The sequence below is a fragment of the Microcoleus sp. BROC3 genome (assembly GCF_036702515.1).
GTDB lineage: Bacteria > Cyanobacteriota > Cyanobacteriia > Cyanobacteriales > Microcoleaceae > Microcoleus.
The window spans coordinates 3,705-45,289 of the sequence record NZ_JAUBTQ010000017.1; the positions used below are offsets into that span (position 1 = coordinate 3,705).

The 41,585-nt window shown below is 45.2% G+C and carries 36 protein-coding genes and 1 pseudogene; 16 read left to right on the forward strand and 21 right to left on the reverse strand.

Going from position 1 to position 41,585, the window contains the following annotated elements; all coding sequences use genetic code 11:
* The coding region (locus tag QUB30_RS12920) for a tetratricopeptide repeat protein (RefSeq protein ID WP_333333938.1) at positions 1-1,083 on the reverse strand (1,083 nt) is incomplete at its 3' end.
* A gap of 150 nt (positions 1,084-1,233) precedes the next feature.
* Between QUB30_RS12920 and QUB30_RS12925 the strand changes: the two genes are divergently transcribed.
* Entirely contained in the window at positions 1,234-1,497 is a 264-nt protein-coding gene (locus tag QUB30_RS12925; protein ID WP_190738725.1) for a hypothetical protein, read from the forward strand.
* A gap of 414 nt (positions 1,498-1,911) precedes the next feature.
* Here the strand turns inward: QUB30_RS12925 and tsaB are convergent, their stop codons facing one another.
* The 3 genes from tsaB to QUB30_RS12940 form a co-directional block, all read right to left on the reverse strand.
* Positions 1,912-2,706 carry a tRNA (adenosine(37)-N6)-threonylcarbamoyltransferase complex dimerization subunit type 1 TsaB gene (gene tsaB, locus QUB30_RS12930; RefSeq protein WP_333333762.1) on the reverse strand — a complete coding sequence of 265 codons (795 nt, stop codon included), beginning with the start codon at positions 2,704-2,706 and terminating at the stop codon, positions 1,912-1,914.
* Positions 2,707-2,708: 2 nt separating this feature from the next.
* On the reverse strand, positions 2,709-4,421 hold the full coding sequence (locus QUB30_RS12935; RefSeq protein ID WP_333333764.1) for a serine/threonine-protein kinase: 1,713 nt from the start codon (positions 4,419-4,421) through the stop codon (positions 2,709-2,711).
* 120 nt (positions 4,422-4,541) lie between these two features.
* Positions 4,542-4,790: a Ycf34 family protein gene (locus QUB30_RS12940; protein ID WP_006632635.1), complete on the reverse strand. Its 249-nt coding sequence runs from the start codon at positions 4,788-4,790 to the stop codon at positions 4,542-4,544.
* Between the two features lie 108 nt (positions 4,791-4,898).
* Here QUB30_RS12940 and QUB30_RS12945 point away from each other — a divergent pair, with 108 nt between their 5' ends.
* Positions 4,899-6,155 carry a CCA tRNA nucleotidyltransferase gene (locus tag QUB30_RS12945; protein ID WP_333333766.1) on the forward strand — a complete coding sequence of 419 codons (1,257 nt, stop codon included), beginning with the start codon at positions 4,899-4,901 and terminating at the stop codon, positions 6,153-6,155.
* Positions 6,156-6,411: 256 nt separating this feature from the next.
* Here QUB30_RS12945 and QUB30_RS12950 read toward each other — a convergent pair whose 3' ends face one another.
* The 3 genes from QUB30_RS12950 to QUB30_RS12960 all read right to left on the reverse strand — a co-directional run bounded on the left by QUB30_RS12950 (position 6,412) and on the right by QUB30_RS12960 (position 8,317).
* Positions 6,412-6,759 (reverse strand): DUF952 domain-containing protein, encoded by a 348-nt coding sequence (locus QUB30_RS12950; RefSeq protein ID WP_333333768.1) that lies wholly within the window; start codon positions 6,757-6,759, stop codon positions 6,412-6,414.
* A 121-nt stretch (positions 6,760-6,880) separates the two neighbouring features.
* Positions 6,881-7,333, reverse strand: a complete 453-nt coding sequence (locus tag QUB30_RS12955) for a cupin domain-containing protein (RefSeq protein WP_333333770.1) — start codon at positions 7,331-7,333, stop codon at positions 6,881-6,883.
* Positions 7,334-7,546: 213 nt separating this feature from the next.
* The gene (locus tag QUB30_RS12960) at positions 7,547-8,317 is read right to left on the reverse strand and encodes a cysteine hydrolase family protein (protein ID WP_333333773.1); all 771 of its coding nucleotides are present in this window, start codon (positions 8,315-8,317) and stop codon (positions 7,547-7,549) included.
* 320 nt (positions 8,318-8,637) lie between these two features.
* Here QUB30_RS12960 and QUB30_RS12965 point away from each other — a divergent pair, with 320 nt between their 5' ends.
* From QUB30_RS12965 to QUB30_RS12990, 6 genes are all read left to right on the forward strand, one after another.
* Positions 8,638-9,285 (forward strand): amidohydrolase family protein, encoded by a 648-nt coding sequence (locus QUB30_RS12965; RefSeq protein ID WP_333333775.1) that lies wholly within the window; start codon positions 8,638-8,640, stop codon positions 9,283-9,285.
* A gap of 230 nt (positions 9,286-9,515) precedes the next feature.
* Entirely contained in the window at positions 9,516-10,781 is a 1,266-nt protein-coding gene (locus QUB30_RS12970) for a serpin family protein (protein ID WP_333333777.1), read from the forward strand.
* A gap of 131 nt (positions 10,782-10,912) precedes the next feature.
* A complete protein-coding gene (locus QUB30_RS12975) occupies positions 10,913-12,115 on the forward strand; it encodes a glycoside hydrolase family 10 protein (RefSeq protein ID WP_333333779.1) in 1,203 nt (400 codons plus the stop codon).
* A gap of 14 nt (positions 12,116-12,129) precedes the next feature.
* Complete coding sequence (locus QUB30_RS12980; protein WP_333333781.1) at positions 12,130-12,807, forward strand: TIGR02117 family protein; 678 nt, start codon at positions 12,130-12,132, stop codon at positions 12,805-12,807.
* 131 nt (positions 12,808-12,938) lie between these two features.
* Complete coding sequence (gene hisA / locus QUB30_RS12985; RefSeq protein ID WP_333333783.1) at positions 12,939-13,712, forward strand: 1-(5-phosphoribosyl)-5-[(5-phosphoribosylamino)methylideneamino]imidazole-4-carboxamide isomerase; 774 nt, start codon at positions 12,939-12,941, stop codon at positions 13,710-13,712.
* A gap of 112 nt (positions 13,713-13,824) precedes the next feature.
* The gene (locus tag QUB30_RS12990) at positions 13,825-15,243 is read left to right on the forward strand and encodes a cation:proton antiporter (protein ID WP_445300497.1); all 1,419 of its coding nucleotides are present in this window, start codon (positions 13,825-13,827) and stop codon (positions 15,241-15,243) included.
* Positions 15,244-15,316: 73 nt separating this feature from the next.
* On the opposite strand, the gene QUB30_RS12995 is transcribed toward QUB30_RS12990, so the two are convergent.
* The 7 genes from QUB30_RS12995 to QUB30_RS13025 all read right to left on the reverse strand — a co-directional run bounded on the left by QUB30_RS12995 (position 15,317) and on the right by QUB30_RS13025 (position 26,421).
* Positions 15,317-15,586 (reverse strand): hypothetical protein, encoded by a 270-nt coding sequence (locus QUB30_RS12995; RefSeq protein ID WP_333333785.1) that lies wholly within the window; start codon positions 15,584-15,586, stop codon positions 15,317-15,319.
* Between the two features lie 114 nt (positions 15,587-15,700).
* A complete protein-coding gene (locus tag QUB30_RS13000) occupies positions 15,701-18,532 on the reverse strand; it encodes a PAS domain S-box protein (protein ID WP_333333787.1) in 2,832 nt (943 codons plus the stop codon).
* Between the two features lie 41 nt (positions 18,533-18,573).
* The gene (locus QUB30_RS13005; RefSeq protein WP_333333789.1) at positions 18,574-19,575 is read right to left on the reverse strand and encodes a BMP family protein; all 1,002 of its coding nucleotides are present in this window, start codon (positions 19,573-19,575) and stop codon (positions 18,574-18,576) included.
* 207 nt (positions 19,576-19,782) lie between these two features.
* On the reverse strand, positions 19,783-21,957 hold the full coding sequence (locus QUB30_RS13010) for a glutamine synthetase III (RefSeq protein WP_333333791.1): 2,175 nt from the start codon (positions 21,955-21,957) through the stop codon (positions 19,783-19,785).
* A 900-nt stretch (positions 21,958-22,857) separates the two neighbouring features.
* The gene (locus QUB30_RS13015; protein ID WP_333333793.1) at positions 22,858-24,108 is read right to left on the reverse strand and encodes an alpha/beta hydrolase; all 1,251 of its coding nucleotides are present in this window, start codon (positions 24,106-24,108) and stop codon (positions 22,858-22,860) included.
* A 359-nt stretch (positions 24,109-24,467) separates the two neighbouring features.
* On the reverse strand, positions 24,468-25,124 hold the full coding sequence (locus tag QUB30_RS13020) for a DUF4276 family protein (RefSeq protein ID WP_333333795.1): 657 nt from the start codon (positions 25,122-25,124) through the stop codon (positions 24,468-24,470).
* A gap of 4 nt (positions 25,125-25,128) precedes the next feature.
* Positions 25,129-26,421, reverse strand: coding sequence for an AAA family ATPase (locus QUB30_RS13025; protein WP_333333797.1), 1,293 nt, complete (start codon positions 26,419-26,421; stop codon positions 25,129-25,131).
* A 319-nt stretch (positions 26,422-26,740) separates the two neighbouring features.
* On the opposite strand from QUB30_RS13025, the gene QUB30_RS13030 reads away from it, so the two are divergent.
* Both QUB30_RS13030 and QUB30_RS13035 read left to right on the forward strand, forming a co-directional pair.
* Positions 26,741-27,049: a hypothetical protein gene (locus QUB30_RS13030; protein WP_333333799.1), complete on the forward strand. Its 309-nt coding sequence runs from the start codon at positions 26,741-26,743 to the stop codon at positions 27,047-27,049.
* Positions 27,050-27,242: 193 nt separating this feature from the next.
* On the forward strand, positions 27,243-28,664 hold the full coding sequence (locus tag QUB30_RS13035; RefSeq protein ID WP_333333801.1) for an AAA-like domain-containing protein: 1,422 nt from the start codon (positions 27,243-27,245) through the stop codon (positions 28,662-28,664).
* A 174-nt stretch (positions 28,665-28,838) separates the two neighbouring features.
* Here QUB30_RS13035 and QUB30_RS13040 read toward each other — a convergent pair whose 3' ends face one another.
* Positions 28,839-29,690: a calcium-binding protein gene (locus QUB30_RS13040; RefSeq protein ID WP_333333803.1), complete on the reverse strand. Its 852-nt coding sequence runs from the start codon at positions 29,688-29,690 to the stop codon at positions 28,839-28,841.
* Between the two features lie 298 nt (positions 29,691-29,988).
* Between QUB30_RS13040 and QUB30_RS13045 the strand changes: the two genes are divergently transcribed.
* Together QUB30_RS13045 and QUB30_RS13050 are read left to right on the forward strand one after the other, a co-directional pair.
* Positions 29,989-33,921 (forward strand): WD40 domain-containing protein, encoded by a 3,933-nt coding sequence (locus QUB30_RS13045; RefSeq protein ID WP_333333805.1) that lies wholly within the window; start codon positions 29,989-29,991, stop codon positions 33,919-33,921.
* A 666-nt stretch (positions 33,922-34,587) separates the two neighbouring features.
* Positions 34,588-34,808, forward strand: a pseudogene (locus tag QUB30_RS13050) (transposase); the annotation flags it as partial.
* Positions 34,809-35,055: 247 nt separating this feature from the next.
* Here QUB30_RS13050 and QUB30_RS13055 read toward each other — a convergent pair.
* From QUB30_RS13055 to QUB30_RS13065, 3 genes are all read right to left on the reverse strand, one after another.
* Positions 35,056-35,265 (reverse strand): CsbD family protein, encoded by a 210-nt coding sequence (locus QUB30_RS13055; RefSeq protein WP_333333807.1) that lies wholly within the window; start codon positions 35,263-35,265, stop codon positions 35,056-35,058.
* 167 nt (positions 35,266-35,432) lie between these two features.
* Positions 35,433-36,260: a PHP domain-containing protein gene (locus tag QUB30_RS13060; protein WP_333333809.1), complete on the reverse strand. Its 828-nt coding sequence runs from the start codon at positions 36,258-36,260 to the stop codon at positions 35,433-35,435.
* Positions 36,261-36,578: 318 nt separating this feature from the next.
* A complete protein-coding gene (locus QUB30_RS13065) occupies positions 36,579-37,022 on the reverse strand; it encodes a hypothetical protein (RefSeq protein WP_333333811.1) in 444 nt (147 codons plus the stop codon).
* Positions 37,023-37,320: 298 nt separating this feature from the next.
* On the opposite strand from QUB30_RS13065, the gene QUB30_RS13070 reads away from it, so the two are divergent.
* Positions 37,321-37,647 (forward strand): hypothetical protein, encoded by a 327-nt coding sequence (locus QUB30_RS13070; protein ID WP_333333813.1) that lies wholly within the window; start codon positions 37,321-37,323, stop codon positions 37,645-37,647.
* Positions 37,648-37,793: 146 nt separating this feature from the next.
* On the opposite strand, the gene QUB30_RS13075 is transcribed toward QUB30_RS13070, so the two are convergent.
* Positions 37,794-38,261 carry a hypothetical protein gene (locus tag QUB30_RS13075; protein WP_333333815.1) on the reverse strand — a complete coding sequence of 156 codons (468 nt, stop codon included), beginning with the start codon at positions 38,259-38,261 and terminating at the stop codon, positions 37,794-37,796.
* Positions 38,262-38,316: 55 nt separating this feature from the next.
* Between QUB30_RS13075 and QUB30_RS13080 the strand changes: the two genes are divergently transcribed.
* Entirely contained in the window at positions 38,317-38,937 is a 621-nt protein-coding gene (locus QUB30_RS13080) for a histidine phosphatase family protein (protein WP_333333817.1), read from the forward strand.
* A 63-nt stretch (positions 38,938-39,000) separates the two neighbouring features.
* On the forward strand, positions 39,001-39,384 hold the full coding sequence (locus tag QUB30_RS13085; RefSeq protein ID WP_333333819.1) for a VOC family protein: 384 nt from the start codon (positions 39,001-39,003) through the stop codon (positions 39,382-39,384).
* Between the two features lie 176 nt (positions 39,385-39,560).
* On the opposite strand, the gene QUB30_RS13090 is transcribed toward QUB30_RS13085, so the two are convergent.
* Together QUB30_RS13090 and QUB30_RS13095 are read right to left on the reverse strand one after the other, a co-directional pair.
* A complete protein-coding gene (locus QUB30_RS13090) occupies positions 39,561-39,851 on the reverse strand; it encodes a hypothetical protein (protein ID WP_333333821.1) in 291 nt (96 codons plus the stop codon).
* 42 nt (positions 39,852-39,893) lie between these two features.
* Complete coding sequence (locus tag QUB30_RS13095) at positions 39,894-40,565, reverse strand: phosphoribosyltransferase family protein (protein ID WP_333333823.1); 672 nt, start codon at positions 40,563-40,565, stop codon at positions 39,894-39,896.
* 167 nt (positions 40,566-40,732) lie between these two features.
* On the opposite strand from QUB30_RS13095, the gene QUB30_RS13100 reads away from it, so the two are divergent.
* On the forward strand, positions 40,733-41,410 hold the full coding sequence (locus tag QUB30_RS13100; protein ID WP_333333825.1) for a uracil-DNA glycosylase: 678 nt from the start codon (positions 40,733-40,735) through the stop codon (positions 41,408-41,410).
* Positions 41,411-41,585 lie beyond the last annotated feature (175 nt).

Consider the following 41,585-nt stretch of genomic DNA (forward strand, 5'->3'; position numbering starts at 1 on the left):
TACTGCCCGTCTCAGGGGAAGCGACTGGCTGTAATACTCTAGCGCTTTGAGTTTTTCTCCCAAATCTGAGTAGACACTGCCGATGTTGTTGAGGGTGGCAGCTTCCCCACGGAGATCGCCTACTGCCCGTCTCAGGGGAAGCGACTGGCTGTAATACTCTAGCGCTTTGAGTTTTTCTCCCAAATCTGAGTAGACACCGCCGATGTTGTTGAGGGTGCCAGCTTCCCCGCCGCGATCGCCTACTGTCCGAAACAGGGGAAGCGACTGGCTGTAATACTCTAGCGCTTTCTGTTTTTCTCCCAAATCTGAGTAGACCTTGCCGATATTGCCGAGGGTGGTAGCTTCCCCGCCGCGATCGCCCACGGCCCGAAATAGGGGAAGGGACTGGCTGTAATGCTCTAGTGCTTTCTGTTTTTCTCCCAAGGCTGAGTAGACCTTGCCGATATTGCCGAGGGTGCGAGCTTCCCCGCCGCGATCGCCCACGGCCCGAAATAGGGGAAGCGACTGGCTGTAATACTCTAGCGCTTTCTGTTGTTCTCCCAAATCTGAGTAGACACTGCCGATGTTGTTGAGGGTGCGAGCTTCCCCAGGGCGATCGCCTACTGCCAGACTCAGGGGAAGCGACTGGCTGTAATACTCTAACGCTTTCTGTTGTTCTCCCAATTGTGAGTAGATACTGCCGATGTTGTCGAGGGTGACAGCTTCCCCCCGGTGATCGCCTACTGCCCGAAATAGGGGAAGCGACTGGCTGTAATACTCTAGCGCTTTCTGTTTTTCTCCCAATTCAGAGTAAATACCGCCGAGCCAGGTGAGGGTGTTCGCTTCCCCACTGCGATTGCCCGCTTCTCGATACAGCTTTAATGCTTCTTCAAATTTGACGATCGCACTTCTTTTTACTTGGACCGTTCCTTGCTGGTAGAGTTGTGCTCCTTCTTTGAAAGCTTTTGCAGCAGCCTCGCTACTGTTAGTTTGTGCTGTTTGTACGACTTTACCAACTGGCACGGCTGCTGCCACTGGCTGACTTAGCTGAACCGAAAGTGCGATCGACATACCGGCCAAAACCCATTGAGTGCGATCGAACATAGCCACCCCTTTTGTATTGTTGTCAATTTTAATCACTAGCCCCCTTAGTGTAAAGGCAGGAAGAAGTAAGGGCGATCGGCATTTTTGCTAGAGTTAACGAGTAGTGCGATTCCCTGCAGGATCGCTACGCCGCGCGTACTTTTTCCCAGCATGAACAACATCCTAACTACCCCCGATCCCGTAACCAGCCACTGGGATTGCCCCGAATGCGGCGGCACCGGTACCCTCAGCCCAGAAATTTGCCCTGTTTGTCTCGGAGCAAAATACATCGATCTCGCGACAATAACTAACTGGATGCTCGATTTTATGGAATCTCGCGGCTGCGATCGAGCTGAGATCGATCGATTGCGAACCGAAAACCCAGACCCCCTAACATTAACTTTTTGCCTCGAAGTTTGTATCGCCCTTAAATAAACAACGATATCAAGTCTGCTTAATTGCTTATAAATTATTTACGGTAGCATCGGAATTATTAGCCAAAATTAGTACACGGCAGTGCCGTGTCCCTACAATATTATTTTCGGTAGGGACACGGCATTGCCGTGTCCTCTATATCATAAGGAGTGCAACCGGAATTGATATAAATCATTTACGGGCATCGGGCATCAGGCATTGTCGGAAAAAAACGCACTCTACAAGTTGATTTAACTTATATCTTGCACCATTCTCAATTAGCCTTTTAGGAACAGGCAAGATGCCTGTTCCACAAGAAAATCTATTCTTTGTGGAACAGGCATCTTGCCTGTTCTTGAGAATGGTGCAAGATGTGAGTTTAACTGAAACGAAATAATGCCTAATTCCCTATTCCCAATGCCCTATTCCCAATATTCAGTGTCCCTTAACCGGATGTTGCCCGTAAAAAGGCAAAGCATCCGACCAATCAGGGCGACTTCCTTGTTTCCACTCCAAATAAGCCAATTCCAACACACTAGAAACCGACGAACCCAACTCGCTGCCAACTTCAATTAACTGATAAGAATTTTCCCAACTTTCCAACTTTTTCTGCCAGGATTCCGCCGTCATTACAGTATCAGGAAACAACTCAGTTAAACCACAATCTTTGTTAACTGAATAAACAGCGCCAAACAATTGTCCCCGCTGTGCAGGCATTTGCAATGCCATATCCTCTCTCAAAAGCCCCCCCTTAGCAAGGGGGGGTTGGGGGGGTTCCGTATTCAAAAGCCCCCCCTTAGCAAGGGAAGGTTCAGCAGTCAAAAGCCCCCCCTTAGCAAGGGAAGGTTCAGCAGTCAAAAGCCCCCCCTTAGCAAGGGGGGGTTGGGGGGGTTCCGCCCAAGCCACAGCCGCCAAAGTTGAAACCGCAAAAACCGGAATATCCAACTGTTGAGCCAAAGTCCGCGCCGTCACCATACCCATCCGAGTCCCCGTGAAACCTCCGGGCCCCTTCGCCACTGCAATAAAAGCCAAATCCGCCCAAGTTTGCGATCCAAGAAACTCGACTAAATACTGATGTAAATGAGTGGCTAAATCGCGATCCAAATTCCAAGTTTGGCAGCGAGAATCCCCGGCAAAATTGCTGATGGCTAAACCGAGCTCGCGACTAGCTGTGTGCAGGGCTAAGCCGTATTTTTTAACTGATGTTCCGTCTTGGGGATTGCTATTCACGATTACTGATAATTTTCCTTAACAAAAAACAGCGGTAAAGCCACAACTAAGCAACCCAAAAGAATGCCAAATATTCCCGTATTTAAAATCCTGGAATTACCCATGCCCCCAGTCATCAAGAACAGCACAACTAAACTTGCAAATAAATTTTTATTGGCAAATTCTTTGTTTTGGGAAACTTGATGCTTCACCGCCATAAAACCAGACGTAACTATTAGCGCAAACCAAGAATTAAAAATGACTATTTGAGAGCCAAAGATAAACCAAACTAAGGCAAACATTAGCGCATCTATCCAAAAATCCTGAGTTTTCAACTTCGGCAGCCAAAATTCTTGGGTAGCAACAGGGGCGATTTTCTTGACTAATTGATTGTGTTGCATCCGCACGAGTTTGTTTCTCAATTTAATCTTGGGATCGATTTGCAATACTTGCTTCCACTCCGGGCGGCGAGAATTGTTGACTCTTCCCAACAGCTTCACGGCTGCCACTTTATTTAACTGCAAATCGGTGAGTCTGGTGGCAATTATTTGAGATAAGTGCGGATAGTAAACGGGGTTGTCTTCGGTTCTGTTGATGACGATATTGAGCTGTTGCTTGGCTTGACTGACTTGGATTGTAACATTGTACGGGGCGATCGCCTCTTGCAAAGCTTGCTGAATTTCGGCTTGCTCTTGGCGAGTGAAAAGCGACACACCGGGCGCGGGTGTAAGCACCCGTTCTGCGGGCGTTTCCGGCGCGTCTAGCACAGGCTGTGCGTCTAAATACACCGGTTTGGGGTTCAAGTGCCGGATGACTGCTGATGCTGAACTGTAGCGCCGGTTGGTGGCACTTTGAAGCATGGTGTCGAGGATGCGGCCGAAATCGTCGCTAACAGCGGTTTTCAAATAATTTCGCCAAGCCCAAGAATCCTCTGTACTGTCGAACAAATCGAAGGGAGGAATTTCTGTCAGCAAGTGAATGCAGGTAACGCCCAAACTGTAGATATCGCTGGCAAAAACGGCTTTCCCCATCAATTGTTCTGGGGCTGTATAAGCAGCACTGCCGATGATTGTACCTGTTTGCGGCAATCCGGTTGCTGTTACTTTCTTAGCTGCACCAAAGTCTACTAAAACAATATCTTTTTGGAAAGGAGAGGGTTGATAGGAATTTTCTAAAGCGGGTAAAGGAGTTGGAGATAGCCGGCGGCGAATGATATTTTCTGGTTTGATATCGCGGTGAATAACTTTGGATTTGTGGACGAAGTGGAGCACTGGCAATAAATCGTTGAGAATTTGCCGAATTTGAGTTTCTGTGAATGCTCCTTTTTGTTCTAATTCTCGGGCTAGGTTTTTGCCGTCTATAAATTCTTGTACTAAATACTGTCTCCCGTCTTGTTCAAAATGCGCGATTAATTCTGGAATCTGGGGATGTTTCCCCAAGGTTTGTAGCTGGCCTGCTTCTTGGTGAAATAGTTGAGCGGCTTTTTCGGCTGCGGTATTTTGCGGGAAAAATTGCTTGATTACGCACTGCGAAAAAATCAGGGGTTTGGTTTCATCAACTGCTAGAAATGTTCGGCCAAAGCCTCCTTGCCCGATCGGCTTTATGGTTCGGTAGCGAGATGCTGATGGGGTTTCTGCGTCAATAGTCAACAACAATTTTGATCCGCAACTTTGGCACAATTCTGCATCCCCTGGGTTTTGCGGATTCTGACAAGTTGGGTTTAAGCAATAGCACATTGGATTTTAGATTTTAGATTTTAGATTTTAGATTGGTAATTGGGAATAAAAACTGTTGACTGTTGACTGTTGACTGTTGACTGTTGACTAACAACTGCCAACGGTCAACTAACTAATGACTTAAGTCGGGACGAGTTCGCCTGGCCGCAATTTTGCCCATTTGCCGGTCTCTTGCTTGAAACTCTGACACCCGACTACATCCCATTCCATTTCAATTTCGTCTTGGCGGGGGCGGATGTTAACGTTGATGGTGGGTTCTACGGGGTCGAAATCGGGTGTTTCGGTGAGGTGAAGCTGTTCGTGCTGTTCTTCTACGGCGTGGTAGGTGAAGCAGCGGTCTACATAGTGGCAGTTAATACAAATACACATTCTTGATATCCTCTGTGCATTTCAAAAAGATTGGTGAAATTTGAGCTTTCTGTTAATCTAGCGTAGCAAGAGTTTAATTGTTTGTAAGGAAAGTAGATTTTTGTTGCGATGCCGATTAATTTGCCCTCTTCATTATCTCCTGATACTTGGCCGTTTGATTTGGAACTGCTGACACCGCCTGCTTATCTGGTGGGGGGTGCGGTGCGGGATGCGCTGCTGGGCCGCCGATCGCACTATTTTGATTTGGATTTCGTTATGCTAACACGGGCCGTGAAGACTGCTCGAAAAATTGCCGATCGCACGAAAGGTGGATTTGTTTTGTTGGATGCGGAACGCCAAATTGCGCGGGTGGTATTTGCGGGCGGTACGGTGGATTTGGCGCAAGCGGAAGGGGGGAGTCTGGAGGGGGATTTGCGGCGCCGGGATTTTCGGATAAATGCGATCGCCTGCAATCCTTTTACCGGAGAAATCATCGATCCTTTGGACGGTCAAACTGATTTGCGGTTGGGTGTGCTGCGGATGGTTTCGCGGTCAAATTTGGAGGACGATCCGCTGAGGTTATTAAGAGCTTACCGCCAAGCGGCGCAGTTGGGTTTTGCGATCGAACCTGAAACTCAATCGGCGATTCGGGAATTAGCGCCGCTGTTGAGTCGGGTAGCGGTGGAACGGGTGCGGACAGAATTGGGTTATTTGTTGAGCAATCCTGACGGTGTTCCTTGGATTTGTCGCGGTTGCGAAGACGGTTTGTTTTCGATTTGGTTTGAAAGTGCGATCGAGCGTTTCGATATTTTGACAAAAATTGACGCATCTGCTGACAAATTAGCGGCAATTTACCCGGAATTAGGGAAGGAATTCGGGCGTCAGATTCGAGATACAATTAAAACGCCTTTATTGGCTGTCGCGAAGCTGGCTATTTTGGCAGATTCCGACCCGACAATTGCTGAAACTCAGTTGCTGCGGTTGAAGTACAGCAATGCGGAGATTAAAAGTGCGATCGAGCTTTTGAAATACCTGCCACAATTGCAAGCAAAACCCATCGCGGAAATGTCTTTGCGAGAACAGTATTTTTTGTTTCGGGATGTGGGAATAGTATTTCCAGTTTTAACGGTTTTGGCGGTGGCGGCGGGAGTTGCGGTTGATGAGATTTCACTGTTAATTAATCGCTATATGGATGCTGATGATATTATTGCTCATCCCACACAATTAGTTAGCGGCAATGATTTAATGGAATATTTTAATTTGCCCAGAAGTCCGCGCATCGGTCAATTGTTGATGGAAATTCAATTAGCGCGAGTGGAGGGGAGAATTGCGACTCGCGAAGATGCGCTGAAATTGGCGGCAGAGTTGGTTAATCAGTCAGTTTAAATTGATATATTGCAGCAATCAGAACGGGCAAGATGCCCGTTCCACAAAATTCAACTTTCCCGTGGGGTGGGCTTCTAGCCCGCCCTCAAAAATTCAACTTTCTCGTGGGGTGGGCATCTAGCCCGCCCTCAAAATTCAATTTTCCCCTCAAAAGTAGAAGGGGAAAGATGCCCGCCCTCAAAAATTCAATTTTCCCGTGGGGTGGGCTTCTAGCCCGCCCTAAAAAGTTAATTGACAATGGTAAAAAATTGGAATATCAAACAACATCTCTTAATTCTTCCGGTAATTCAAACTTGCCATCTGCACCCGGTTCAAACTCAAGAACTTTCAACACAGCATCAACGTTCAGTGATCCGTAAATATGCGGATAAAGATCTCCGGCGGCAGATTCATACTTAACTTCTGCTTGCACTTTGGCAGAGTCAATCCACAGCAAAAGCAATCCTGTTTGTCCGACAAAAAATTTGTTGGCACTTCTAGTAACTTGCGGGAGTGTCGAACAGTGGATGAATCCTTCAGAGTCTAGGGTATCGCCGCGATAGAATTGAAGGTGTTTTGCTTCTTCCCACTGTTGGCTTTTAGCAATGTGAAATATAACGCTCATAATTGAATAATTTTAACGTGAAACAGTATTTTGTTAGCTCCCCGACTGCTTAAACAAGTCGGGGAGCTGCTTTCCCAGGCAGAGCCTAGAAGATTAAAACGCTAAAGTCCTTACTAAAAAACTAGCACGATACGAGTACATCCGATCGCCCGAGAACTCTCATATCCTCCTCATCGAGTTCGACTGGTGTACCGCTGCGAATTAGTTCCACAAAATCCTCATTCGGCACCATGATGCACAAAGTGTACAAACGTTCACTGCCCGTATTTTCAATTACGTGAGTGCCTGTTGGAGGCACTAACAAACTATCTCCAGGTTGAATACTAACTGTTTTGCCGTCGCAGGTTGCTTGCCCTCTGCCTTTGAGTACAAAAAACATTTCTACTGCGAATTGATGGCGGTTGGGAGGTGTTTTGCCCCCCACATCGAAAATCTCCACGCAAACTGTTAATGAAACATTAGCTATTACCGGATCGAAGACGATAGCTAATCTATTAGTATCGCCCGGACTGATCCGAAATGCTTGGTAGTCTTTCGGAGACTTTATAACAGGAATCACGCACTGGTTTGTCATTTTTTTATTGTTAGTTGTCAGTGGTTATGTTTCTGCTGTCATTAGTGAGAATCCAGAGTCATTAGTCCGCCGCTCAACCTCCAAAGTTTATTGATTTCACAGGAGAGTTCGCTATCAGAGCAGGAAGCGAGATATATAGGCTTTGCTGTGCGGGACTCTCGCACTCCTAAAAAACGCTTTTTATACTCCAGAGGGATACTCCCCTGATGACTGCTATTTAATTGCTTCTAACATAGCCTGAGAATCCGACAAAAAGCCAAAACATTGTTTAACGTTATAAAGAGTAGCTTGCCAGCAATACTCTGGAGATGTCGTAGCTGTACAATCTTTGACTAAAATACAGTCGTAACCGAGGAAATTAGCATCTTGCAGGGTAGCCATGACGCACTGATCGGCGTTTACTCCTCCGAAGAAAAGTGTAGTTCTGCCGAGGTTCCGCAAGATACTATCTAAAGGAGTATCCCAAAAGCCGCTCATCCGATATTTATCAACACAAATATCCTCCGGTTTGGGTTCCAATTCATCGACAACTGCGGCGGCCCAACTCCCTGCCATCAGTACAGGTGCGTTGTTTTTTGGCAGCGGATCTCCCAAACCTACGCCGTCGCCTGTGGGATTGTAAACGTGACGGGAAGCTGCACTAATATTGAGCAAATCGGGGCGGTTCCCCCAGTTAATCCAAATAATTGGCATGGCGTGCGATCGCAATTTTGGCAGCAAATTTTTTAAAGGATTAATTGGAGTTCTCGCGGGCGTTACATCTACGCCAATATGCGCCAGCCAACCGTCGGGATGACAGAAATCGTTTTGCATATCTATCACCAACATTGCAGCTTTTGCCAAATCCACACGCAGGGTTTTAGTTTCTGTTTCCAGGGTAACAGGTTGAGGCGCGATCGGCGATCGGGTTATATCAGCAATTTTGGCATCAACTTTCCAAGCATTCGGCGGTACGCCCAAGGTGCGGAGAGAATCAGGATTCATATGGATTGTGGCTCAAAAACAATTTCAATCTTATAACTATTTGATTGTTACTAACTTGTCATATCTTAAATCTTTGTTATAATTAAGTATCCGGGGTAACTTTTTGATTAAATTTAGAATTTATTAACTTTATTATCGTTGGGCGAGCGCAAATGTTAGCGCCCTGGAAGCATACAATAAAAATAAATGTAAATTTATAAAAAAGCTAAATCTATGAGCTTTACAATTCAAAATGCTTTAATTCCGGTTGATAGCGGTTATGAAACCGCAGATGTGCAAGTGGTCGATAATTGCATAAGTGCGATCGAAGAATTGGTTGTTTGAGCCCCCGAACTTCCTTAGCACACTGCGTTTGGCTGGACGATTCCGACATGGCGATTATGGCAGAAACTGGAGCGACAGCCGTACACAATCCCCTCAGCAACTTGCGCCTGGGAAGCGGGATTGCACCAATTTTGAAATATCGTCAAGCGGTAGTCAACGTATCTTTTGGCTGCGACGGCGCTGCTAGTAATGACTCTCAAGATTTGCTGGAAGCGATTAAAATTGGTTCGATTTTGCACAATATCACGGATTTGGATTACCGCCAATGGATTACACCGCGCCAGTCTGTAGAAATGGCATCCCTGGGAGGAGCAAAAGGCTTGAATCTCGCCGATGAAATGGGTTCGTTGACAGTCGGTAAAAAAGCAGATTTTGTGCTGTATGATTTAACCAGTTTATCATTGCTGCCGCGCACGGATCCGATTGGCTTGCTAATATTGGGACGCCCGACTAATGCGGTAGACAGCGTTTGGGTAAACGGCAAGCAAATTGTCGCCGCAGGTAAGGTGAAAACGATCGATGTTGATGCTTTGAGGCGGGAATTATTCGATCGCAGTGAGTGGAATAGCAAGCGTCAATCGCAAACGGTGAGCGAGATTGAGGCCCATTACCGCCAAGTGATGAAACTGCAAGGTTATTCTTAAAAGCTATCCTCTGTTGTCATAAAATACGATCCTGTCCTTGGCTACAATCTCAAGTACCATTAGACACCGTATTTTAGGGAAGCATCACCAGCGTTAAAAGTCAGTTAAATTATCCCATACAGCCTCAAACAAAAAATATCGGTAACAATAAATGCAGCCAAAGTAAATTAATTACAACAGGTAAGTCATAATAAAAAAGTAAGATACCTCCCCAACTAGAGATAACAGTTATGTCATTGAAAACCAGGCTAGCTACTGTCGCCATCATTACATTAGCAATTTTCGCAGAATTAGCGCCGGCACTTAAAATTAACCCCATCAACCTCGCAAATCCTAATCACTCAAAAGCTGCAGCCATGACACCCCCTAACAACCAGATCGATGTAGACGCCCGACTTGTTGCAGCTAATACCAAATTTGGTTTTAACTTGTTCAACACCCTCAGCAAACAAGAGCCGAATAAAAATATCTTTATTTCCCCTACTTCTGTCGCCCTCGCACTGTCAATGGCATACAACGGAGTTAGCGGAGAAACGCAACAAGAAATGACAAAAGTTCTCGAATTAACGGGAATGACTCCCCAAGAAATCAACGCCGCAAATCAAGGCTTGCAAAATAGTTTGCAGAAAGTTGATCCCAATGTCCAAGTATTAATTGCTAACTCGCTTTGGGCGCAACAAGGCTTCTCCTTAAAACCCGAATTTCTGCAAACCAATCAAAAATACTACAATGCTAATCTTAGCGAACTAAACTTTATGAATCCGCAAGCTCTTAGCATCATTAACAATTGGGTGAGCCAAAAAACTCAAGGAAAAATTGATAAAATTGTTGATAAAATTAGCCCCAATGGAGTCTTGTTTTTGATTAACGCTATCTATTTCAAAGGCAACTGGAAAACCCCCTTTGATAAATCTCAAACTGCGAACAAAACTTTCTCTTTAACCGACGGCAGTTCCAAACAGCATCCGATGATGTCCCAGAAAGGCATTTATGGGTACTACGAAACAGACACATTTCAAGCAGTCAGTTTACCTTACGGAAAAAAAGGTGCTCTGGCTATGTATATTTTCTTGCCCAACTCCAATAGCAATTTGGCAACTTTCTTGCAGCAATTAACACCAGAAAACTGGAATGAATGGATGCCAGAATTTACAAATATAAATGGGACAATTGAAATACCCCGGTTCAAAATAGAGTATGAAGTTGAACTCCAAAACACACTCACAGCTTTGGGCATGGCAGGAATTTTTGATAGCTCAAAAGCCGATTTTTCTCCAATGACTGATAACAACGTAGCAGTAGATTCAGTAAAACACAAAACATTTGTGGAAGTCAACGAAGAAGGTACAGAAGCAGCCGCCGTCACTTCCATTGCGGGAACCAGAGCTAGTAGATTGCCTTTTCAAATGAATGTAAACCGTCCATTCTTTTGTGCCATCCAAGACAATACTACAGGAACAATATTATTTATCGGTATCATCGTTGACCCCCAATAATATCAAAAATAGTAGGTGACTCAGGAAATGTTCGAGTGACTTTTAATAAAATAACCCTCGCTAACGCACCCTAACAAGCTAATTATAGGGTAAAATATCAGTCTAAAAATAATCATATTTGCGACAAATTGATGATTAAATTGCACAAATGGCAGCGGATACTGGGTTTAATAGTTGTTTTTGCGATCGCCCTTACCTCCTCCGCGATTTTATCTCCGCGTCTCTTGGCTCAAACCCCGCCCACCACCCCAACAACCGAATTGCGCGGCGTCTGGCTGACTAACATTGACAGCGACGTTATTTTCTCCCGCAACAACATCATTGACGCTGTAAATCGACTGGATCAACTCAATTTCAATACCATCTATCCCACGGTTTGGCAAGGAGGCTATACGCTTTATCCGAGTGCGACAGCCCAAGGAGTATTCGGACAGTCGATCGACCCATCGCCCGGATTGAAAGACCGAGACATCCTCAAAGAAATTATAGCACAATCCCGCCAAAAAGGTATAGCAGTAATCCCCTGGTTTGAGTTTGGTTTCATGGCTCCCGCCGAATCGGAATTAGCCACACTTCACCCCGACTGGCTGGCGCACCGGCGCGACGGTTCAACTATTTGGAAAGAAGGCCAACACGAGCGAGTTTGGCTGAATCCCTTTCATCCCCAAGTGCAGCAATTTATCTTAGATTTAATCCTAGAAATTGTCGATAATTATGATATAGATGGCATTCAATTTGACGACCATTTCGGCTTGCCAGTAGAATTTGGCTACGAGCCGCTAACAGTGTCAATGTATCAGGAACAAATCAAAAGCCCTCCCTCAGACGACGCCCGCGAAACCTTCTGGGTGCGCTGGCGCGCTGACAAAATTAACGACTTCGTGGGGCGAGTTTCCCGCGCCATCAAATCCCGCAAAGAAAAATGTATTGTCAGCTTATCTCCGAACCCTTTTCACTTTTCTTTACCCGCCCACTTGCAGGACTGGTTTACCTGGGAAAGACGCGGCTACATCCAAGAAATTGTGTTGCAGGTTTATCGCAGCGATATCAAGCGTTTTAGTGCCGAACTGGAACGGGAAGAAGTTAAATTGGCTAAACTTAACATTCCAACTGCGATCGGCATTTTAACAGGTCTTAAAAATAATTCCGTCCCCCTCAAGCAAATTCAAGAACAAGTGCAAGAAGTGCGAAAAAGAGATTTCGCTGGCGTGTCGTTCTTTTTCTACGAAAGTTTATCGAATTGGGCGAGGGAAACCCCCGAACAGCGTAATTCGGCATTGCAAGAGTTCTTTCCCACAAAGATGCAGCGCCCGCCATCCGAAGCCAAAATTTGAAACCTACGCTTAAAATGAGAAAAACCATACAGCGTTTAGGAATTGTCATCTTATTTTTGAGCGCTTTCCTAACAATTGGCTATCTCACTCCCAGAAAGTGGGGAAATTACTCGCAAGCAGATTGCACAATCTCTCTATACATTTCCAACCAAGGCATCCACACCGAAATCATTGTTCCAGTTAAAAATGAATATTTTGACTGGAATCAATTTTTACCGCTAACAGAAATAGGGCGGGATGCCACTTCTGATTATAAATATCTATCTTTTGGCTGGGGAGATAGAGCTTTTATGCTGGAAACTTCTACCTCAGCAATCATCAACCCCGTTACAGCTTTCAAGGCGCTATTTCTCCCTACTCCGTCTACTGTACACGTTCAAGGTTATCGGCTTCCTCCCCTAAATATTGAAGCTAAATGTGTGAAAATTAGTGGAGCGAATTATCTTAAAATAAGAAATTTTCTTAAAGATACATTCCAATTAGACGCAGCAGGTAATAAAATTAAAATTAGCTACGGCTACGACAACAGCGATAGTTTTTATGAAGCAAAAGGCAGTTACTCTATTTTGAGAACTTGCAACGACTGGACGGCCGAAGCTTTGCAAAAAGCTGATGTCAATACTCCTCTATGGTCTACGCTTTCTTCTGCGATTATGTTTCATTTAAATAGCGGTTGCGAATGTCAAAAATAAATGTAATGGGTAATACCATTTGAGATTTTAGATTAAACGATTGGGAATGACTGATTATGTATGGGTTGGGAGCTTGCCTAAAGTTGCATTCTTTTTTTTAACTGGTATAATTAGCAATTTGAGCAAAAATCATGAATGTAATTCCAGCGATCGACTTATTGGATGGAAAATGCGTCAGATTGTATCAGGGAGACTACGCGAAGTCTCAAACTTTTAACGACAACCCCGTCGCAGTCGCCAGAGAGTGGGTAAATGAAGGCGCAACCATGCTGCATTTAGTAGACCTCGACGGCGCCAAAGCAGGTCATCCAGTCAACCAAGCACCCATAGAAGCGATCGTCCGATCCGTAGACGTTCCCTGTCAAGTAGGTGGGGGAATGCGCGATCGCGCTTCTGTTGCTGCTATCCTCAATTTAGGCGTTCGGCGCATCATTCTCGGCACTGTCGCCGTCGAACAACCGCAATTAGTCGGCGAATTGTGCGCCGAATTTCCCGGCAGAATTCTGGTTGGCATCGATGCCAGAAATGGCAAAGTTGCTACTAGAGGCTGGCTAGAAACTTCGGAAGTTTTAGCAACAGAATTGGCGCAAAAAATGGCAGAGTTAGGGGCCGCTGAAATTATTTACACCGACATTCACCGCGACGGTACTATGGAAGGCCCGAATTTGGAATCTTTGCGCGAAATTGCTAACGCTATTTCGATTCCGGTGATTGCTTCCGGTGGTGTTAGTTCGATCGCAGATTTGTTAAGTTTGCTGGCTTTGGAACCCATTGGTGTCAAAAGTGCGATCGTCGGTAGGGCAATTTATACCGGCGATATCTTGCTAAAAGAAGCAATTCAAGCAGTAGGACAAGGGCGGTGGCAGGATGTACCGCCCGATTTGGGTTCTTCAAGCTTTGCTTGATAGTCATGTCGAGTTAACTGGCTACCCAATATGTAACAGTTATCAATTTTCCGACTCACAGTCAACAGTCAACAGTCAGCGTAGAATCGTCTTTCTTACCATCACCGTACCCATGTTTTTGAACCATACAATTACAGCTTTAAGTTCTGGGATGGCATCCCTAGTTGCTCCCATACCTTTGCTAGCAACAGTCGAGGCAGAAAATTCGCCGATCGTTATGAGCGGAGTTTTGCTCAGTTTGGTAGTGATTTATATTGCCAGTAAAATCGGCGCGGAAGCGGCTCTAAAGTTTGATTTTCCGCCGGTTTTGGGTGAACTTGTAGCAGGGGTGATTATTGGAATATCTGCTTTACACTTGATCGTTTTTCCCGGAAGCGAGCTGTCAGCCTCAGACTCAGGGATTATGACAGTTCTGCAATCGATCAATCATCTCTCTCCTGCCGCCCTCACCAGTGTCTTTGAATCGCAGAGTGAAGTCATTTCAGTGCTAGCTGAATTAGGCGTGATTATTCTGCTGTTTGAAATTGGCTTAGAGTCGGATCTCAAACAACTCAAGCAAGTCGGAATTCAAGCTACCGTTGTCGCCTGCGTAGGTGTGGCAGTTCCCTTTGCCGCTGGTACTGCGGGCTTGATGATAATTTTCCACACGGCGGCAATTCCAGCAATTTTTGCGGGGGCAGCTTTGACGGCAACCAGCATTGGAATTACATCTAAAGTGTTGTCTGATTTAGGACAACTGAACTCTAAAGAAGGTCAAATTATTGTCGGTGCGGCGGTGATTGATGATGTGTTGGGAATTATTGTCCTGGCTGTTGTCGCCAGTTTAGCCAAAACCGGGGAGATTGATGTTGTTAATGTCATCTATTTGATTGTCAGTGCAACTGTTTTTCTGCTAGGTTCGATTCTGTTGGGGGGTGTCTTCGACAAAACCTTCTCGGCGGTGGTGGTTCAACTCAAAACTCGCGGCAATATTCTCATCCCGGCATTTATTTTTGCCTACTTCATGGCTTTTTTGGGCAATGCAATTCATCTCGAAGCAATTTTGGGTGCGTTTGCGGCTGGTTTGGTGTTGGATGAAAGCGATGTCCGCCTGGAGTTGGATGAACTGGTGAAACCCATCGCCGATTTATTTGTGCCAATCTTCTTTGTGACGGTGGGAGCACGGGCCGATTTGGGAGTTTTGAACCCAACAGTGCCGGATAATCGGGCGGGACTTTTGATTGCCGTATTTTTGATTGTCGTTGCTATTTTGGGCAAGATCGTAACAGGTTGGGCGGTGTTTGGTCAGCCTGGAATCAATCGATTGGCGATCGGAGTGGGGATGGTTCCTCGGGGCGAAGTCGGGTTAGTGTTTGCCGGCATCGGTTCGGCGAGTGGAGTTTTGGATAAACCGTTGGAAGTGTCGATTATTATCATGGTGATTCTGACGACTTTTTTGGCTCCGCCATTTCTGCGGATTGCCTTTGGCGATACGGTAGAGCCTCCTGCTAGCGGGGAACCTTCTAGCGAGAAAACGGTGATTAGCGGGTGAGATTAAGTCTGTTTTGAGGTGGTTGGGGGCGATCGGCTGGTATTGAACTACTTTCCGGCGATCGTCTCCATTGCTACTCATTCGCCTCCAGGTTATATTGCATTTCCACACCAACGGCACCAGCCGCCGCATCTAAACTTTCTAGCAGTGCGTTTGACATATTTTGTCGATCGACCAGGCTGCGGTTTTGACTGAGCTTATAGTTGCTTTTCCACCGCGTAAAACTCCTCTCAAAACCCACAATGCCGTTCATAAAACCTTCACGAAACCTGTTCGATAAACTATCCCAGTGCGATTTGTAGCTAGCTTCATAGGTGTCTATTATCAGAAACGCTATAGTCATCCTAAATCATTTGTAAATTTCTTACTCCCTCCCCTTACTAAGGGGAGGGTTGGGGTGGGGTAAAAAATTTACGACTCATGTAGGATTGCTATATATAGAGGAATGCGATCGCAGTTATTTACCCACGAGTGCTACAGCACCGCTTTGCAAAACAGGAATTTCAATTCGGAACTCTGTTCCTTGATGGGGTTGAGAAAAGCACTGGAGTAAGCCACCGTGCTTGTCAACTACAATTTGATAGCTGATGGATAGCCCTAATCCAGTTCCTTTACCAGTTGGTTTCGTGGTGAAGAAGGGATTGAACACCTGTTGTCTAACAGTTTCCGTCATCCCTGGCCCATTGTCTTGAACTTCAATCACCACGTTTTTAGAGTAACCGGGCCCAGTTTCGTTTGTGACTAGCTTAGTCCGAATAGTGATGCGACTGGGATTCTTTTGGATGTCTTTTGGAGAACGCTGATTGTCGTAGTTTTCTAAAGCATCGATCGCATTTGCCAGAATATTCATAAAGACTTGGTTCAACTGTCCGGCATAGCACTCTACCAGCGGTAAGTCGCCGTACTCTTTAACAATTTCAATAGCAGGATGAGCCGGATTTGCCTTCAGTCGATTTTGCAAAATCATCAATGTGCTGTCAATTCCCTCGTGGATATCAACTGGCTTCATTTCTGCCTCATCCAGCCGCGAGAAGTTTCGTAGCGACAGGACAATTTGACGAATGCGATCGGCTCCTACCTTCATTGAAGTCAGAATTTTAGGCAAATCTTCACTAATGTAGTCCAGATCGAACTCTTCAATTTTTTCCTGAATTTGGGCATTAGTTGGATAGGTTTGCTGGTAAAGCTGAATCAAGTTTAGTAAATTTTGCGTGTAGTCCGCAGTATGGCTCAGGTTGCCATAGATAAAGTTGACTGGGTTATTAATTTCGTGAGCAACACCAGCAACCAGTTGCCCCAAACCAGACATTTTCTCTGCCTGAATGAGTTGTGCTTGAGTTTTCTGTAACGTTTTGAGTGCAACCTCAGCTTCCTCTTTTGCTTGCCTTAACGCAGCTTCGGCTTGCTGGCGCTCAGTAATATCCAGTGCCAAGGATGCAACTCCAACAATATTTCCACCATCGCCTACTAAAGGCGTATTGAACCATTCGCAAATAATGATTTTGCCATTTTTTGTAAAATTTTCGTTGACGCTGTAGATTCCTTGACTCTGCATCAACAATTCGTTCATAATTTGATCGACGACCTTTCGGGCAGATGGAGGCACAATTAATTCTGCCGGATGGTGTCCGATCGCCTCTTTCGCAGTGTAACCAAAAATCTCCTCGGCCGCTGGATTCCAAGCAGTGACTTTAAAGTTTAAATCCCATTCCACAACTGCCAGTGCACTTTGGCGGAATAGAAAAGATAGCCGCTGTTCCGACGTTTTGAGTTCTTCTTCTGCCTGTTTCCGTTCAGTAATGTCAATCCCTGTTTTGATGATGTACTCAATTTCACCTCGATCATCGACTAAAGCAGTATCTGACCAAGCAATGAGTCTAAGTTGTTGATCTTTGCTCACCCAACTGCCTTCATACTGCTGGGGAAAATTACCAGATTGTAAAGACTCAAAAGTAGTTTTGGCTTGTCCAGCTAAGTCTGAGTTCGGGAACAATTCCCAAATGTAGCGCCCTTTTACTTCACTAAACGAGTAATGAGTCATTTGTTCGCAAGCTCGGTTAAAGCGAACGATTTGTCCCTGGGGGTCGAGCACAACTACCAGGGCACCTGCAATTTCAAGAATAGCTGAAACAAAATTGCGTTCGACTTCAACTGCTGTAATCAGTTCCTCTAACTGGGTTGCCATAGTGTTAAATGCGATCGCTAATGTCCCCAGTTCGTTTTGGCTGTCGATGTTGACCCGCGTCTCTAATTGCCCCCCACTGAGTTCAGTAGCTGCCGTGGTTAAGCGCTGTAGCGGCACCACAATTTGCCGAATAAATAGAAAGCCAATGCCAACAGCAACGATCGTCACCACCGCCAATGAGCCTCCCATAATTGAGAGCATTTGGTAAACGGGAGCATAAGCCTCAGCCGTTGGCAGTTCTACAACCACATTCCAATTCACGCTCCGAACTAAGGCACTGGCTCCCAATACTTCTACCTGCTTTAGACCCGGATAAACGTTAAGGCGCTTAGTATCTTCGGATGCTTTCAAGAATTGAAAGAAAGGGCGCTTAGAAAGATCTTGAAGTTGAAATGTTTCTGGTTTACTATCCTTTTGAGCAATGAGAAAATTACGCTCATCGACTACATAGACATAACCCGTCTTGCCAACCTCGATTTGGGAAACAACAAACCAGAGAAAGTTGAGATTTACCTGCGCTAATAGCAGCCCATCCACCTCATCTCGCTCATTCCGAATCGGAACCGCCAGAATGGTCTTTGGTTCGTGGGTTTGAGGATTAATTTCTACAGGACTGACATAATCTTCCTGTTGTTTAAAGGCACGAATAAACAGTGGCGAATTGGCGGGATTTTCTAACTTGAGCGGTTCGTAGGGTGAAACTGACGCGACAACTTGTCCCTTCCGGTTCAAAATGGCAACGGCTTCATAAGCATCATTATGACGACTCAACCCTTCCAACAGGCTCTGCTGCGCTTGAGGTTGAAAGTTGGTGAGTCCTTTGACCCTAGCTAAATAGCTCAGTTTTCGTTTCAAGTCATCTAAATAATTATCAATCTGCCCTGCTGCTGTCTGACTACGCTCTTGTTGGAGCGATCGCGATTGCTGGATCTGCGCCTGAAAGCTGAGATAGATCAGCAAGCCACCTGTGGGCAGTAAGCTCAGGAGAACCAAAAATATCAAACCATACCGGAGCTGATTGGCAATAGAAAAGAAGCGTTGCCAGGGATGTGAAGAGAAGCTTTTGGCAATGGGAAGAGCGCGATCGTGGCGTTGATTTTTCATCGGACTATTGATCAATATTGGTAAATCAATTAATGCGCGCATTAAGGAGAAACATCGATTTTGCCAGTCGTCACAGCTTCTCGAAGGCTCTTGAAAGTGTCCTCTTCCTGAGACGAGAGACTACCACGGAAAGGGGCAAAGTCGTAGATCTTTTCCCTGAGCCCAAACTTGTAAAGTTTTCCTTCCCAGCGACCTTGCTGGGTTAACACTGCCACATTTAGCACCAGATTGGGAATGTCCTGCAGAACGCTAGTTAGGACTTTGCCGGGAGCCAGTTCGTACTGATCCTTGGCCCAACCAATCACAAGGACTCCTGGCTTTTGCGTAACGGCTTTTAGCGCGGCTAATCCTGCCTCATCCGCGTTGATTGTCAAAACATCTACTCCAGAGGCAACCATATCCGTTGCGACTTTAATGGCTTTTTCCGTATCAATCCAACTGTTGAGAAAAGCAGTCGAAGCTTGAACAGAGGGATTCGTTGCCTTCACTCCGCGCCTAAACAAGGCTTCTTCTTCTTTGTAAACCGGATAAGCTGCACCTACAATATATCCAACTTTATGGCTTTTGGTCTTGATGGCAGCCAAAGCACCTGTGAGGTACCCCACCTCACCCGATCGAAAGGCAACAGCACCCAAATTTGTGTTATTCCCTGGATACGTGGTAATCAGGGCAAATTTCGTTCGCGGAAATTCTTTAGCGACCTTTTCGGCAGCTTTGATATAGCCACCACTGGCTGCAATTACCAGGTCATAGCCTGACTGGGCATATTTGCGAAGGACAGCTTCACTATCTTCACCATCAAGGCCAGTAAAGTCTACCTGAGCATTAAATTTATCTTTGATTAGGTTTAACCCTTCAAAGCAGGCTTGAGCCCAACTGTTCTTGTCTTTGGAGCCTGTGACGACCAACCCCACTCTAAAGCTGCTAGAGGTACTTGCTTCAGGGGAAGAGTTGACGTTCGGAGTCGATCGACTGCAACTGATCGCAAAAATCAGAGCTAGAGCCGCCAGAGTCATTTGTTTCAAGAGAGATTGAATTCGCATAATAGCTTTTCGCAGCAATATTACTTTTTCTACGCCGATAAATTTGTTGAACGGTATCTCAACAATTTTTACAACTCTTACTCTAGCTCGCACTTAATGACTCTGAGAGATTCAGCGTAACACTCATTTAAGCTCAAAAACAAGTAAGGACACGGCACTGCCGTGTCCTTACAACTCTAACCTGCAATTAACGGAATTTGTTTGCTATTACTTAACAAACAGCATTTCTTGATAAGTAGGCAGAGGCCACAAATCATCAGCCACTTCACCTTCCAGAGCATCCGCATACTTGCGAACCTCATCCATCAAAGGACGAATTGTTTGCGAAGCATATTGCATATGGTCTTCTGTCGAAGCAAAATCGTGCTTGCTCAAAGCAGCACTCAATTTGCTCGCAGTATCCATCATGGATTTAACCAGCACCGCTACTTTTTCAGCACTTTCCTTTTCCAGTTCAATCCCAATCTCTTTCAATTTAGCAATCGTGCCAGAAAGTTCAGCTAAATACCTCACCGCTGCGGGGTAAATAATGGTTTTTGCCATGCTTATTACCAGTTTTGCTTCGACTTCAATTGCCAGCAAATACTGCTCTGCATAAACATCGTAACGGCTTTCCAATTCAACGGGAGTCAGAACACCTGTCTTTTCAAACAAGTCTTCAATGTATCCTTCCTTCAACACGGGCAAAGCATCGGCAGTAGTCCGCAAGTTAGCTAAACCCCGTTCCTCAACGGCCATTTTGTGCCATTCTTCCGAATAGCCGTTGCCGCCAAATACAACCGCACCGTGCTCGTCCATCACTTCTTTGAGAAGTGTTTGGATGGCAGCATTCAGTTCAGTTCCGTTAGCCAAATCGCTTTCTAATTTGTTAGCAATCCAGTCCAAAGAATCTGCAAGAATTGTATTCATCGCCACCAGCGGCCCTGAAACAGACTGACCGGAACCTACTGCACGGAATTCAAATCGGTTTCCAGTAAAGGCAAAGGGCGAAGTCCGGTTTCTGTCCCCAGCATCCTTCATGAAAGTAGGCAGTGTTTCTACACCTAAGTTCATAATTCCCCGACCTTTAGAGTCCTTAACTTCTCCCCGGCTAATTTGCCCGAAGATATCTTCTAATTGCGAACCCAAATAGACAGAGATAATTGCTGGTGGAGCCTCATTTGCCCCCAATCGGTGGTCGTTGCTGGCAGTCGCAACTACGGCGCGCAATAGCGGGCCGTATTTGTGAACTCCGCGAATCACAGCGCCGCAGAAAACTAGAAATTGTATGTTCGAGTGCGGTGTATCGCCTGGGTCTAATAAGTTTCCTTGGGTGGCATTGCCGACCGACCAGTTGACGTGTTTGCCGGAACCGTTAATGCCGGCGAAAGGCTTCTCGTGCAGCAAACACATAAAACCGTGTTTCTTCGCAGTGTTGCGGAGAATTGTCATGGTTAATTGTTGGTGGTCGCTGGCGACGTTTGCAGCTTCAAAAACTGGTGCAATTTCAAACTGACCGGGAGCTACTTCGTTGTGGCGGGTTTTGGCAGGAATTCCCAGCCGGTACATTCTTTCTTCTACTTCCTGCATGAAGACTTGAACGCGCTCTGGAATCGCTCCAAAATAGTGGTCGTCAAATTGCTGACCTTTCGCAGGAGGTTTGCCGAAAAGGGTGCGACCTGCTAGCAGTAAATCTGGGCGGCTGGTGGTGAAATTGGCATCTACCAGGAAGTATTCTTGTTCGGAACCGCAACTGGAATTGACCGGAGCAACTTCGGTATTTCCTAATAGCTTTAACACTCGGGTTGCTGCTTTGTTCATTGCGGCAATGGAACGCAAAAGCGGCGTTTTTTTGTCTAAGGCTTCACCTGTCCAGGAGATGAAAACAGTGGGAATGCACAAGGTCATGCCGTTGTCTGTTTCCATGACATAAGCAGGGCTGGTGACATCCCAGGCTGTGTATCCGCGAGCGGCGGCGGTGGAACGAATGCCGCCGTTGGGGAATGAGGAGCCATCGGGTTCGCCTTGTACTAGAACTTTTCCTGCAAATTCTGAGATGACAGACCCGTCGCCTTGCACTGAGATGAAACCGTCGTGCTTTTCGGCGGTGCTGTTGGTGAGCGGGTAAAATACGTGGGCGTAGTACAGGGCTCCTTTGGAAATAGCCCAGTCTTTCATTGCGGCTGCAACTACATCAGCGACGGAATCATCTAATTTTTGGCCGGTTTGAATGGTATTTTTTACTGATTTGAAAATACTTTTGGGCAGACTTTCTTGCATCTTGCTCAGACTAAAAACGTCTGTTGCCCACATATCTTCTAGCCGCTTGAGAGGCCGGGCAGGCATCTGTTTGCGGTTGACGATTTGAGAAATTGCTTGAACGCGCGATTCGTTTCCACTCATGGTTATTTTTATTGGGGTTGCAGGACGAGTAGTTGAGAAAAAATAGATAGATGTTAGCAAAAGTCTAACGATTGACGAATATGTTGGATTTACCCAACGTTTTTAGTCAAAGCTAACTTTGGGCAGAATGCCTTTTTTGGCAGGCTCTAAAAGATTGGATGAGCGAGGCCCTATCACTTCGCCCATCGGGCGTGACAATCCAGTGTGAGATGCGGTTGGATTTCGGTTATTAGCAAGAAAATAGATGACAAGAGCCTGTACTAATTTGAGTCAACATCATAGATGCCTGCGCTGCACAGATTTAGTAGCTAATTTTCACCCTGGTCAGCTCAAAAATTTTGTGCAAATCAATTCCGATGAATTCAGGTCAAAACTACTTATGGTTTTTAACGGTTCGACGATCGATAAATCGCAGTCCAGCAAACAACGCACTCGTTTAGGGGTTTTGGAGAATTATGGAGAGTACACAATCTACACTTGGAGAGTTTAAACAATCATTAACAAAATAAATGTATCGCAGGCTACAGAATTTTAGGTTTTTTTCCGAAGGGTCGATCGCACCGATCGCACACAACCGCAGGATTTCAGTGTAACAGGACGCGGGGCGCTGAAACTGAGGGCGATCGTACATTTACAGGACTTATCGAGGGATACTATATATAGTGTGCCAAGAAAGGGATCTCGCTTTAGCGTTGCTGAGTTCGGGTATGAAATTTGTAGAGGCAATCCCCCAGTGGTGGCCGCACCGCTGGCGGGGTCAGCTTTTATTCAGCAGCGCCACAAAACTTTCCCGGCGCAGTAATGGGGATTTCTATGAATTTAAAATAAAGAGATTTAGAGCAATAGTTCAGACAGTTTGAGACGCGGTTTAGTGAGAATAAATAAGTAAAATTTAAACATTTATTTAACTCGTTGGTAATCCGAAGACTTCAGAGCATGAGCCAAAAAGCGTTCTGTGTAGTACAAAGCTAATTGATTGCTCGGGCCATTAAAAACTGCATCAAAGGCGTGTTCAGCCCAAGGAATTTCGAGTAAAATAGCCCGATCGCCCGTGGCGCGCAATCGTTCGTAGAGCGATCGCCCAAACTTGGGCTGAACGATATGGTCGCGACCTGCATAAACCAGTAGAGAAGGGGGAAGATTCGGTTTAATATAATTTATGGGAGAAGCCCGACGGTAAAGCTCGTTGAGTTCGTCTGGCGTTCCTCCCAAAAAGGCACGCAAGACGGCTCGAACATTTATGGCATCAGGAAAAGGTGGGTCATTGTATCCCCGGATCAGGTCATTTGGCCCGTAATAGTTGACCACGGCTCGAACTGGAAGCACACTAGAATTATAAGCAGTTAGCATTGCTAAATGGGCACCTGCAGACCTTCCCATCAGAGCAATTCGATCGAGATCGATTTCCCAATCACCAGCATGAGTTTTGATATAGGAAAGAGCGGCTTGTACGTCGTCAAGCTGAGCAGGAAATCGATATTTGGGAGCGTGGCGGTAAGCAATTGCAACCACACAATAGCCTTGGGCGGCCATATAGCGGCTGAATTCCTCATTGTAATCGGGATTGCCTCTCTGCCAAGCTCCCCCGTAGAGCGTGATAATCGCCGGATATTTGCCAATTTGTATCGGTCGGTAAAGGTTTAGTTGCAGTGAAACTCCGTTAGGTTTTGCAAATCCAATAGCCCGATCGATCCTAACGTCTCTAATCGGAATTCCTCGGAACGCATCTGCTAGGATAAACGGTTGAGGGCGTAGCTGGGCGCGCTCGGCTTGAGGAATGGCTGCTAAATAGTTTTCCCCTAAAACTGCTTGCATTTGGGTAGCTATGGCTGCATTGGCTGCGGGGAACTGAATCAGGGGTAGCAGGCCCAGGATTAGGGCGAACAGGTTAGAAATTGACAAAATAATGTAGACTTTGCCTTGATGCCGTCTGAGCAGGTTCAGCAGAAGGGCGATCGTATTGATACCGACCAACCAAGGACTGATTTCTGGTGCTCCCACCGCCAAAGGGTACAGGAACATCGCGGGTGCTGGTACGATAACCCAGAGACTGAGAAATAGCGCGATCGCACTCAGAAACCAAGAAATAAAGGGCGAGACTAAGAATGCTGCCAATAAAGGTAACTTTTTTCGGTTCTTCTTGCGGAGCATCGGATTTTCGCAGCCTAATTTTTAATCAGTTTAAATTAATCTGGCGGTTTTTATTGGTAAGTCGATCGCCTCGGGAATTTTACCAAACCAGCAGCTTCATTGACTCCGACATCCTGCGGCGATCGAAAATGCTTTGCATCGTTCTATTTTCAGTTTGGGGGTTGTTCGCTGTTGGTGGGAATCTTAAGCGGAGGTTGTCCCGCTAAATTAGCTGTATGGACTGTTACTCATCAAAAGTTTGGCTATTATTCCGATTTTGGTAGTTAGACAGGACTTACGCACGGGTGTCGAGAAACCGATTTTTTTTACGAGTCTACTTCGTTGCGCTAGGCCATTCCCAATAAAAAAAACCGGTTTCTTTACTGACCCGTTAAGTCTCGAAGTTTATCTCGAAAATAACAGAAGCTTGGTGACAAATTATTATCTACATCCATGTGGGGAGCAATATTGTTAGCCCAAGTTGACTTCTCTTCACCAACTTGCCAAGGAAGTTTAGACAATTTTTTGCTACCACCGGAATATACTGCGTCGGCTAACTTCTCCCACGTCCCACAAATACTATCATTAGTGTAGAATTTTAGGACTTCTTGGTTGGCTTTCGGATAAGCTGCCTTTATTGCTGCAAAATCGCCTAGATACCATGCTTCTCCTTCTTCAATTGCTATGCAAAATTGCGTCTTTGGCTGAGGATTACACTTATCTACAACATCTAGTAGTTCTCTGCGAAACGTACTGAGGCATCGGTCATCAAGATCGCAAATTACAATGAGAACAGCAGGGTAATCAGGAGGATATTGAGAGAATGTTTGGCCGATGCCTTGAACAAGTCGCGGAAGCTGGTCGAGCAGAATTCGTTTTTTGGCTTCAGAAGCAGATTTTAAATCTTTAGGAATATGTCCAAGTCCTTTGTAATGATGGATATTAAATGTATGTTGTTCGCTGCTGATAATCTTTGGTATAAGAATTTCAAGAGCAGTTTTTCCAGAAATATCCTCGACAAGTATCACAAAGTGCATTTATTCACCTTTTATCTAGATAATCGCTGTACCAAAGTCCGCCAAGGGGCAATCCTTCAGAAACAAGGTTATTAATGAGAGAATCTTCGCTAGCTCGTCTGATTGTAGAAAAACCATCCTCGCCCTTTTCAAGTACCCAAACCTCTTCAGGTTCAAGAGCATCTACAAAATAGGGTTGATGTGTTGTAACAAATACTTGCGATCCACTTTTTCCAGATGTAGCGTGTTCTCGAAATTCTCGGGCTAGAGTTTCTAAAAGCTTATGGTAAAGTCCGTTTTCTGGTTCTTCAATGCACAAAAATGGCGGTGGTGAGGGGTCTTCTAAAAGAAGGAGATAGGCAAATACCTTCAGTGTTCCGTCTGACATTTGTTGAGCATAAAACGGTTCTTGAAAGCCTCGATCATTGAACTGCAGCAGAAGTCTACCGTCTGGACTTTTTGCGGTGCTAATCTTTTCCACCCCTGGAATCTTACTAGAGATTTTTTGCAGAATTGATTGGAATTTCTTAGGATGCTCTCTCTCCATAAATTGAACCACATTTCCTAGATTATCTCCATGAATATTCAAACGTTTTTGTGGCCCAGCCAGAGGTAAGCTACGGGCAGCGTCTGGTGTGAAATAGCTGAGATACCATCCTTCGATAAATCTACGAAATGCGGAAATTCTTGGGTGTTGTTTGAGCGCTCCCAAAGTAGCAATTCCCAGTTTCCGATTGTCGTCAAGTTCAACTATTTCCTTTTCTTTACTTTCTTCTGATGTCTCACCTATCTGGATGTTTTTTATTAAATTATTTACATCAAATTCTCCTCGTTCTTCATCAACTAGCTGGCCTCCTTCTTCACCTTTCCATGCTAACCCCTTACCTTCATTTAGAATCAAAAAAGAATAAGGTTGTCCTTTTTTTTCGTTTCTTCTCCGTTGTCTAAGTCTTTCTTTTTTTACATACGGTCTTTCAGAAGAGTCAAGGTCTATTGCCAAATCATAGGTTATTGGTCGAGCGTTACCATCCTCTTTATAGTAAATCTGAAACTCAACACTTCCCTTTTGTCCTTGCGATCGAATTCTCTCGAAACCTCCCCGCCCACGGGAATCACAGGCTTCTTCGACTCCGCCTTTTAAGCAGTCTGCAAGAAAGCCAAAAGTGTCAAAAAGCGTGCTTTTCCCAACACCATTTTTACCGATAACGGCTGTCATTGGCGTTAGTGCCTCGGCATTTTGCGTATCCCACAGCTTGCCGATAGTAATATCACGCAGCGAGCGGTAATTTATTACCTTAAATCCTTCTATTTTTGCCACTTAAGTTCCTCTGCTCCATTAGGAATGTTATAAGTTACTCTAACCATATAACAATTCAGTAACTCTAACATTATACTTGATTCGCATCTTTTCCGGGTTCAAAATCTAGAACGGTATCGATTCCTGAATCTGCCCAAAGCAGAAACCGCTCGTTCTGAGATGTTCCACCATTATCAATAAGCTTTTTATCAACAGGCAAGATGCCTGTGAAGCGACAAAATTCACTATTTGTGGAACAGGCATCTTGCCTGTTCTTGAGAATGGTGCAAGAGGTGAGATTGTTCCCACTTCCTCCTAATCTACAATTCTCAAAACTGCATTGTTGTATCGATCGCCAACTGTAGCATTTCCCGTTGGATTAGTTAGACATAAATTAACGGTTTCGTCAGCTTCGCCGATCGCGTCATCGGCGATCGGAATAGTAACAATTTTTGGTGTCGTATCGCCAGCGGCAAAGTTAATCGCGATCGGCGTCTTGGTGCAGTCAGCAGCAGAAGCAGTGCCATCTGTCAGCGTCAGCGTTGCCCCAACAGCATCTTGCAGCGATAATTTTTTCCCTTGCCGCTTGGTGTTTGCTAGGTTAGGCTTTGTTAGTGTGGTTGGATGGATTTTTGCGATCCTTTGCTAGGGCTTTGCTTCGGATCGCGAAAGCTAACGCTAAGGGGCGATCGCTAATCAACTTGCTTCTAAACCAGTTTATTTCCTAAGAGCAAAACCGACAAGGGGAATAAAATCAGGCGTTTAACCAACAAAATGCCTTGCAGCAGTGATTGACAGTAAAAAATTAGGTTAAAATAGGGAAAAGTCAGGGTAACTTTCCAATGCAGGAACAACTGCTCTCTTGCAAGCATCTGCATACTTACGTATATGGGTACTTACCCGTCGATCCCATGAACTCAGAATTAGAATTCTCTTGGAGCAAAACCAAAGAATCTGCCGATCGCATTTTTGCTCAAAACACCGGCAAACATCTCAGCGACATCGAAATGAAAGTCCTTCAAGGTTCCTGGGAAGGCAAAAGTTACGATGAAATCGCCAAAACTTACGGCTACAGTGCTGAATACCTCAACAAAGATGTCGGCAATAAATTGTGGCACAAGCTTTCAGAAGCCTTAGCAGAAAAAATTACGAAGAAAAATTTTAAAGAAGCTCTGAGGAGATTTGCATCGCAAGAGTCAACTCAATATATTAGCACCAACCTGCTCTTACAACCGCTGACTGCGGCAAATTTGCAGTTTCCCGAAGGCTCGGTATCATTAGATTCTCCTTTTTATGTGGAGCGTTGCAACATTGAATCTTTGTGCTGCGAGACAGTTGTGAAACCCGGTTCGCTGATTCGGATTAAAGCACCGGAGATGATGGGCAAAACTTCACTGATGAACCGAATTTTAGCTGGCGCTGTTCGGGAAAACTATCACGCAGTTTATCTCGATTTGAGCGCCGCCGACCGAGGAATATTAACAAATCTGGATAAATTTCTGCGCTGGCTGTGCTTGATGGTAAGCCGACAGTTAAAGTTAGAAAACAAGTTAAACGAGTATTGGGATACGGATATTTTGGGCAGCAACGATAACTGTACTGTTTACTTTGAAGAGTATTTGCTGGCAGAAACAGAAGGGCCTCTGGTTTTGGGGTGGGATGAAGTCGATCGCATATTTCCCTACACCGAAGTAGTTGAAGATTTTCTGGGGATGCTGCGAAGCTGGCACGAAAAAGCCAAGATTTCGGATATCTGGAAAAAACTGCGGTTGGTAATGGCGCATTCTACGGAAGTTTATATTCCTTTGGACATGAATCAATCTCCGTTTAATGCGGGGGTTCCCGTTGAGTTGCTGGAGTTTGAGAGCCAGCAAATTCACGATTTAGCTCGGCTGCACGGCTTGGAATGGGATCAGGGGCAGTTGGGAGAGTTAATAAGTGCGATCGGCGGACATCCTTATTTAGTAAGATTGGCAATGTATGAGATTAGTTGTGGCAAAATATCATTAACTCAGCTATTAGAAAATGCGGCATCAGAATCTGGAATTTACAGCAGTCATTTGCGCAAGCATTGGGAAATTTTGCAACACAATACCGAATTAGCTTTGGCTTTGAAAAAAGTTGTTAATTCCCCGGAACCAGTTGAATTAGATTCAATGCAAATTTACAAATTGCACAGTATGGGACTTGTGCGGCGGCAAAACAATTATGTAATGCCGCGCTGCAATTTGTACCGCGAGTATTTCTACCGTGTTTTAGGTTGAAGAAAATTCCATTCGTTACCAGGCTCTGCCCGGTAAGGCAGAGCCTCCGGATCTGCCTCCAATTTTCATGGAAACTCTTCGAGGCAGCAGCGAGGCAGAGCCTCTGGACATCGGTTCCCAGGCTGAGTCTGGGAACCAGTTAAATAGCGGGTAATGCCCAGCCTACGGATAAAATTACACAAAGGAGAGGGTTAAATCCGCAGCCATTGTGTCTGAAACTACGGCAATCATGTCACCTTGATAAAATATTTTCGTGTCTTTCAGAGAGTCATTGCCGTAATCGTAGTAGCCCGATACAAATTCGTAGTCTTGCTTTTGACCGACCATCAAAATTGCATCTCCATCGGCTTTCTTAAAGTCCCGAATAATTGCATAAGCGTGCTCGCCTAGACCATCTAAATAAGGAACTTCAAATTCTGGGCCGTCGATAACTAACGAGAATGTATCGGCTCCGGAACCGCCAATTAAGGTATCGACTTCATAATAATCGTATCCTCCGTCATTATTGCTGTGACCGATGAGAATGTCATTCCCGCTATTGCCTTCTAGCCAATCGGAATCGCCACCGCCATAGACTTTATCATTGCCAGTACCGCCAAATAGGAAGTCGTCACCGTCAAGGCCTTTGAGTGTATCTGCACCGCCACCGCCAAAGATGGCATCGTCCGTGTAATGCTTTCCTACTAGGTAGTCATTTCCTGGCGTTCCCGTTATGTTGTCATTGGGTAAGCCACTGATTTTATCGATGCTGCCGAACAAACGGTTAGTAGAATCATCTTCTTCCCGAGGACGATCGGTCAAGTCTTCAAAAGCACCGAATTTATTGTGATTGGGATTCGGCGGTTTACCTGCATCGGGGTCTTCCGTGCGGGGAACATCAGTTAAGTCTTCAATCAAACCGAATTTATTAGGCTTAGGATTCGGATTACCTGAATCAGGGTCTTCTTTCCGGGGAACATCGGTCAAGTCTTCAATTAAACCGAATGTAGGAATGTTAGCATCGGCAATCGTTCTAAGTTCTGTCATGGTAGTAATCCTATTTATGAATGTATTCTGAGTTTGTCAAAGCGCTAAGTGTTTGTATTTGTTTGCTGCACCTTTCGCTTTCTGTTATCAGTTTCTTCGTAAAACTCTCGAACTGCAATGGTGATAAAATCAGGTATTATAGGAACTGATAAATAGCTGAACACTGGGAATTTATCGGAAAAAATCAGGTGCAGCCTGACAAAGCATCATCAAAATCAGCAAAAATCAGGTTTTTTGGTAAATCTCTACATAGTCAGGTTTGCGATCGTACAATCCAATCTAGATTTTGGTGCAGGCAATGATAAAAGAATCTCCAGTTAGTGATGAATATCAGATTGGCGGGAGTCTCCCCGCAGATGCGTCGAGTTACGTGACGCGCCAAGCAGACTGGGACTTTTACGAAAATTTGAAAGCGGGTGAGTTTTGTTACGTTTTGAATTCGCGGCAAATGGGCAAATCTAGTTTGCGGGTGCGGGCTATGCAAAAATTGCAAGCTGAAGGTACTGTGTGCGCTTTTATCGATTTAACTGGGATTGGCAAGGAAGATGTAACTCCCGAAAAGTGGTATGCAGGGATTGTCAATTCTTTGGTGAGTAGCTGTCAGCTAGGCAATAAAATTAATTGGCGGAATTGGTGGCGCGAACGCCGGGATTTGTTATCGCCCGTCCAGCGGTTTAGCTTGTTTATTGAAGAAGTTGTTTTAGTTGAAATAGAAGCAAGTATTGTTATTTTTATTGACGAGATAGATAGAGTGTTGAGCATGAACTTTTCTACAGATGAGTTTTTTGCTCTAATTCGCTGGTTTTACAACCAAAGAGTTGACAAGCCTCTATATCGACGTTTGACTTTTGCGCTGTTGGGGGTGGCGACGCCTTCGGATTTGATTGCGGATAAAACTCAAACTCCTTTTAATATTGGTAAGGCGATAAATTTAGGCGGTTTTCAGATTGATGAAGTGCAGCCTTTAATTAATGGTTGGCAGGGGCAAGTTGGCAATCCTGAAAGTGCGATCGCAGATATTTTGGATTGGACGGGGGGACAACCTTTTTTGACCCAAAAGCTGTGCAAGTTAATGCTGGAAAAGGAGTTGAAGAAAGTTAACTGCAGAGACGCTGAGGGCGCTGAGAAAGACAGGCAGGATGCCTGTTCCACCACAGACAGGCAGGATGCCTGTTCCACCACAGACAGGCAGGATGCCTGTTCCACACAGGATGAGGGAGTTGAGGGGTTGGTGAAGTTGCAGATTGTGGAGAATTGGGAGTCTCAGGATGAGCCTGAACATTTGAAAACTATTCGCGATCGCCTTTTGAGAAATCAGCAAAAAGCGGGGCAGTTATTGGGGCTTTACCAGCAGGTTTTGCAATCCGCTAACCCCCCCCAACCCCCCCTTGCTAAGGGGGGGCTAAATGCTGATTTATCTCTGAGTAGTGCGGGGCTAAATGCTGCTGCTTCACCCCTTGGAAATGAAGCAATAACCACTCTTGATACCCCCCTTGCTAAGGGGGGGCTAAATGCTGATTTATCTCTGAGTAGTGCGGGGCTAAATGCGGCTATTTCACCCCTGGGAAAGCAAGAAATAGCCACTCTTGCTCCCCCCCTTGCTAAGGGGGGGCAGGGGGGGGTTCTTGCTGATGGCAGTCCCGAACAAACGGAATTGCGACTGTCAGGTTTAGTGGTGCAACAGCAGGGAAAATTAAAAGTTTATAACCGAATCTATGCCGAAGTTTTCAATCTTGAATGGGTGGAAAAACAGTTAGGAAAGCTGCGACCTTATTCGGAAAATTTTAATGCTTGGAATGCTGCCAATTTTGAGGATAATTCGCGGCTGCTGCGGGGTCAGGCGCTGCAAGAAGCTTTGGAATGGGCAAAATATCAAAGTTTAAGCCATCTGGATTACCGCTTTTTAGCGGCGGCTCAGGATTTGGAAAAGCGAGAAGTTGAATTTGCTTTTGCACTGCAAACTGAGGAAAGTCAAATATTGGCACAAGCTAATGAAACTTTAAGTCTGGCTCAGCATCAAGCTAAAACAGAGTTAACGTTAGCTAAAAAACAAGCTAGAAAAATAATTGCGATCGGCTCGACAATTTTAGGGATATCTTTAGCAGCAGCGATCGCCGTACAATTACAAGTAATTAAAGCCGATCGAGAACTCGCAGAAACCAAAATAGTCCTCGCAAGTTTGTCGTCAAAGACAACTTTAGCCTCAAACCCTTTTCCAGCACTCACCGAAGCACTGCTTGCAGCACATAAACTTAAAAAATTAGAGGCATTGAGTCCGGCAAAATCCGAAACTAAGATGCAAGTATCGATCGCCCTCCAACAAGCAATTTACAGCATCCGAGAGCGCGATCGACTTGCAGGCCACCAAGCTGTCCTCAGAAACGTCGTATTCTCGCCTGATGGCAAAATCCTCGCATCCGCTAGCGAAGACGATACTGTCAAACTCTGGAACCCAGACGGCATCTTACTCAGAACCCTCACCGGACACCGCGACAACATTTGGACTGTCAGTTTCTCACCTGACGGCAAGACGATCGCATCTGCTAGCGACGATGCTACTATCAAACTCTGGAACCTCGAAAACGGCACAGAAAGTAGAACCCTTACCGGGCATAGGGGCTGGGTGAGAGGAGTCAGTTTTGCTCCCGACGGATTGACGATCGCCTCTTCGGGTTCCGACGGCACTGTCAAGCTCTGGAATCCAGCAGACGGCACTTTGCTCAAAACCTTTACCGGGCATAGGGGCTGGGCAACAAGCGTCACTTTTTCGCCCGACGGGTTAGCGATCGCATCTTCGGGTAGCGATCGCACTGTCAAACTCTGGAATCCAGCAGACGGAACGGAAATTGCCACGCTGAGGGGTCATACAAATGCTGTCAGAAGTGTCAGTTTCTCCGACGACGGCAAAACCCTAGCATCCGCTGGCGAAGACGGTTTAGTCAAGCTGTGGGATGTCGAAAACCTGACTCTCCTCAAAACCCTGCAAGCCGACAGCCAACAAGTCTGGAACGTCAAATTCAGTCCCAGAGGCAGCCGGAATCCAACTCTGGCTACCGCTAGCGAAGACGGCACCGTCAAATTGTGGAATTTATCGCAGTTAGGAAACATCGAGCCGCAAACGCTCAAAGGACACAGCGGCAGGGTTGCCAGCCTTAGTTTCAGTCCCGACGGCCGCACTTTGGCAACGGCAGGTACCGATCGCACTGTACGACTCTGGAACCTCACCGCCATCGAACCGAAAGTTCTCGAAAGCCACCGCCGTCAGGTTTTCAGTGCGAGTTTCTCCCCCGACGGCAAAAAAGTTGCCTCCGGTAGCAGCGATCGCACTGTTAAATTGTGGAATGCACAAAACGGCAGCGAAATCAAAACTTTTCTAGGACATCGAGGTGCCGTCACCAGCGTCAGTTTCGCCCCTGACGGCAAAATTTTAGCATCTGCAGGAAGCGATCGAACTATTAAATTGTGGAACCTAGAAACTGGCACCGAAATCAAAACTCTTTCAGGACATCAGAGGGGAATTGACAGCGTTGTTTTCTGTCTCGACGGTAAAATTTTAGCATCAGCAGGAGCCGATAAAACAGTTAAATTGTGGCATCTAGAAAGCGGTGCCCAAATCAAAACCTTCAAAGGACATCTCGAAAGAGTTAGAAGTGTCACATTTAGTCCCGATGGCAAAACTTTAGCATCCGCAGGGAACGATCGCACAATCTATTTCTGGGCTTTAAACAATTTAGAATCTACCCCAAGAAGGATTTTGAGAGCGCATAACAGTCGAATTACCAGCCTCCGTTTCAGTCCCGACGGCAAAATTTTAGCATCTGCTTGCGATGACAGCACCATTAAATTGTGGAATGCAGAAACAGGCACCGAACTCAAAACTATTCAAGCACACGGAACTTGGGTAAAAAGCATTAGTTTCAGTCCCGACAGCAAAACGATCGCATCTGCAAGTTTCGATCGCACAATTAAACTGTGGAATGTCGCAGACGGCCAAACGGGATTGGAGGCGCGGCCCCTACAAACTTTTGAGGGACATAGCGATCGAGTTAATGACGTTAACATCAGTCCCGACGGGAAAACTCTTGTTTCTGCCAGCGATGATTCTACTTTAAGGATCTGGAATTTGGAACTTGATGTAGATAATTTAATCAAACTGAGTTGCCAATGGCTGAGCAATTATATTGCTAATCATCCCGAAGAAAAAGCGATCGCCGAAATCTGCAATCCTTAAAAAAACGGCCTTCTAAGGCCCTCAAGTGTGCCGAAGCGCACCCATAGAGTTTCTGCATCCGTTAAATTCTATAGCAATTATCAAATAAGTGAGGTACAAATTTAGATTTGAGATTTTAGACTTCGGCGTGAGACTTCGGCGGAACACTTTGAGATGAAATAATTGGGGAATAGGCGAATTGGTAATTAACTGGCGAGGACCTCACCTGAAGAGATAACTGCTCTAATTTGCAGCAGATAGAAACTCATCGCTAACATTAAAAGCGCAGACAGAGTAATTTTTTTATCTAAAATCTAGTGGTACATTTACGGGATAGATTTCAGACATCGGTAGTGGTGCATAGTTAGGCGGCATCGGGTATAATCATTTAGTTTCACTGTCTTAACCTCCTTCTTGATAAATTGTCCCAAGTGCGCTTCTTTAAATGTCATAAAAAATGGCTAGACTCATAGTGGCAAGCAAAACTTTAAATGTAAGGACTATTCTAGCCAGTTTGTCTGCGGGCCCAAGACATCAACTTCTTTCACAATAAAAAAATATTTTATAGATAAACTCCTATTAGAAAAGATATCGTTGGCTGGAATAGCCCGATTTACCGGCGTGTCTCGGAGGTGGTTACAATACTATGTCAATAAGAAAAATGAATTGGGAGACTTAAAAGCTTAAGTAGAAGCCTTTAAGCACTTCAGCGGGAATTATCCAGAATCAGTTCATGTTGACCAGATTTACCGCAAAGCGAGACAATCGAACGAAAATTCGGGCAAGCGAAGCGAAGGTTTGCTCTCGTTCGAGTGATGGCAAAACTTGATAATACTTCCCAAACCGAAGAAGCAATTGCTTTTTTATTGATGAACATTGTCGCGCGATTGAGAAGGTTATTATGGTTTTTTTGTGTCAATTTTCATCAATAACAACTTGCTACTGTTCGGCGATTATAAAAAATTATATTCGAGAATTTTAACAACAATAAAAACTTAACTTAGCGGCTTGCTGGAATTAGCGATCGAGCTCTTTTTGAACTTCCTTTATTTATTCAGCCACCCCTAATTATATGGAATGTTCGGGGCCAGGGAAGGGAAGCTATCGCTGGGTATCTGCGAAAGCTCCGCTTCACTAATTCACTAATTGCAGTTTCTACAATTTGTCGATCGACCTTTTGGCTCGATCTGTCAGATTTTTCACCGCATTTTTAGCATCTTCTGCTGCGTGGCGGGCGGCAGCTTCGGCTTGTTTGGCTTGGCCTTCAACCTGGTCTTTTTTGTTGCCCGTGATGTTGCCGAAAATTTCCTGAGCTTTGCCTTCTAAATTTTTGCCGATCGCCTTAGCTCTGTCTTCTGTACTCATGATAAGCTCCGTTTGGCAAGTTGCTTTACTAAAATTGTAAAATTAACTCGCCTGCAATTGCCTTTAACTTCATATTAATTTATATTCTGCTTGACTTCTGCCTTCAGCCAAAAAAACGAACAATTTCTGTTTTCGAGAACTATGTCGGCAAAATACACCCCTACAAACTATTTCAAACTCGCCGCAGCAACTTTAATCGGTTCCAGTAATTCTAACGGCAAATGCAGCATATTCAATTGGGTGCTATCTGCTGCTTTCCTTTCAGGATCGGGGCCGTGATAATCGCTGCCACCAGTTGCCAGCAAACCGTAATGAAGGCACAAATCTTTCAACTTTTGGATTTGGCTGGAACTGTGGCTGGGATGGTATACTTCAACTCCCATTAAACCCGCATCTACTAATTCTTTTAAGACTTCCTCAACAGCGCCGCCGCGAAATAAATAAGGGTGAGCCCAAACTGGTACTGCGCCGCAACTCTTCAGTAAATCAATGCCTTCGGCGATCGAGAATTTCTCGTAATGAACATAAGCCGGGCCGTCATCTCCCAGCCAGCGATCGAATGCTTCCCGCGATGATTTGGCGTGACCTGCTTTTACAAGTGCAGAGGCAATGTGAGGCCGTCCCGGTGCCATTCCTGGAGATGTTTTTGGCAGTTCGATCGCGTATCCCATTGCTGCTAATTTTTCGACCATTTCTTGCGATCGGCGAAACCGTCCTTCCAGGCGATCGTTCAAAGGAACTCGCAACTTATTTGCATCGGGATAAAAACCTAAAATGTGTAGGGAACGGCCGTTGTGAACGGTGCTGAGTTCGAGTCCTGGCACGATTTCTATACCGTACAAACCAGCGGCGGCGAAGGCTTCATCCCAACCCGACATCGTATCGTGATCGGTGACGGCCAAAGCGCGAACCCCCGAAGACGCGGCGGCGGCTACGAGTTCGGCAGGGGTGAGAGTGCCGTCGGAATAAGTAGTGTGGCAGTGGAGTTCTAGCATTTTTTTCGGTAAGTTAAAGTCTGTGAAACCTGCAATTATTCCCCTCACTCATGTGAGAGATCGTCATGCGATTTTAGATTTTATATTTTAGATTTGAGATTGGAAATTCGTGATGCTATAAGGGTTGGTTATTATCTACGGTTGCATTTTTTTTATGAACTGGTTTCACTGCAAGCAACAATTTTTTTGGTAATTTAAATCTGTTAGCTGTAATAATTTGTTCCGCCTTAAATTTGTACCTTTCTGTTTATTAAAAATTTGCGTATGCTGAGCATCCTGTCCGCCTTTTCAGTTGAATTTGGATGCAGAACAGCTTAGCTATTTCTTGATTTCTCGCATTGGGTGAAGGACACCCTCTGGCAATTTGGAAGGAATCGGCGATATTTCAATACTTTGTATGTTGTGAACTGGGATAACTACCAGTTTATCTGCCAATTCGAGAATTATCGGGTCTGCCGTCAACATTTTGTGCAGGCGAGTGCCTAAAGTTGCTTGCTCTCCTACTGTTCCCTCTGGCGCAATGAACTGGAAGTGTTGCTGTTTGCCGTTTGTATAGTGGATTGTCAGATCGATAATTCTTTCTTGGTTGGTTGCTTGCATAATTTTTTTCCCTAACAGTCGATCGGGACTTGGCAAAATTAACAATAAATCAAAACGAGCGATCGCACCACCGTTGGAAAGCTTTTGACAAAACCGGGCTGTAGGTACGAAAGTCTGGTTGCTGCTAATTTTATCACAAAAACTGTACTGAAACTCGCCCACTTACCCAGTATACAATTGGCAGTCGCGCTGTCTTCGCTCCTCAAGGCGCGAGATCCGTCGCCAGCAATATTTGGTCGATCGGGCTTCCTTCTATGCCACTTGGCAAATTGGCTCAATTTAGCCTCTCTAGCGACTTGACTCAAAGCGCTCTCAAGTCTTACAGCAGAGGCATTTGAGCACTTTTGGTGTCAAGGTTTTTCCCTTGTGGGAACTGTGGAGGTTGGGATAGTGGCATTCTGCTGTCACTGCGGTAGTGGATTTTTTTATAAATTAATAACATAACATTCAGGTACAGCTTATGAAATCCACACTTTGTTTTCCCGAAACTTCTATTGAATCTAACACCGTTGCTGTTAACAATAATGCTATAGAATCTTGTATTGTTGCAGCTTGGATTGACTTAGTAGGAGGAGACTTTGATAATTTGGGAGGAGATGATTGGCTTCCCTTGTGCGGCGACATTGATGACGGCGAAATTTACCGCGAATGGTTTTTATGGGAAGACAGCGAAGTTACTCAAGAGTGGGAAGCTTACGATCCCATTACTAATTATCGAGTTGTGGCATCAAGCCGAGAAATGATGATTTCTAAAATCGACCAAATAGAAGATGCCAGAAACATTTAGTTACTCGGGATAATGTTAAATCTTGATTTTCAACTTTAATAAAAATTTTGCAAAAAAACCCGGTTTCTGCCTACTCTTAAAGAAACCGGGTTTTTCCAACCAAAATTCAAGGTTTTGGCTGAGTTACGCGGGCAGAACATAATAATTTATGTCGCTAGTGCTTTTTGTTTTTCTCGTTCTAATTTGCGCTGCTTCAAGGCGGCAAGATTTTCTTTAATCGTGTCGATCGCAAATCCATTCCCCTGCTGTTGATATAATTCGCTGGCACGGAGCAAATCGGCAACAGCTTCATCATCCGATCGCAAATTCGCAAAAGCCAAGCCGCGATTGTGGTAAGCTTCTGCCAAAGTTGAAAATTGTTCTACAGCGCTGGTAAATTTATCTTTTGCTTTGCGGTAATTTCCCGACTGATAAGCCTCAATTCCTTGCTGGAAATAAACCGAAGCTTTGCTCCCTGCGTCAGTAGCTGGAAATTCAGGCGCACTTAAAATTGGTTCTTTAAAGAGTACAGAAATGCTGCCCTTGCCGAAGTAAGCCCAAGTCATTGTTCCCAACCCAATCCCCAGCACGATGGCAACAATGACAGACAGAGCAATAAAATTGGTGAGTTCCATAGAGCAATATTTGTTGTATTAGAATATGATAAGATAATTTCTAACTTCTGGAACAATGGCGGCGCGGATTTACCTCAACTGGAAAGGCTTTTTTGGGTTGGTAGCTTTAGTATTGTCGATCGGCTTAATAATTGCAACTGCAAATTCTGACGCAGCAACCAACGCGCAAACTCAAGCAGGGTGGCAATTGTTGCAGCGGGGGGAGACGGGGTTGGTGGTAGCAATGCGACACGCGATCGCCCCAGGTACGGGAGATCCTGCTAACTTTAAGTTGGGCGACTGTTCCACCCAGCGCAATTTATCAGCACAAGGAAGAACCCAAGCCAAGCAAATTGGAGCCGAATTTCGCAACCGCAACATCAAAGTTGCCAGAGTTTTATCGAGTCAGTGGTGTCGGTGCTTGGAAACAGCAAAACTGATAAATTTAGGCAAAGTCGAACCGTTCCCAGCACTGAACTCGTTCTTTAGCGACAGCAGCAAAGAAGCCAGACAAACAGCCACACTCCGCAAGTTAATTGTTGACAACCGCAACACTAAAGGCGCGATTATTATGGTAACTCATCAAGTAAATATTACCGCTATCACTGATATTGTACCGCAAAGCGGCGAAGCTGTGATTCTCAAAGGATCTCGACAAGGTAAAATCGAAATAGTCGGACGAATTGGAGGATTTTAAATACATATAAAGTTATAATATTACCAATTCCCCATTCACTAATTCCAATTAGCAATTTATTATATGAGTTTCCAATACAGCGCCGCCCTAGTGACTTTAGCAGACCTTGATAAAGAAGTTCTCGTTAAATTTTACACAAAATTTCTAGACCTTGAACCGAACCCCTACATTCCCAATACTTATGCTGAATTTCAACTCTCCGGCTTAAGACTGGGCATATTCAAACCCAAAGACTCCCACAAATCGGAATTTGCAAATCGAGCAAAAACAGGCATAAGTTTGTGTTTGGAAGTCAGCGATATCGAAACTGCGATCGCCCGAATTTGGGCTTTAGGTTATCCGCCCGCCGGAGAAATCATCAAAGCTGCTCACGGTTTAGAAATCTATGCCTTCGATCCTGCAGGCAACCGCATAATTTTACATCAATCCCACGAGAATGTAGGATGATGGCTAATGATTTGTGAATTCTCCCTCTTCTCTTCTCTTCCTTCGCGTCTTCGCGGTTCGTTCAAAAAACATCTAGTTCACAACCCGCTGAGGATTCCTATATAAGCTCTGCAATTGCTTCACCACCTTCGCAATGAGATTGTAAAACCCGCCTCTACAAATCCCAACTGCCTTAACTATCTAATCAGTTCAGCAAAACTATAAAAACTGATAATTAATAACAACAAAGCTGTCAGATGAGTTAGCTGAAATTGAGGCCGCGGGCCGAGGGATTCCCGCACCAAAATTGAAAAAGACGAACCAATTATATAACTCAAAGACAGTGCTAAATACTGCCACTGCAATGTCAGACTCCACAGCCCGAGCAAAATCATCGCCAAAGTCAACATCACCAACTCAACAAAGCGAGGCGGATTGTGCTGAGTAGACAGAATCAAAGTGTCCAACCAATATTGCCAAGGTCTCATGTTTTAGCGATCGAGCTTTTAGATTTAGCCTTCTAGCTTAACCTACGATCGCCACTCAGTTTGTTGCTGCAAACACCTTAAAGCCTCCGCCGTCTCAACCTGCGGAAATTGCCCGTAAAAGCGACTGACGCTGTAAAAAGGGTCTGGGGTTTCCAAAATAATCGACTTATCGCCCATTTGGGCCAAAAATCCCATCAATTCTACCGGGGCGACAGGCGCACAAATCCACAAAGCCGCAGGTTGCTGCGACTGCAAAGCCAGCGCCGCCGCAGCCATCGTCATCCCCGTAGCAATGCCATCGTCCACCACAATCGCCAAAGCCCCTGTCGCGCTGACATTGGGGCGTCCCGCAGATAAATCCGCCAGCAGAGATTGAGCATTATTTTGAGCCACGGGCAGTGCTAATTTTTGCAAGCGCAAATTGTGCTGCTTTTGCTTTTGCCAGAGAACGTGGCCGTCAGCAGTTGCAGCCCCGATCGCCAATTCTAAATTATCCGGGCGAGTAATTTTCTTGGCGACAACCACATCCAAAGGACAGCCCAAGCGGCGCGCAATCGGCACCGCAACGGGCAAACCTCCGCGCGGCAAGGCATAAACAATCGGTTTAACAGCCTCCTGTGCCGTTAAATTCAACTTACCGAGCTCGCCCAGAACTGCCTCGGCCAGTTTTTCGCCAGCATCGGCGCGATCGTCAAAAAACGGGTTAGAGAACATATTTTTGCCTGTACGAGCTCAACGAAATAATGTGAGAATTGCGAGTATTAATTTGAGATTGTGCGATCGACAGCATCCCATACAAGCTTCTAGCCAAACTCAAATCACCAAACCCGATCTAAACTATAAACTCTAGACTCAAAAAAATCTCCCTAATTGTAAAATTTATGTCCAGCGACTTGCAACTCAGCCTTTTTGACAACAATCAAAGTGCCACTTTCCAAACTGACTCAATACCAGCAAATGCCAAAATTCCCATTCCTCCCGGCACTTATCAAAATATGGAACAAATCGGCGAGCACTGCAACCGATGTCACCGCTGCGAATTGGGCAACAGCCGCACTCACGCCGTCATCGGGCGCGGCAATCCTCAAGCCTCAATTCTGATTGTGGGAGAAGCGCCCGGACAAAACGAAGACGAAACCGGATTGCCCTTCGTCGGGCGATCGGGCAAACTGTTAGATAAGATTTTAGAATCCGTGGGATTGAGTGCAGAAACCGACGTATTTATTGCCAACGTCATCAAATGTCGCCCTCCCAACAACCGCCCTCCAACAGCAAAAGAAATCGAAGCTTGCAAACCTTACTTGCTAGAACAAATTCGCATCTTAGACCCCAAAATTATTTTATTAACCGGTGCAACAGCCCTCAAAGGTTTGCTAAGCGACAAGCGGCCCATTAGTAAAATTAGAGGTCAATGGATTGAATGGGAAAATCGTTTGTGTATGCCAATTTTTCACCCGTCGTACTTGTTGCGAAATCCCTCCCGAGAACCGGAAACTCCGAAATGGTTTATGTGGCAAGATATGCAGGCTATCAAGGCTAAATTGGATGAATTAAAATAGCAATTGTAATAATTTTTTGTTGTGCTTTGTATGGGCGGGTTTCCCCAACTATAATTGGCTAAAACAGATAATCTCGTAAACCCGCCCCACCCACGTAAATCGCTCAACCGAAAATTCGTGAATTTTCTGATACCTCTGTCAGGAACAGGCAAGATGCCTGTTCCTGAATAAAATT

Coding starts and splice junctions, on each gene's coding strand:
- QUB30_RS12925 (WP_190738725.1), top strand. CDS start 1,234: ATGAACAACATCCTAACTACCCCCGATCCCGTAACCAGCCACTGGGAT.
- QUB30_RS12935 (WP_333333764.1), bottom strand. CDS start 4,421: ATGTGCTATTGCTTAAACCCAACTTGTCAGAATCCGCAAAACCCAGGG.
- QUB30_RS12940 (WP_006632635.1), bottom strand. CDS start 4,790: ATGTGTATTTGTATTAACTGCCACTATGTAGACCGCTGCTTCACCTAC.
- QUB30_RS12945 (WP_333333766.1), top strand. CDS start 4,899: ATGCCGATTAATTTGCCCTCTTCATTATCTCCTGATACTTGGCCGTTT.
- QUB30_RS12950 (WP_333333768.1), bottom strand. CDS start 6,759: ATGAGCGTTATATTTCACATTGCTAAAAGCCAACAGTGGGAAGAAGCA.
- QUB30_RS12955 (WP_333333770.1), bottom strand. CDS start 7,333: ATGACAAACCAGTGCGTGATTCCTGTTATAAAGTCTCCGAAAGACTAC.
- QUB30_RS12960 (WP_333333773.1), bottom strand. CDS start 8,317: ATGAATCCTGATTCTCTCCGCACCTTGGGCGTACCGCCGAATGCTTGG.
- QUB30_RS12970 (WP_333333777.1), top strand. CDS start 9,516: ATGTCATTGAAAACCAGGCTAGCTACTGTCGCCATCATTACATTAGCA.
- QUB30_RS12975 (WP_333333779.1), top strand. CDS start 10,913: ATGATTAAATTGCACAAATGGCAGCGGATACTGGGTTTAATAGTTGTT.
- QUB30_RS12980 (WP_333333781.1), top strand. CDS start 12,130: ATGAGAAAAACCATACAGCGTTTAGGAATTGTCATCTTATTTTTGAGC.
- hisA (WP_333333783.1), top strand. CDS start 12,939: ATGAATGTAATTCCAGCGATCGACTTATTGGATGGAAAATGCGTCAGA.
- QUB30_RS12990 (WP_445300497.1), top strand. CDS start 13,825: ATGTTTTTGAACCATACAATTACAGCTTTAAGTTCTGGGATGGCATCC.
- QUB30_RS12995 (WP_333333785.1), bottom strand. CDS start 15,586: ATGACTATAGCGTTTCTGATAATAGACACCTATGAAGCTAGCTACAAA.
- QUB30_RS13000 (WP_333333787.1), bottom strand. CDS start 18,532: ATGAAAAATCAACGCCACGATCGCGCTCTTCCCATTGCCAAAAGCTTC.
- QUB30_RS13005 (WP_333333789.1), bottom strand. CDS start 19,575: ATGCGAATTCAATCTCTCTTGAAACAAATGACTCTGGCGGCTCTAGCT.
- QUB30_RS13010 (WP_333333791.1), bottom strand. CDS start 21,957: ATGAGTGGAAACGAATCGCGCGTTCAAGCAATTTCTCAAATCGTCAAC.
- QUB30_RS13015 (WP_333333793.1), bottom strand. CDS start 24,108: ATGCTCCGCAAGAAGAACCGAAAAAAGTTACCTTTATTGGCAGCATTC.
- QUB30_RS13020 (WP_333333795.1), bottom strand. CDS start 25,124: ATGCACTTTGTGATACTTGTCGAGGATATTTCTGGAAAAACTGCTCTT.
- QUB30_RS13035 (WP_333333801.1), top strand. CDS start 27,243: ATGCAGGAACAACTGCTCTCTTGCAAGCATCTGCATACTTACGTATAT.
- QUB30_RS13040 (WP_333333803.1), bottom strand. CDS start 29,690: ATGACAGAACTTAGAACGATTGCCGATGCTAACATTCCTACATTCGGT.
- QUB30_RS13045 (WP_333333805.1), top strand. CDS start 29,989: ATGATAAAAGAATCTCCAGTTAGTGATGAATATCAGATTGGCGGGAGT.
- QUB30_RS13055 (WP_333333807.1), bottom strand. CDS start 35,265: ATGAGTACAGAAGACAGAGCTAAGGCGATCGGCAAAAATTTAGAAGGC.
- QUB30_RS13060 (WP_333333809.1), bottom strand. CDS start 36,260: ATGCTAGAACTCCACTGCCACACTACTTATTCCGACGGCACTCTCACC.
- QUB30_RS13070 (WP_333333813.1), top strand. CDS start 37,321: ATGAAATCCACACTTTGTTTTCCCGAAACTTCTATTGAATCTAACACC.
- QUB30_RS13075 (WP_333333815.1), bottom strand. CDS start 38,261: ATGGAACTCACCAATTTTATTGCTCTGTCTGTCATTGTTGCCATCGTG.
- QUB30_RS13080 (WP_333333817.1), top strand. CDS start 38,317: ATGGCGGCGCGGATTTACCTCAACTGGAAAGGCTTTTTTGGGTTGGTA.
- QUB30_RS13085 (WP_333333819.1), top strand. CDS start 39,001: ATGAGTTTCCAATACAGCGCCGCCCTAGTGACTTTAGCAGACCTTGAT.
- QUB30_RS13090 (WP_333333821.1), bottom strand. CDS start 39,851: ATGAGACCTTGGCAATATTGGTTGGACACTTTGATTCTGTCTACTCAG.
- QUB30_RS13095 (WP_333333823.1), bottom strand. CDS start 40,565: ATGTTCTCTAACCCGTTTTTTGACGATCGCGCCGATGCTGGCGAAAAA.
- QUB30_RS13100 (WP_333333825.1), top strand. CDS start 40,733: ATGTCCAGCGACTTGCAACTCAGCCTTTTTGACAACAATCAAAGTGCC.